The organism is Gemmobacter nanjingensis (assembly GCF_014652195.1).
Taxonomy (GTDB): domain Bacteria; phylum Pseudomonadota; class Alphaproteobacteria; order Rhodobacterales; family Rhodobacteraceae; genus Gemmobacter; species Gemmobacter caeni.
Genome location: NZ_BMYI01000008.1, coordinates 1 through 55,963 on the forward strand (window position 1 = coordinate 1; position 55,963 = coordinate 55,963).

Below are 55,963 nucleotides of genomic sequence, written 5' to 3' on the forward strand. Positions count from 1 at the left end.
CCATATCTGGCCAGCAGCATCGGATCGGCGGCGGTCTGGCTGCCGTCGTAATATCGGATCCAGGCATGGCCCTCGTAATCGCCGAGGATCGGCAGGCCGTAATCTTCATGCGCCCCGGTGCCGATCTCGACGTAGTCATCGTTCAGGATCAGCCGTTCCAGCTTTGCACCGGGGGCCGAGCAGATCTCGATCACATGGGTCAGATAGCGGTTCGATTTGCCATGGCTGTAGGGCGGGCAGATCGCCTGACCGCCGGTCGCGGTGCGGCCGAGGAGGATGGTCTCGGGGTTCTGCTCGCCGCGCAGCGTGGTCGAGATCGTCAGCCCGCCGCCCTGCGGCGGCTTCGGCCCGAGCGCCTGCTGCGGCGCCGACAGCGCCACCGAGGTCAGGAGTTTGCTGACAAGGCCGCCGACGACCGTGCTGCCGATATCCGCACCAAACGGCTGAAGGAACGCCCGGACGTAATCCTCGTCCGACAGGCCCGCTTCCGGCAGTGGCCGGGCAGAGAACGGCTTGGCCGCGTCGAGAAGATCCTGCAACGGCGCCGGGGGATCGATCTGGACCGCATGCCGCCCCACATGGATCAGACCGCCGCCTTCGTCGATCAGAGCGGACGGCACCAGACCACGCTCCCAGAGGTTACCGGGTTGATAGTCCCAGCCATAGCCGATCCCCTCGGGCAGCATGACGGTCAGATCGCCATAAAGCCGGTGCCAGCCAAGCGACCAGCTTTCCTCACCCGCACCCCAGCCCACCAGCTCGACGGCAAGCCATTCGTCCTGGGTGTCGATCCCGGCCGTGATGACGGCCACGCCGGGCGGCAGGCCCTCGCCCCAATGCTCAACGCGACGGGAAAGTGCGCCGGAATCGACCGTCTGGGCGGCTTCCTCCTCACAAGTCTCGCCCAGCTTGGTGTTGACCCAAGATTTCAGGCGGGCAGGATCGGCGGCCACGCGGCCATGCTCGGCAGCAATCTCGGCCCATGTCTCGAAAGGCGACAGCAGCGCTGGCAGATGATAGCCACGGGTGCGGCCGTCACCGGGCGCGGTGGCCTGCCAATTTCCGCCGCGCAACAGGGTGGGCTTCTCCCGCTCTTCGTGTACCCCACCGCATTCCGGGCAAACACATGCGGCATCCTCGGGTTTGCCCTTCGGCCAGCGAATATCCTTCCAAGCGACGGTAAAAGCATGGGCGCAGTGCAGGCAGGAGACGAAAAACCGCCGCTGATCCGATTCCAGATAGGCGGCCTCGATCCGGCTGAAGCCTTTGATCGTCGGGGTGCTGATCATCAGGATTTGGCGGCGGCCGCGATAAGTGACGGTGCGCTGGACCGCCAGTGCGATTGGGTCGCCTTCGCCCTCCACGTCCAGCGGGAAGGCGTCGATTTCGTCCATGACAAGGAACCGCGCCGGGGTCGAGCGGAGCGAGGATGCGGCATTGGCCCCGGTCATCACCAGCTCACCCCCAGTGAACCGCTTGTGGGTGGCGGTGTTCCCGGCCTCACGGCTCTTGGCGGGCACCACGCGGGCGGCGATCTCGGGCACGATCTCGAAGAACGGATCAATCCGGGTGCCTGACGTTGAAGAAGCTGCGCAGGTGCTTGTTCATTTCGGCCTCGCCTGACACCAGTTCCTGACGCAATCCAAAGCGCCGCCCTGTGTCATACACGGCGGCGCTTTTTACGTTCGAGCGAAAAATTTTCCTGCCAAAGCCTTTACGCCGTTCTGCCAAAGCTGGTACGCCGCTACACATATTGGCCGGATCGGCTTGCCAAGATGCGCGACACCAGCCAAATGCTGCCGTTCATCAGTTTTGTCGCCGATGATGGATGCTGCAATGGAGCATCCGCCATGCGTGGTCGGTGGGTATCGCATGACGAACTGAAACCTTTACCCCTTGACGGCTGCAGCAGCGATCATTGCGGCTGCGACTATCGATGCATGTCTCGAAGGATGGCGATAAGCAGGCATCCAGACTGGACAATTTCCTCATGATTTGGCTGGTGGTAGAAGAAAGAGGCGGAATGCGTCAGGATTGTCACGATGAGCGCCGATCCTGACGTTTAGCTCGGTCAGACCTTGCTGCGGTGGCGGAGGCCTGTCACGCAACCAAAGAATCCAGCATTTATTGGCTTTTTTTCAGGTCTGACCACAGGAGCTAAGGTTTGGCGTTTCGGTCAGACCTTGATCCTCTGTTTTGGACCTCTCACTAGACCTGACGTTCAAGTTTGACACAGCGGCCTCGGCGTGGATCTGCAATTTTTTTGTGTGTTATCTGCCTGTTGCTCAATGTTGGCCGGATGATCGGTGGATGTTATCCATGTGATGGCTCGATGTTATGCAAAACGGTCAAATTTCGCGGTCTCTATCAGGTCACTGCCAAAGCACTTTTCGGCACAATAGGAAGTTTCTTCTGTGGTTTCATGCCCTTAGAGGAGATGCACCCCAACACCCTTCACTGACAAAGGTAAGACACCCCTACAGGCGCAACGTCAATTTCTGGATGGAAATTTTCCGCAGCGCCATTTCCCGTCCGTGCCAGATGGAAATGAGTTGGTCAGCCTTAACAACCGGACAACGTAGCTTCGCATCTGCCAGGCGTGGCCGGAACGCAGGACGCGGGGCGAACCCGCGCCAACCATGAAGTGGTCATCCGCAAAGCAAAAAGGGCGGCTTTCGCAGGCCGCCCTTTCCCAACTCGGCGCCGCGCTTACTGGCCCAGCGTGCCAGCCTGATGTTCGGCGGCGGCTTCGGCGGCTTCGCGGGCGATCTGTTCCTCCAGCTTCTTCTCGTTGATCGCGCGTTTGGCGGCGATTTCCTCAAGACGGCTGGCGTCATAGGGGATCAGAAGGCCCCATTCATCTTCCATGAACTTGCCTTCCAGCCGCTCCGATTCCTCGCGCGAGCGCGACTTGACGGTGGTCCCCAGCGGGATGCGGTCATAGAGGTCGATGATGTCCTGATTGAACAGCCGGATGCAGCCCGCCGAAGTGGCCCGCCCGATGGAGCGGTTGTCGATGGTGCCGTGGATACGGAAATAGGTGTCCCGGCCGCCGCGATAGAGATAGAGAGCGCGCGAACCCAGCGGATTTTCCAGGCCGCCCGGCAAACCGCCCGCATATTCGGCATAGAATTCCGGCATCGTGCGGATCATGTTCGCAGTCGGCGTCCAGGACGGCCATTTCTGCTTGCGGTTCACCGTCGCATTGCCCCGGAACCCCAGACCGGCGCGGCCAACGGCGATGGAATAGCGCCGCGCCATCCCACCCTGCTCGACCAGATACAGCTTCCGGGCAAAAGCATCGACCACGATGGTGCCCGGCGCCTCGGGGCCGTTATAGGCCACATCCTCGCGCGGGGGAGAGCCGATGAACTGGTTCGGCTTCACCGCCGGAATGGTGATCCCCTCGTCCACCATGGCGCCGTAGCCGGGCGGGGCTTCCTGCGGCGCGGGCTGCTGGGCGGCGGGGGCGGCACAAGCCGCCAGAAGCGGCAGCACGATCAGGGCAAGAAAGCGGGAGCGCAAGCTGGAAACCATTCGCATGTTATCTTTCGGCAGAGATTCTTATTTGGGTGCGACCCTCTGGATCAGCACCGAGCACGCGGCTCAGGTCAAGCCCTCAAAACGGTTCGGCTTCAAAAGAATACCCCCGGCCAAAGGACCGGGGGCATATTACGCAACAGTCAGGCGATCAGCGCAGCGCGCCGACGGACCACAGGAAGGTTTCGCCCGAGCTGTCGTCCACACCGTCATTGTCGGTCACCAGCCAGCCGGTGCCGGTAGCGTCGATGGCAAAGCCCTCGACCTTTTCGGCGGTATAGCCATTCCACTGCGCCAGATCGGGTTTGAGATCCCGCACCAGCTCTTTCGTCACCACCGGCAGGTCACTCCCCAGCGGGGCGGGTTGCAGTTGCGCCAGCGGCACGCGAGTCAGGTGTTTCACCTGTGCGGCGTCACCCGTGCCGTTGTCACGCTCGATGAAATAGGCCCAGTCACCGTCGATCTGGATTTCCGAAAGACCCATCCAGCGGCCCTCGGCCGGAGCTTCCAGCGGATAGTGCACGGCCCCCCAGGTCTTTTCCTTCAGATCATAGGCCAGCAGCTTGACCATGCCTTTTGGATCGTCCCCCCACTCGCGCTGCATGGCCAGCCACAGCCGGTCGCCCTGCACGGCAATGCCTTCGGCGCCGAAACGGGTCTGATGCGCCAGCAACTCGTCCGGCAGCGCGATTTCCTTGTCGATCGCGCCTTCGGCATCGACGTGGTAGATCGCATGCGGCACCAGTTTGTCGGCACGGCCTTCCGAGGCCAGCCAGAAGCCGCCCTCGCCATCCGTGGCAATGCCTTCCAGATCCAGCTTCTGCGCCGGATCGCCGTCACGCGTCACCACCACGGCGCCGGTGATGCGGGCCGGGGTTTGTGTCGCGTCGATGGTGTAGATGGTGGGGGCGGCGCGATAGACGCTGTCCGACACCGCATAAAGCTTGCCGGGGGTCGCCGGATCGGCGGCCAGCGCCGACAACGCACCCCAGCCGATGCCGGTGCCTTCGGCGGTCAGTGTCGGATAGGCGGGGGTACCCTCCGCGCGTTCATAGATCATGACATGGGCGCGCACGCCGCCATCCTCGACCAGATCGACTTCATTCGCGGTAACGAACAGATTGCGTGAGGGGATTGCAACAGCGCCTTCCGGGCTGATGCCCGAGGGGAGAAGCTGCTTCAGCACCGGAGCGGCCGGATCAGTCAGATCATAGACCCCAACGATGGACGCACGCTCCGACACGACGAAAGCCATGGTCGTGCCGTCAAAGCTCGCGATCTCGATGGATTCGGTTTCGACGCCCTTCTTGTTGCGGTGCTCGGGGTAATGGCCGATGGCAGCAATCGCCTGTTCGAACCGCGCACCGTCCTCGTAAACGACCGAGCCATCGCGGTTCCAGATCGTCCAGCCACGCGAACCGCCCTTCCAGTCGCCTTCATTGGCAGTGATCAGGTGGTCATTGTCCAGCCATTTCACCCCGTCGGGTTCGCGCAGAACACCATCTTTCTTGCCCGAGAAATCCAGCTTGCCGTCTTTCTTGGTGTCGATACCCGCCAGATCGACCGCACCGGCGCTGAAATGGCTGGCCACCTTGCCATCGGCACCAATGATCACGATGTGGTTGTTCTCTTGCAGCGTCACCACGATGTCACCGGCGGCATTCACGTCGATGAATTCAGGTTCCGGGTCTTCCGGAGCGATCCCGGCAAGGCCCGTAACGTCGATCTTCTGCGCATTGGCACAGTCCACCGCGCCATCCTTCAGCGGCAGCTTCACCACATAGCCCGCAGGCATCTGCGGCAGGTCACCGTCATTCAGATCCTCGTCGCGCTCGTTCTCGATTGCCACGGCGACAAAGCTGCCATCCTTGGCGCGCGCCACCGAATCCGGCTGGCCGCCCAGATCGCATTCGGCCACGACCGCTTTCGACGCCAGATCGACCGAGACCAGCTTGCCCGACGGCGCGGTATAGCTTTCCGAGGTATTCACGCCGACGAAGGCCATGCCGCCGATCACCTGTGCCGTGGTCGGCTCGCCCCCCATGTCGATATTGCCCATGGGCTTCGGCGCTTTCGGGTCCGCGATGTCAACCAGACCGATCACGCCCAGCGGGCTGTCGGAATAGATCAGGGTCATCCCGTCCTCGGTCGCAGTGATGATTTCCGCGCTGGTCGGACGCGCGTGATCCTCGCCTTCCGCCATATTCTGCGGCGTGGCGAAGCTGGCGATGCGGTTGAACACGGGTTCGGACAGGGCCGGGGTCGCGGCCACCAGCGCAAGGGCCGAGGTGAAGGTCAGAAAACGCATGGGCAATCCTCGATGAGTGATGGCCGACCCATGCGGGCGCCGCGTAACGTGCCCATGACGGCGATATGACGCTTTCACGAAATCCCTGCGCCTGCTCGCGCCGATGTGTTCGGAAGCGGTGTCGACAGGCCCGCGCGGCGTTGCTACCTGTCAGCCATGTCCGCGTTGCGCCCCCTGTTCCTGACGCTGATGGTCCTCATGGTCTTGCCTTGGGGGGCCTATGCTGGTGTGGGCGGGTCCTGGGCGCATCTGCACGGCCATGGCACGGCGGTGACCACCGCGCCCGTGACGCCTGTGATCGAGCGCGCGCGCCACAACTGCCGCACCGCCACTCTGCCCGGTGCCCCCTGCGGCACCGATCTGGCGCCGCCTCCGGCCGAGACCGGGCTGGTGGCGCCCGACTGGCGCGGGGCCGTCGCCGCCAGAAGTGCCGCTTGGCACAACAGCCATCCATCACGCCCGCCGGTCCGCCCACCCAGGCTCCTGCTGAAACACCTGCCCCGCGCCTGAGGCGCTTTCGTTTCAGCCTGCATAGGCCCGTTCCAGCCTGCCAAGGATCATTTCGTCATGCTTACCCGTCGTCTGTTCGCCGCCGCCGGTGCTGCGGCCACCCTTTCCGCCTGTGTCAAACCCGCCGTCGCGCCGCCACCGCCCGAGCCGGAGAAACCGGACTGGCCACCGCTGCCCGCCTTTTACGGCGCCATTACGGACGAGCCCTTCCCGGTGCCCGCCGTGCCGGAGGGGGTCGTCCCGCCCGAACTCTGGCGTCAGACCGTCGCCAATCCCTTCCCCGGCGACAAGCCCGGCACCATCGTCATCAACCCCTCCGCAGGATTGCTTTATCTGGTCGAATCGTCGGAAAGCGCTCTGCGCTATGGCGCGGGCACCGGCGCCGCCGCTTTCGCCTGGTCGGGCAATGCCCGCTTGCAGTTCGGTCGCAAATGGCCGGTCTGGAAGCCGCCCGCCGCGATGATCGCCCGCAGGCCGGAGCTGGAGCCCTATTCGGTGGCCAATGGCGGCATGCAGCCGGGACCGGACAATCCGCTGGGCGCACGCGCGCTGTATCTGTTCCAGAATGGAGTTGACACGCTTTACCGCATCCATGGCGCCTGCGAACCGAAATACCTTGGCAAGGCCGTATCCTCAGGCTGCATCCGGCTACTGGATCAGGATGTGATCGATCTTTACGAGCGCGCGCCCCATGGCGCGACGGTCCGTGTTCTGCATGCCGAAATGCCTGCCGAGCTGCTGGGCGTGTACTGACGCCCTGCCCGGCTACAGAAAAAGGGCAGCGCCAAAGCGCTGCCCCTGCCCTTCGGTGCGGACGGGTGTTTTACCCCACGACGTTGAAGGCCGGCCCGAACGGGTATTTGGTGATATCCTCGTTGCCATCTTCGGTGATGAAAAGGATGTCATGTTCGCGGTAGCCCCCGGCGCCGGGCTGGCCTTCGGGAATGGTCAGCATCGGCTCCATGCTGATGACCATGCCCGGTTCCAGCACGGTGTCGATATCCTCGCGCAGTTCCAGCCCCGCCTCGCGGCCATAGTAATGCGACAGCACGCCGAAACTGTGACCATAGCCGAAGGTCCGGTATTGCAGCAGCTGGCGTTCCTCGAAGAAGGCGTTGATCTTCGCCGTCACCTCTGAGCAGGAGGCACCAGGTTTCAGCAGGCTCATGCCATATTCATGGGCGGCCACATTCGCCTCCCAGATCTTCAGGCTGGCGGCATCCACTTCGCCCATGAACATCGTCCGTTCCAGCGCGGTGTAATAGCCCGAGATCATCGGGAAGGTGTTGAGGCTCAGAATATCGCCCCGCCGCAACTGCCTTGCCGTCACCGGGTTATGCGCCCCGTCGGTATTGATGCCCGACTGGAACCAGACCCAGGTGTCACGGTATTCGGCATCGGGAAAGCGGCGCGCGATTTCCAGCTCCATCGCGTCGCGGCCCGCCATGGCCACGTCGATCTCGCGCGCGCCTTCCTTCACTGCCTCGCGGATGGCAAAGCCACCCACATCTGCCACCGCCGCGCCATTGCGGATGATCTCCAGCTCTGCCGCCGATTTCATCAGGCGCTGGCGCATGGTGGCAGGGGCGATGTCGACCAGCTTCGACGGCGACAGGAAGGACCGGAGCTTTTCGGATTGCACCAGCGTCAGGTGATCGCCCTCATAGCCGATTACACGGCCCGGCCCGGAAACCGACAGGATCGCGCGCCAGTAATTGTCCCGCTGCCAGTCGGTATAGGTGATGTTGTCGCCATGGCTTCGCCGCCAGGGCTGGCTCGCGTCGATGCCCGCGCTGATCGTCACGCTTTCGCTGGCGGTGACAACCAGACCGTAGGGCCGCCCGAACGAACAATACAGGAAACCCGAGTAATAGGCGATATTGTGCATCGAGGTGAAGACGCAGGCGTCCACCCCCTCGGCTTGCATGATCCGGCGCAGCCCCGCCAGCCGCGCGTCATATTCCGACGCGGCGAAGGGAAGCACGCGGTCCCCTTGGTGGAAGCGATACATTTGCGGACGTTCCGTCATGTCAGACCTCGTTCATGGGGTCCGGCATATGTGCGGCGAGACCCCGAAAGGTCCCGGCGTACAGGACTGAGGCAGGTTGCCCTGCAAGCGACGGGGCTAGTGGCCCCTGTGGCGACGCCATCGCCACGGCTCGGATCGAACCTTGCCCCAAACCGGATCATCCCGCAAGCCCCGGCTTTCGGCTTGCCCACCGCGACAAAGCGGGCAAGTCTGCGCTGACAGGCAGGGAGAAGGCGATGCGACAGGGGCCACGCAATGCGATCACCGATGTGGCAGGGCTGCACGTCGGCCACGCACAGGATGCACGCCTGCGCTCAGGGGTCACCGTACTGCTGGGCACTGCGCCCTTCACAGCCGCCGTCAGCGTGATGGGCGGCGCGCCCGGCACGCGCGAGACCGACCTTCTCGCCCCCGACCGGCTGGTGCAGCAGGTGGATGCGATCACGCTTTCGGGCGGTTCGGCCTTCGGTCTGGATGCGGCCTCGGGCGTGGCCGAGGGCCTGCGCGCGATGGGCCGCGGCTTTGCCGTCGGCGATCAGCGGGTGCCCATCGTGCCCGGCGCTATCCTGTTCGACCTGCTGAACGGTGGCGACAAGACCTGGGTCCGGAACCCCTATGGCGCGCTTGGCCAAGCGGCTCTGGCCTCAGCGGGGCCGGAGGTGGCACTTGGCACCGTCGGGGCGGGTTATGGCGCGGCGACCGGCAGACTGAAAGGCGGGCTTGGCACCGCCAGCGCTGTGCTGGACAGCGGCATCACCGTCGGCGCGCTGGTCGCGGTCAATGCGCTGGGGTCGGCCACCATCGGCGACGGCCCGCAGTTCTGGGCCTCCCCGTGGGAAATAGACGCCGAATTCGGCGGCCTTGGCCTGCCCTCCAGCTTTCCGCCTCCAGACGATCCGCTGCCGATGAAACGGCAGGGCGAGGCCACGACAATCGCCATCGTCGCCACCGACGCGCGGCTGACCCAGGCCGAAGCACAGCGCATGGCCGTCGCCGCCCATGACGGTATGGCCCGCGCGCTGGTGCCCTCGCATACGCTTCTGGACGGCGATCTGGTCTTTGCCGCTGCCACCGGCACGCGCGATATGGCGGCCCCCCTGCGTGACCTCTATCAGATCGGCCACGCCGCCGCCTGCTGCCTCGCCCGTGCCATCGCGCGCGGCATCCACAGCGCCCGCCCCGAACCCGGTGATCTGCAACCCTGCTGGCAAACGCTTTACGGCTGAGCCTTCCGCGGCAGCCGCCTCCAAGGGGGTTCGATGCCCCCGAGGAGGCGCCCTCAATTGTCGAAGACCTACCAGCGCCGCAGCGCCGCCTCATCCTCGTCCTTCGCCGCGACCCACGCCGCGCCGTCAGCGCCAATTTCCTTCTTCCAGAACGGCGCGCGGGATTTCAGATAGTCCATCAGGAACTCCGCTGCCGCGAAAGCATCCGCCCGATGGGCAGAGGCGGTCGCTACCATCATGATCGGCGCATTGGCCTCCAGCCGCCCATGGCGATGAATCACCAGCGCATCGGCCAAGGCCCAGCGACGCGACGCCTCCTCGACCATGGCGGCGATGGCGCGCTCGGTCATGCCAGGATAGTACTCGATCTCCATGGCCGCCAGTCTGCCGCGATTGTCACGCACAATGCCGGTGAAGGTGACCACCGCCCCCGCCCCCGTCAGGCCAGCGGTAAAGGCGTTGGCTTCAGCTCCGGCATCGAATGCGGTCTCCTGCACAGAAACCCGCATCTCAGCCCCCCGTCATCGGCGGGAAAAAGGCAACCTCGCGCACCCCTTCCAGCGAGGCACCGAAATCGGCAAGCTCCTGATCCAGCGCCACCCGCAGGCTCGTCAGATCGGCGAAGGCCAGCGCGTAACGCTCTTCCCGCTCCGCAAGCTCGGCCACCAGCCCCGCCACCGTTGCCGCATCGGTCTCAACCCGCTCGCGCGGCAGGCCGATCCGTTCACGCACCCAGGCGAAATACAGCACGTCGATCCGTTGCATCACTTGTCCCGCAGATAGGGCAGGGATTTGCGGAAGTAATCCCAGCCGGTCACAAGGGTCAGCATCGCCGCCACCCAGATCAGCACCAGCCCCACATTGGTGGCATAGGCCGCGCAATCGCGCCCGCCGCAGGTGCGGATCGCGTCAGCCGTGCCCGCCTCGACCGCCAGCGCATATTGCTCGGGTGTCATGCCGCGCAGCGCGATCCCCTCAAGATACTCCAGCCCGGTGCCAAGGAACAGCACCGCAATCGCCACCATCTGCGCCGTGGTCTTCCACTTCGCCAGCTTCGTCACCCGCAGCAACCCGGCCTTGTGCCCCAGATATTCCCGCAGGCCAGAGACAAAGACCTCGCGGAACAGGATCGCCGTCGCGGGCAGGATCAGCCAGGGGTTCATGCCGGAATAGCCGGTGATCACCATGATCGCGATGACCACCATCGCCTTGTCGGCGATCGGGTCCAGCATGGCACCGAATTTCGATTCCTGTTTCCACAGCCGCGCCAGATAACCATCGAACCAGTCGGTGATGGCCGCGCCGATGAACAGGGTGAGCGCGAACCAGTCGGCCCATGGCCGCTGGAAATACAGGAACATCACCGCAACACCGGGTGCGGCCAGCAGGCGCAGAAGCGTGAGGACATTCGGGATGTTCCAGGTCATGGCGCAAGTCGTAGCCGAAGCCCCGCGCGCATGGAAGGGGGTGCGGCCTTTACAGCCCGCCGCGCGACGTATAGGCAAACCGCTTTCCGAAAGAACAGGAGGCGCGGATGCGGCATTGCGGGATCGACTTCGGCACTTCGAACTCCACCCTCGGCCTCGCCGACGGGTCCGGCGCAAGGCTCCTGCCGCTGGAGGGGGCCAGCCCCACCCTTCCCTCTGCCGTCTTCTGGGCCGAAGACGGCCCGCCGCAATTCGGCCAGGCCGCCATCGCCGCCTATCTGGAGCATGAGGAAGGCCGCCTGATGCGGGCGCTGAAATCCACGCTCGGTTCCGGGCTGATCCACGAACGCACCCGCGTCGGCAACCGCACCGTCGCCTTCCGCGAGGTGCTGGGCCGCTTCCTCGCCCATCTGGCCTCCCGCCTGCCCGACGGGCCCGAGGCCGTGGTCATGGGCCGCCCCGTGCATTTCGTCGACGACGATCCGACGCTGGACGCCCAGGCTGAGGCCACATTGGGCGAGATCGCCCGCGATCTGGGCTTCCGCGAGGTCTCGTTCCAGTTCGAACCCATCGCCGCCGCCCGCGACCACGAAAGCCGCTGCACGACCGAGGAACTGGTGCTGATCTTCGACATCGGCGGCGGCACCTCTGACGTCTCGCTGGTCCGCGTCGGCCCGGACCGCGCCCGCCGCGCCGACCGCGCGGATGACATTCTTGGCAATGACGGTATCCGCCTCGGCGGCACTGATTTTGACCGCATGCTGAGCCTCGCCGAGGCCCTGCCCCATCTGGGCTTCGGGGCCGCGACCAAGGGCGGCGCCGGCACCATGCCCCGGCATTATTTCCTCGACCTCGCCACCTGGCACCGGATCAACCAGCTTTATTCCCGCAGCACCATGACCGACCTCAAGGCCCTGCGGCACGAGATCGACAACCCCGAGCTTATCGACCGGCTGATCCGCCTGATCGAGGGCCGTCAGGGCCACGCGCTTGCGATGGAAGTCGAGCGGGTCAAAATCGCACTCAGCGACACCGAGGCGGAGCGCCTGCTGCTCCGCCCGCTGTGCGGTGCGCCCAATCCGGTGGTGCGGCGCGAGGCTTTCGAACAGACGCTCGCCCCTGCTCTCACCCGTTTGCGTGACCTGATCACCCGCGTACTGGCGCAAGGCGGCGTCACCCCGGCAGAGGTCGGCACGGTCTTCGTGACCGGCGGCTCCAGCCGCCTGCCGCTCCTGCGTCGCCTCGTGCAGGATATGCTGCCGCAAGCGCAACTCCACAGCGGTGACGACTTCGGCGCCGTCGGGCTTGGCCTCGCGCTGGAAGCGCGGCACCGCTACACCTGATCCGCATTTACCCTGGCAAGAATATCCCCGCCGGAGGCAGGCCGTCCGCGCATCGCGCGGACGGGACAAGAAGGCTTGCGCCACAGGCGCTCCGCCTGAAAGGCTCAGGCGGCGGCGGGGCGCCGGATCTGCGTGGCGGCTTCCAGCACCAAAGGGCGGAAACCGTCACCACCGTTGTCCAGCAGTTCGAACAGCTGCCGCCGCATCCGGGGTTCCCAGAAATCGTTGATGTGATTGGCAAGGCCCGTCACCCCCTCGGCATGGGGCTTGCTTTCCATGAAGCGGGCGATCTGGTTGGCCATGGTGATCAGTTTGTCATGCGACATGGGCGGCCTCTTGCAGCGTGATGCGTTGCGGGTGGGTGAAACATTCAAAACCGTCGGGCCGGGCCAGCGCGACGAGGGTCAGGCCCGCTGCCTCGGCCATGGCCACGGCAGCAGCAGTCGGAGCCGAAACGGCGATCAGCAGTGGAAAGCCTGCGGCACAGGCTTTCTGCACCATATCGACCGAGGTGCGGCAGGTCAGGATCAGGGCACCCTGCCCCGCCGGCCGCCGGCCGGCCAGCGCGCCGATCAGCTTGTCCAGCGCATTGTGCCGTCCGACATCCTCGCGCGCGAGGACGATGCCGCCTTCCGCCCAGAAGGCCGCGCCATGGGCGGCGCGGGTGATGTCATGCAGCGGCTGATGCGCCTCGAGCGCGGCAATCGCTTCCATCACCTGTTCCGGCGTCATGGCGAAATCGTTGGCAGGCACCGGGCGAGGCACGCGAACCGCCTCTTCAAGGCTGTCGATGCCGCACAACCCGCAGCCCACCGGCCCGGCCATGGTCCGGCGCCGCTTTGCCTGCCGGTCCGCTGCCGCCTGCGTCAGCCAGATCTGCAAATTAATCCCGCGCGGGGTTTCCACCGGCTCGATGCTTTCGATCTCGTCGAGGCTGGCGATCCCTTCGGTCAGGGTGAAGCCACGGGCGAAATCTTCCAGATCGGCGGGCGTCGCCATCATGACGGCATGGGTCGATCCGTTATAGCTCAGCGCAACCGCCACCTCCGACGGCAGCTCACGGCTGCCGTCGCGCACCGCGCCCGCCCGGAAGGCAAGGCGCGGAAGGGGGCGGTGGCTGTGCATCACTCGGCCGCCGCGATCCGGCGGGCGAGCGTGGCCTGCGCCTGATACTCCTCCTGCCACTCGGACGGGCCGTTGGAGGGCATGATCTGCACCGCCGTCACCTTGTATTCCGGGCAGTTGGTCGCCCAGTCCGAGAAATCGGTGGTAACGACGTTCGCCTGCGTTTCCGGGTGGTGGAAGGTGGTATAGACCACGCCGGGCGACACGCGATCAGTGATCTCGGCCTTCAGCGTCGTCTCGCCCGAGCGGCTGGCCAGCCGCACCCAGTCACCGTCGCGGATGCCACGGGTCTCGGCGTCATGCGGGTGGATCTCCAGAATATCCTGATCGTGCCAGACGGTATTATGCGTGCGCCGGGTCTGGGCGCCCACGTTGTACTGGCTGAGGATACGGCCGGTGGTCAGCAGCAGCGGGAAGCGCGGGCCGGTCTTTTCATCCGTCGCCACATATTCGGTGCGGATGAACTTACCCTTGCCGCGCACGAAGCCGTCGATATGCATCAGCGGCGTACCTTCCGGCGCCTTCTCGTTGCACGGCCACTGAACCGAGCCCATCTCCTCCAGCTTGTCATAGGTCACACCCGCGAAGCTGGGCGTGGTCATGGCGATTTCTTCCATGATCTGCGACGGATGGGTGTAGGTCCAGCCAGCCCCCATGGCATTGGCGAACATCTGGGTCACTTCCCAGTCGGCATAGCCCTGTTTCGGCGCCATCACCTTGCGCACCATGTTGATGCGACGTTCGGCATTGGTGAAGGTGCCGTCTTTTTCGAGGAAGGACGAACCGGGGAAGAACACATGGGCGTAGTTCGCGGTTTCGTTCAGGAACAGGTCGTGGACGATCACGCATTCCATCGCCGCAAGACCCGCCGCCACATGCTTGGTGTCGGGGTCGGATTGCAGGATATCCTCGCCCTGGCAGTAGAGGCCCTTGAAGCTGCCATCCACCGCCGCATCCAGCATGTTCGGGATGCGCAGACCCGGCTCCGGGTCGATTTCCACGCCCCAGGCCTTTTCGAAGATCGCGCGCACTTCGGGCAGCTTCACATGGCGGTAGCCCGGCAGTTCATGCGGGAACGACCCCATGTCGCAGGAGCCCTGCACGTTGTTCTGGCCGCGCAGCGGGTTCACGCCCACACCGCGCCGACCGATATTGCCGGTCAGCATGGCGAGGTTGGCGATGCCGATGACGGTGGTCGAACCCTGGCTGTGTTCGGTCACGCCGAGGCCATAGTAGATCGCCGCATTGCCGCCGGTGGCATACAGCCGCGCGGCACCGCGCACTTCGGCCGCCGGAACCCCGGTCAGCAGTTCCACCGCCTCGGGCGAATGTTTCGGATCCGCGACGAACTCCATGTAATCCTGGAACTCATCCCAGTCGCAGCGGGTGCGGATGAACTCTTCATTGTAAAGCTTCTCGGTCACGATCACATGCGCCAGAGCGGTGACGATGGCGACGTTGGTGCCAGGCTTCAGCGCAAGGTGATGCGCCGCGCGGTAATGTGCGCCTTCCGCCATCTCGGTGCGGCGCGGATCGACGAGGATCAGCTTCGCCCCCTGCCGCAGCCGCTTTTTCAGGCGGCTGGCAAAGACCGGGTGGGCCGAGGCCGGGTTGGCGCCGATGACCAGCGCCACATCGCATTCCTCGACCGAGTCGAAGTCCTGCGTGCCAGCCGAGGTGCCATAGGTCTGGCCAAGGCCATAGCCGGTGGGCGAATGGCAGACGCGGGCGCAGGTGTCGGTGTTGTTGTTGCGGAACACCGCGCGGGTCAGTTTCTGCACGAGGAAGGTTTCCTCGTTGGTGCAGCGGCTGGAGGTGATCACGCCGACCGACTGGCGGCCGTATTTTTCCTGAATGGCCTTCATCCGGGTGGCGGCGAATTCCATCGCCTCCGCCCAGGACACTTCACGCCACGGATCGTTGATCGTGTCGCGGATCATCGGGTTCAGGATGCGGTCCTGGTGGGTGGCATAGCCATAGGCGAAGCGGCCCTTGACGCAGCTATGGCCGCGATTGGCCTTGCCGTGCTTGTAAGGCACCATGCGCACCAGCTCGTCGCCGCGCATTTCCGCCTTGAAGGAACAGCCGACACCGCAATAGGCGCAGGTCGTGATGATGCTGCGATCCGGGGTGCCGATGTCGATGACCGATTTCTCGGTCAGCGTCGCGGTCGGGCAGGCCTGCACGCAGGCGCCACAGCTCACGCAATCCGAGGACAGGAAGGTATCGTCCTTCAGACCGGCATGCACGCGGCTGTCCCAGCCCCGGCCCGAGATCGTCAGCGCGAAAGTGCCCTGCACTTCCTCACAGGCGCGGACACAGCGGTTGCAGACGATGCATTTGCTGGGGTCGTAGCTGAAATAGGGGTTGCTGTCGTCCTTCGGCAGCCATTGCGGATTGGCCTCGCCGCTGGTGTTCTTGGTGCGGAAATGGGTGTCCACCGCATCATAGCGCACATCGCGCAGGCCGACGGCGCCCGCCATGTCCTGCAATTCGCAATCGCCATTGGCGGCGCAGGTCAGGCAGTCCAGCGGGTGATCCGAGATGTAAAGCTCCATCACGCCACGGCGAAGCTGTTTCAGCTTGCCGGTCTGGGTATGGACCTTAATGCCCGCCGCCACCGGCGTGGTGCAGGACGCCGGGGTGCCGTTGCGGCCCTCGATCTCCACCAGACACAGGCGGCACGACCCGAAAGCGTCGATGCTGTCGGTCGCGCAGAGCTTGGGCACCGAAATGCCGATCTCGGCTGCGGCGCGCATGATCGACGTGCCTTCCGGCACCGTCACCTCAAACCCGTCGATCGACAGGGTCACCATGGTTTTCGATTTCGAGGCAGGCGTGCCGAAATCGCGGTCATCGGGGATGATGAAGTCTTTCATTCGGCGGCCTCCTTGTGGGTCGCGGTGAAATCATCGGGGAAATGGGTGAGAGCGGACATGACCGGATAGGGCGTGAAGCCGCCCAACGCGCACAGCGAGCCGGATTTCATCGTCTCGCACAGGTCGGTCAGCAACGGGATGCCCGAGGCATCGCCCCGGCCGATCCGGTCCAGCGTTTCCACGCCACGCACGGCGCCGATACGGCAGGGAGTGCATTTGCCGCAGCTTTCGATGGCGCAGAACTCCATCGCGAAACGCGCCATTTTCAGCATGTCCACCGTATCGTCGGCGATGGTCAGACCGGCATGGCCGATCAGGCCGCCCTTCGCCGCGAAATCCTCGTAGGTGAAGGGGGTGTCGAACAGTTCACGCGGGAACCATGCGCCCAGTGGGCCGCCGACCTGCACCGCCTTGACCGGGCGACCGCTGGCGGTGCCGCCACCGATGTCATCGACGATCTCGCCCAGCGACAGGCCGAAGGCAGTTTCGAACAGACCGCCGAACCTGACGTTCCCGGCGATTTGCAGCGCCATGGTGCCATGCGAACGGCCCATGCCGAAATTCTTGTAAAAGGCCGCGCCGCGATCCATGATCACCGGCACCGAGGCCAGCGAGATCACGTTGTTCACCACCGTCGGACGGGCCATGAAGCCCTCCAGCGCCGGCAGCGGCGGCTTGGCCCGCACCACGCCGCGCTTGCCTTCAAGGCTGTTCAGCAGGCTGGTTTCCTCGCCACAGACATAAGCACCCGCGCCGACACGCACTTCCATGTCAAAAGCCCGGCCGGAGCCAAGGACCGAGGTGCCCAGCACACCCCCCGCCCGCGCGACCTCAATCGCCTTCTGCATCTGTGATACGGCATCGGGATATTCGGACCGGGTGTAGACATACCCTTTGGTCGCGCCGACCGCGAGACCGGCAATCGCCATGCCCTCGATCAGGGTGAAGGGGTCGCCTTCCATCAGCATGCGGTCGGCAAACGTGGCGCTGTCACCCTCGTCGGCATTGCAGACGATGTATTTCTGCGGCGCTTGCGCGTCATGCACCGTCTTCCACTTGATGCCGGTCGGGAAACCGGCGCCGCCCCGGCCGCGCAGGCCCGAGTCGGTCACTTCCTGCACGATGGCCGCAGGCTCCATCGTGATGGCACGCCGCAGGCCCTTCAGGCCGTGGTGCAGTTCATAATCCTTCAGACTCAGCGGATCGACGACGCCAACGCGGGCAAAGGTCAGCCGGGTCTGCCGCTTCATCCACGGCAGTTCCTCGGTCAGGCCCAGCGCCTTGGGATGCGCCTCGATGTCACCGAACAGTGCAGCCACATCCGCCACCGACATCGGGCCAAACCCCATGCGGCCATATTCGGTGACCACCTCGACCAGCGGCTCCAGCCAGATCATGCCGCGCGAGCCGTTGCGGACAACCGTCACCTCGACACCGCGCGCGGCGGCCTCGGTCACGACGGCGCGCGCCACATCATCGGCGCCCAGCGCCTTGGCGGCTGCATCTCCGGGAACGTAAATCTTCATCAGCGCAGCTCCTCAGCCAGGGCATCGAGGCGCGCCTCGTCCAGACGACCCACCAGACGGCCATCGACCATCGCCGCCGGGGCGCAGGCACAGAGACCCAGACAGAATACAGGTTCCAGCGTCACGGCGCCATCTTTTGTGGTCTCATGCCATTCGATCCCGAAACGGCGCTGCGCATGTTCGGCCATCCGGTCGGCGCCCATCGACTGACATGCCTCGGCACGGCAGAGCTTCAACACGTGGCGCCCGGCCGGCTGTTCGCGGAAATCGTGATAGAAGCTCATGACGCCATGCACCTCGGCACGGCTGAGCGTCAGGTGCTGCGCAATCACCGGCAGCGCGGCCTGCGGCACATGGCCGAAACTTTCCTGAATGGCATGAAGGATCGGCAGCAGCGGCCCTTCCATTCCGTTATGTTCTGCGAGGATCTCGTTGACCCGCGACAGGACGGCGGATTCGTCAAGGGGCATAGCTGACCTCCGGTTGGCTTGACGCCAAAATCCGGCAAAACGATAGACGGATCAATCGTGAAATACCGTTGTTCGATAGATATTATCTATCAATCCTGCCGGTACCCATCCGCCGCGCACTGTCGATCAGCGCGGCGATCAGGGGCGTGGGCGGATCACGATGCGCCGCGATGAGGCCCACCAGATGCTCAGCCTCCGGCGCGACGATGGGAATGGCCTGCAACTGCCCCGACCGCGCAAACAGATCGGCCAGCTTCTTGGGCAGGACCGAGGCCCAGTTGCCGCTCATCACATGGGTCAGCAGCGTGATGGTCGAGTTCGATTCGATGGTCGGCGCCGCCGTCACCCCGGCCTCGGCCAGATGCAGGTTGACGATGCGCCGGTTCTGCATGTCCGAGGTCAGCAGGCACAGCGGCAGACCGGCAAGCTCGGCCCAGGTCACGCGGTCGCGGCCCGCCAGTTCGGTGCCGGGCGCGCAGAGCAGACGGTAGAACTCGGAATACAGCGGCACCTGGGTCACACGGCCCAGCGGCTCATTATCCAGATAGGTGATACCCGCATCCAGATCGAGCCGCTCGATCCCGGTCAGGATCTCAACACTGGTGCGGGAAAGGATGGTAACGCGCACATTCGGATGCCGTTTGGTGAAAGGCGTCGTCAGATCAGCGACCATCGACAGCGCGGTCGGAATGACCCCGATGCGCAGATTGCCCGCCAGACCGGACCGGACCGACCGCATCTCCTCGCGCAGCGCCCGTGCGTCACCCACGATCCGCCGCGCGCGGTCCAGCACCCGCTGGCCCTCGGGCGTCAACCCCTGAAAGCGCGAGCCGCGATAGACAAGCTGCACCCCCAGATGATCCTCAAGCTGCTTGATGGCCGAGGAAAGCGTCGGCTGCGTCACACCGCAGACCTCGGCCGCGCGACCAAAATGGCCCTCGTTGGCCAGAGCGATGAACATTTCCAGCTTGTCGATCATGCCGACTTGTTGCCGAACCGACGGGCCGGGCGCAAATCTTTTCCAAAAGATTTGCAAATTTCTTGCAGAAGAAATTTGCCCGCGCGCGGAAGCCTTGCCGCATCGGACCGGGCCGCCTACATGCGGGACATGATGTTGCGCTTGCCCTTCACCCAGAAACCGCCGGTCGTTCCGGTAATCCGCCTGCAAGGCGCCATTGGCGCGGGCAGCCGGTTCTCGCCCGGCCTCTCCGATGCCACGCTGGCGCCGCTGATCGAGCGCGCCTTTCGCCTGAAGCCCGCTGCCGTGGCGCTGGCCATCAATTCGCCCGGCGGATCGGCGGTACAATCGAGCCTGATCGCCGCCCGCATCCGGCGGCTGGCTGCCGAAAAGGGTGTGCATGTCCACGCCTTCGTCGAGGATGTGGCGGCTTCGGGCGGCTACTGGCTGGCCTGCGCGGCGGATGAGATCTGGGTGGATGACAGCTCCATCCTCGGTTCCATCGGCGTGATCTTCGCGGGTTTCGGCTTTCCCGACTTCCTGTCCCGCCACGGGATCGAGCGGCGCGTTGTCACCGCCGGCACTTCGAAATCGCTGGCCGATCCGTTCCAGCCCTCGAAGCCCGAGGATGTGGCGCGGCTCCGCGCCCTGCAAGAGCCGATCCATCAGGCTTTCATCACCCATGTGAAGGCGCGGCGCGGTCCCCGGCTCGCCGGGGGCGCCGATCTGTTCAACGCCGATGTCTGGGTCGGGCAGCAGGCGGTCGATCTGGGGCTGGCCGATGGCGTGGCGCATCTGGTGCCGAAGATGAAGGCGCTTTACGGCGACAAGGTGCGGCTTGTGCCGCTGGGCCAGAAACGCGGGTTGATTTCGCGGCTGACCGGCCGCGCCGCCGCCGCCGCGCTGGCCGAGGTGGAGGACCGTGCCGCTTTCGCCCGGTTCGGGCTCTGACATGCTGGTAAAGGTCGTCACCCTCTTCCTGCTCGGCATGGCCGCCATGGCCATGGTGTTCAAGCATCTCAACAGCCGCAAACGACAGACAAAAACCGGAACCTGCCCGCGCTGCGGCAGGCACAGGATTGGCAATGGCCCCTGCCCCTGCGGCGCGGCGCAGAAAAAGGTGTAAACTTTGGGAATGGATCTGCTTTATGTGGCCGGCGGGCTGGTGCTTCTGGTGCTGGGCGGCGACGGGCTGGTGAAAGGCGCGGTGGCGCTGGCCTTGCGGCTGGGGATTCCGGCGCTGATCGTCGGCCTGACCGTGGTCGCCTTCGGCACCTCCGCCCCCGAACTGCTGGTGTCCGTTCAGGCGGCCCTGAAAGGCCAGGCGGGGATCGCGCTTGGCAATGTGGTCGGGTCGAACATCGCCAATATCCTGCTGATCCTCGGCCTTCCCGCCCTGATCGCCACCATCCACACCAGCAAGATCGACACGCGGCGCGGCTATCTGGTGATGCTCGGCACGGCGGTGCTGTTCGTCATCCTCAGCCAGTTCGGCCCGATCACCTGGTGGCACGGGCTGATCCTGCTGACCGCTCTGGCCCTGTCGATCTGGGATAACATCCGTCAGGCCCGCGCACATCGCGATGCTCAGCCCGATGACCTGCCGGCCGGGGATCACATGCCGGTCTGGAAAATCGCCGCCTTCATCCTTGGCGGGCTGATCGGGCTGGGCTTCGGCGCTTCCTTCCTTGTGGAGGGCGCCACCAATATCGCCCGCGCACTGGGAGTTTCCGAAACCGTCATCGGGCTGACCCTTGTCGCCATCGGCACGTCACTGCCCGAGCTGGTGACAAGTGTGATGGCCGCGTTCCGGGGGCAGGCAGATGTGGCCATCGGCAATGTGATCGGGTCCAACACTTTCAACATTCTGGCCATTCTGGGCATCACCGCCGTGATCGCACCGATGGAGGTGCCCGCCCAGCTTCTGAGCTTCGACAACTGGGTGATGCTGGGCGTTTCGCTGCTGCTGGTGCCTTTCGTATTCTTCAGGCTGGATATCGGTAAGCTGGCCGGGGTCGGGCTGGCGGGCGGCTATATCGCCTACACCCTTGCGCTGGTGTCCTGATGCGGGCGCTGGTCACGGGGGCAGGCAAGCGGCTGGGTCAGGCCATGGCGCTGTATCTGGCCGGGCGCGGCTATGATGTTGCGGTGCATTACGCGGGCAGCGCCGATGGCGCGGCCGAGACGGTGCAGCGGATCGAGGCCATGGGCCGCCGCGCCATGGCCCTGCAAGCCGATCTGCTGGATGAAGCCCAGACCGAAACTGTGGTCGGCCGCGCGGTGAAGGGCCTGGGCGGGCCTTTGACCATATTGGTCAACAATGCCTCGATCTTCGAATATGACACGTTGGCCAGCGCCAGCCGCATAAGCTGGGACCGGCATCTGGAAAGCAACCTGCGCGCGCCGTTCGTTCTGACGCAGCAGTTTGCCGCGCAGGCGCCCGACGCCGCGCTGGACCCCGCCGGGGAGCCGCTGGCCACCGGCCTCATCGTCAACATGATCGACCAGCGCGTCCGCAAGCTGACCCCGGAGTTCATGAGCTATACGCTGGCGAAATCCGCGCTCTGGACGCTGACCCAGACTGCCGCACAGGCGCTTGCCCCACGCATCCGGGTCAATGCCATCGGCCCCGGCCCGACCATGCAGGGCGCGCGGCAGAGCCTTGACCACTTCACCCGGCAACGGGCCAACACGGTGCTAGGGCGCGGCTCCAACCCCGCTGACATCACCGCAGCGCTGGGTTTTCTGCTGGATGCGCCTGCGGTCACGGGGCAGTTGATCTGCGTCGACGGGGGTCAGCATCTGGGCTGGAAAACCCCCGATATTCTGGGGGTTGAGTGACCTAACGGCAGGTCGCTGCGGCGACTTGTCCACTTTTCACAATCCGTTTACACGCGCGTCAAGAAAACCCTGATTTATCAGTTATTTGCCAAGCGTTTAATTTTAAATCCAGCAATATCAAATGGTTAAAATATCGCCTATTTTTTAAGCAACTCAAGGAACCCGCCTGAATACAAGGGAAAATCGCGGGTCGGGGGATTTTCTCCGCAAAGTTATCCACAGAAACTGGGGACAGCTTTCCCCTTGCCCTCAGGTCGCTATCATTGCAGCGAGGGACCGGGAATCGGCATATCCGAAAGATGGGGTTTTCCGTGCATGACGACAGGCAAACCGCGCCGGTGAAAACCGGGCATGAGGTCATTCAGGACCAACTGAAAACGCTCGACGGCTCGCCCGGCGTCTACCGGATGCTGAACGCCCAGAACGAGGTTCTGTATGTCGGCAAGGCCCGCAACCTGCGGGCGCGGGTGTCGAACTATGCGCGGCCCTCCGGGCATTCGGGACGGATCGCGCGGATGATTTCGGAAACCGCCTCGATGATGTTCCTGACCACGCGGACCGAGGTCGAGGCGCTGCTGCTGGAACAGAACCTCATCAAGCAGCTGAAGCCGCGCTACAATGTGCTGATGCGGGATGACAAGTCATTTCCGAACATTCTGATCCCGACCGACCACCCGTTCCCGATGATCCGCAAGCATCGCGGCAAACGCAGTGACAAGGGCCGCTATTTCGGCCCGTTCGCCAGCGCGGGCGCGGTGAACCGCACGCTGAACCAGTTGCAGCGCGTATTCCTGCTGCGCACCTGCTCGGATGTAATGTTCTCGGGCCGGACCCGACCCTGCCTGCTTTACCAGATCAAACGCTGTGCAGGCCCCTGTGTGGGGCGGATCAGCGAGGCGGATTATGCCGCGCTGATCGACGATGCGACGCGGTTTCTGGATGGCAAATCCACCACGGTTCAGGCCGATCTGGCCAAGGCCATGGCCGAAGCATCGGAAGCGATGGAATTCGAGCGCGCCGCGGCGCTGCGCGACCGCATCAAGGCACTGACCGCCGTGCAGTCGACACAAGGCATCAACCCGCGCGGCGTGGCCGAGGCGGATGTGGTCGCCCTGCACCTTGAGGGCGGGCAAGCCTGCGTTCAGGTGTTCTTCATCCGGGGGAACCAAAGCTGGGGCAACAAGGATTTCTACCCGAAAACCGGCGCGGGCGCCGAAGAGCCGGAAATTCTGGAGGCCTTCCTCAGCCAGTTCTACGACGACAAGGAGCCGCCGCGGCTGATCCTGCTCAGCCATGCGGTCGAAAACCCCGATCTGGTGACGCAACTTCTGTCAGATCGTGCGGGCCGCAAGGTGGAACTCGCAGTGCCGCTGCGGGGGGAAAAGGCAGAACTGGTGGAAAACGCCCATCGCAACGCCCGCGAAAGTCTGGCCCGGCGCATGGCGGAAAGCACGACGCAGAACCGGCTCTTGCAAGGGTTGGCCGAGGCGTTTGACCTTGAGGCCCCGCCGAAGCGGATCGAGGTCTACGACAACTCGCATATCCAGGGCGCCCATGCGGTCGGCGGCATGATCGTGGCCGGGCCCGAGGGTTTCCTGAAAAGCCAGTATCGCAAGTTCAACATCAAGGGCGAAGCAGGCGCGCAGGGCGACGATTTCGGCATGATGAAAGAGGTGCTGACCCGCCGCTTCGAACGCCTTCTGAAGGAAGACCCCGAGCGCAAGACCGACGCCTGGCCCGACCTTCTGCTGATCGACGGCGGCGCGGGGCAGGTTTCGGCGGTGGCCGAGATCATGGCCGAACTGGGCATCGACGACCTGCCCTTCATCGGCGTCGCCAAGGGCATCGACCGTGACCACGGCAAGGAGGAGTTCCACCGCCCCGGCGAGCAACCCTTTGCCCTGCGAATGAATGACCCGGTGCTGTATTTCATCCAGCGCCTGCGCGACGAGGCGCACCGCTGGGCCATCGGTGCCCACCGGGCCAAACGCGCCAAGGCCACCACCTCGACCCCGCTGGACGAGGTGCCGGGCGTCGGCGCCACCCGCAAACGCGCGCTTCTGGCGCATTTTGGCAGCGCCAAAGCCGTGACCCGCGCGGCGGTAGAGGATCTGACCGCCGTGCCCGGCATTTCGGAGGCCCTCGCACAGCAGATCCACGACTTCTTTCACGAAAAGGGCTGAGCGGCGTGCTCAGCCCGCCTGTTTTGACACCGCCCGCGCCCGCAACAGGGTGAACAGCGCCGCCGCGATCACCAGCGCCGCACCGACCACCACATTACGCCGCAACTCCTCGTCAAACACGGTCAGGCCCAGAATCGCGATGAACACCAGTTGCAGCAGGGCAAAGGGCTGGATATCGCTGGCCTCGGCCACCTCATAGGCCTTGATCATCATGAAATGCGCCCCTGCCCCGGTCAGGCAGAGAAGGCCCATCCATCCCCAGTCCGCCGGAGCCATCGGCTGCCAGAACCAGAGGCCCAGCGGCGTGATCAGCACGGCCGCCACGATGCCTGTCCACAGGAAGCTGGTGCCCGCGCTGTCGCCCCGCGCCACATAGCGTGTCAGGAGCCCGTAAAGCGCGAACATGAAGGCAGAGAGCAGCGGCACCAGCGCCCAGGGGCTGAACACCGCCACGCCGGGCTCCAGAATGATCAGCACGCCGATGAACCCCACCCCGATCGCCGTCCAGCGGCGCCAGCCGACGCTTTCACCCAGAATCGGACCTGACAATGCTGCCACCAGCAGTGGATAGCAGACAAAAACCGCATGGGTGGCGATCAGCCCCAGCTTGATGAAGGCGACGACCATGATGCAGACCTCGGCCACCAGCAGCGTGCCCCGCAGCGCCTGAAGCCACGGGTGGCGCGACCGCAACTGCCCGCCGATACCGCCGGGCCACCGCGAGGACAGCGCCAGCGCGAAGGCCGCGAAGAACCAGAAGCGGATCATCACCACCATCCAGACGTTGTATTGCCCGGCCAGATGGGTGGAAATCCCGTCCTGAAGCGCAAAGACGAACGAGGTGGCCGACATCAGCAGGATGCCAAGCCGGGTATTTTGATGCGCGCGATAGGCGGCGGCCATCGGATGATCCTTTTCCCAGGGGAAGGTGACGTGGCCTCAGACCCGCCAGCCTGCGGTCATATGCCGCTTACGGCCATGCCCCGGCCGCCGCTCTACCTGAAACCCCGCCGCCTGCAAGGCCCTGCGGACATGTCCCGCGGCCGTATAGGTCGCAAAGCTGCCATGCGGTTTTGTATGGTCCGCTACTGCCTGCATCAGATCGTCAGACCACAGCTCAGGATTCTTCGCAGGGGAGAAGCCGTCAAGAAACCACGCATCCGCCGCGCCGGTCCATGCGGGCAGGGTCTGCCGCGCATCGCCGGTCACGATCTCGGCCCGGAGCCCCGGCAGGTCCAGCACCCTTTGGCCCGCAGCCCATTGATCCAGAAACGGCCCCGCCACCGCCCGCGCCTCGGGGAAATGCGCCAGCGCGCGGGCGATGTCGGCGGCCTCCATCGGAAAGGCCTCGAAACTGGTGAAGTGCAGGACGCCAGGCCTGCCCATCGCGGCCCAGAGGATCTGCACCGCCAGCAGGTTCAGCCCGGTGCCGAAGCCCAGTTCCGCAATGTGGAACCCGTCACACAACCGCGCTTCCAGCCGGTTGCCGTGCAGGAACACATGCCGCGTCTCGGCCAGCCCGTCGTTCAGGCTGAAATACGGGTCATCGAACTGGGTCGAAACGGGGATCACCCCGTCGCGCCAGTCAAGGGTCGGGGCCTCGGGGCTCTGGTCCGGCATGGCGGTTTGTCCTATGGCAGATCGGCGCGACACTGCGGAAAGGAGCGGCGAATGACAAGCTGCGATGTTACAGTGCGGGGCGGCGGCATATTCGGCCTCGCCTGTGCCTGGGAAATGGCCCGGCGCGGCGCGAAGGTCCGGCTTATCGAGGGGACGCGCATCGGCGCGGGCGCTTCAGGCGGGCTGGTCGGCGCGCTCAGCCCGCATATGCCCGACCAGTGGAACGCCAAGAAACAGTTCCAACTGGAAAGCCTGCTGATGGCGGAAAGCTTCTGGTCCGGGGTTGCGGAAGCCTCCGGCCTGCCGACCGGCTATGGCCGTGCCGGGCGGCTGCAAGCCCTGCCCGATGCCCGCGCGGTCGAGATGGCGCGGGCGCGCGAAGCAACCGCGGCAGACCTCTGGCAAGGCCGCGCCACATGGCAGGTGATCCGCGCCACCGGCGCGGCCTGGGAACCCGCCAGCCCCACGGGCCTTCTGATCCACGACACACTCTCGGCCCGCCTGCACCCGCGTATGGCCGCCGCCGCACTCGCCGCCGCCGTCACAGCAAAAGGCGGCGAGATCCACATCGGCGAAGCCCCGGAACAGGGCATCGTCCTGCACGCGACCGGGGTGGCAGGCCTGACAGAGCTCGGCGCGGCCCTTGGCAAGCCCGTCGGCGGCGCAGTGAAGGGGCAGGCGCTGAGCCTCCGCTACCCCGCCCCCGATGCGCCACAGATCTATGCCAGCGGTCTGCATATCATCCCGCATGCGGACGGCACGGTTGCCATCGGCTCCACTTCGGAAAACAGCTTCGGCGATCCTGCAACCACCGACACGCAGCTTGACGCGCTCCATGCCCGCGCCCTCGCCGCCCTGCCCTGCCTCACGGAGGCCCCGGTGCTGGAACGCTGGGCTGGTCTGCGCCCCCGCGCCCGCTCCCGCGCACCCATGCTTGGCCGCTGGCCCGGCCGCCCCGGCCATTTCATCGCCAATGGCGGCTTCAAGATCGGTTTCGGCATGGCCCCAAAGGTCGCCACCACCATGGCCGACCTGCTGCTCGACAGCCGCGACCACATCCCCGAGGGCTTCCGCGTCGAAGACAGCCTCTGACATACGAAAAGAGGAGCCACCGGCCCCCCTTTGCTTCTTGCAAAAATACTCAACTTCCGGGGCCATCCACCCCGCGCAGGCGTCAGGCCGCTTGCAGATCGCCGATCAGCCCGTCGATATCGCCCTTGCGCTTTTTCAGCATGGCGCCGATTTCCTCACGCTCGGAGGCAAGCATGTTCACACCCTCGATGATGATGTTGAAGAACAGATCCTTGCCGGATTTGTTCGACACATGCCAGCGCAGGTCAAACGGCGCCTCACCGCGCAGACGCGCAACCGAAATGACCTCGAAATAGCTTTTCAGCGGTTTCGCATCGACCACTTCAATGGTGCCCCCGATGAACTCGCGGAAGCGGCGGCCATATTTGCGGCCGATATAGCCCTGATAGGCGCGGGTGAAGGCCTTCATCTGGGCCGGGCTGGCCGACCGCGCGGCCGGGCCAAGTGCCGAACGGGCAATGGCATTCACATCGGCGTAACGGGCGAAGATCGCCTCGAAATCCTTGAACATCGCGGCTTCGGGCTTGCCCGAGTTGATCACCTTGTTCACATCGGCAATCGCCCGGTCGATCAGCGCCCGCGCCGAGTTGAGATCCAGCGCCAGCGCGGCTCCGGGCACGGTGACCAGTGCGGCACCTGCCAGTGCAGTGGCGGCAAAGGCGCGGCGGTTCAGAACGGGATGAGCCATGTCACTCCTCGTAAGGGTCGATGAAACTGTCACCACCATCTTCGGCCTTCTGACCAAGCTCGAACCGGCGGTTCTGAAGATAGAGCAGCCGTGCCTGCGCATAGCTGTCGGCGCTATCATATAGGACCGAGTCGATGGTTTCGGAATAGCGGTCCCGATCACCAAGTTTTGAACCGACCTTGGCCGCCGTGGCGTAATAGCTTTCGGGCGTCGGCAGGACCAGACGCACCGGATTGGCCACCACATCGACCGCCGTTCCGACGGTATCGCGCACCGTGCTCGGCCCAATGCCCGGCAGTTCGACATAGGCGCCTTCGCCCACGCCCCAGACATGCAGGGTTTCACCGAAATCGGTCTTGCTCTGATGCACCCCCATCGCGCCCGCCGGATCGAACAGCCCGCCGATCCCGATGGTGGAGTTGACCGCGAAGCGCAACACATTGGTGACAAAGCGTTCCGGGTTGCCCTGAAGCGCGCCGTTCACCGCATCCCCGGGCAGATCGAGGTTAGAGGCGAAGTTCGACACCCCTGTCTTGACCGGCGCCGGAATGATCGCGCCATAGGCTTTGGACGATGGCCGGACCAGCGCCTTGTCGAGCCCGAGATTGACCGAATGAAAGGCCCGGTTGGTCTTTTCATAGGGGTCGTAGGGTTCGGCAGGCGGCGGCGGCGCGGCGCAGGCAGACAGAATCGCTGCCGTGAGTCCGGTCAGGCCAAGGCGGATCGCCGAATTGCGCCGGATACGAGAATTCAATGGAAAAACCATCACCATAAGCCTAGTGTCGCGTCCATTCAGCGCCCCGAAGGACAGTCTTCCGGGCCAGAAGGCAAGGGATAAGCCGCACGCCATGCATTGACAACCGCAAAGCGTGGCGCACAGGTGACGCAAAATGATTTGGCAGCGGCTCCGACGGCCGATGCGAAAGGAGTAGGCAATAATGAGCCGACCAGAGCTTTCGGTGAATGTCGCACCGGGTCTAGCCGAACTCAGGGCCGCAAGACGCGAATCCTACGGCGTCATCCTCGCGGTGTTCCTGTTCAGCGTCGTGGTCAACCTGCTGATGCTGACCGGACCGCTTTACATGCTTCAGGTCTATGACCGTGTGCTGGGCAGCCGGTCCGAGCCGACGCTGGTCGCGCTTTCGGCGCTGGTTATCTTTCTTTTCATCATGATGGGTGTGCTGGATCACGCGCGCGGCCGCATCATGGCACGGGTCGGCGCGGCCTTTCAGGCCCGGCTGGACCGCCGTGTGTTCGAAGCTGCGCTGCGCCGCTCGCAGGTGGCGCCGAACGACCCCGCCGCCACTGCCGCCCAGCGTGATCTGGAGGCGGTGCAGCGGCTCTGGACCTCGCCGGTCCTGCTCGCGGTGTTCGACATTCCGTGGACGCCCCTGTTCATCGCCGCGATCTTCGTCTTCCATTCCTACATGGGCTGGCTGGCCATCATCGGCGGTATCCTGCTGATCTTCGTGACCATCCTGAACCAGCGGATGACCAAGACGCCGCTGAACCGCGCCAACAGCGCCACCATCGTGGCCGAACGCATGGCCGACAACCTCAAGGCCGAGGCCGAGGTGGTGCAGGCGCTGGGGATGCAGAGGGCGGGCTTTGACCGCTGGCAGAAGGCGCGCGCCACCGCTCTGGCGCAAACCATATCCGCCGCCGATCTGGGCGGCACCTTCTCGGTCCTGACCAAGACATTCCGCCTGTTCCTTCAATCGGCCATGCTCGGCCTCGGTGCCTGGCTGGTGCTGAAGGGCGAATTGTCCGCCGGCGCAATGATTGCCGGATCCATCCTGATGGGCCGTGCGCTGTCGCCCATCGAGGTGGCCATTGGTCAATGGGCCGTCGTCCAGCGGGCGCAGGAGGGCTGGAACCGCCTGGCCGAACTGTTCACCCGCGTGCCTGTCGAGCCGCCGCGCACCCAGCTTCCGCGGCCCAGGGCCAATCTGGAGGCGCAGAACCTGACCGTCGTGCCGCCGGGCGAAAGCTTCGCCACGCTGCGCATGGTGAATTTCCAGCTTCAGCCCGGCCAGGCGCTGGGGGTGATCGGGCCGTCGGGCTCGGGCAAATCCACGCTGGCCCGCGCACTGATCGGCGCGTGGAAACCGGCGGGCGGGAAGGTACGGCTGGATGGCGCAGCGCTGGATCAATACGATCCCGACACGCTGGGCAGCTACATCGGCTATCTGCCGCAGCGCGTAACCCTGTTCGACGGCACGATTGCGGAAAACATCGCCCGCCTTCAGGGTAACCCCGACGGGCTGAAGGTGGTCGAAGCGGCGCGCAAGGCCGCCGCCCATGACATGATCGTCAAGCTGCCCGAAGGCTATGACACCCGGGTGTCGGCCCTTGGCGGGCGGTTGTCGGGCGGTCAGATCCAGCGGATCGGTCTGGCCCGCGCCATGTATGGCGACCCGGTCATCGTGGTGCTGGACGAGCCGAATTCCAACCTCGACAACGAGGGGTCCGTGGCGCTCAATGCCGCGATCCGCTCGATGAAGGATGCCGGTTGCGCCATTCTCATCATGGCCCACCGCCCCGCCGCCATTCAGGAATGCGAACTCCTGCTGGTGATGGAGGATGGCACCCGCCGCGCCTTCGGGCCGCGCGATCAGGTGCTGCGCGACATGGTCAAGAACCACACTGAAATCGTCAAGAATGCCGGCCCCGGAGGCGTGACATGAGCGAACCCAAAACCCCCGCCGGTAACGAGGGCAAGCCGGAGAACCCGCTTCCCGCCGCGCCGCGCGCCACGGCGGTGGCAGAGCCACGCCCGGCCCGGCCCCCTGCCCTGCCGAAAGACGCGGCAAATGCCTGGTCGCCGCGCCGCTATGTCGTGCTGGGCCTCGCGGCCTTTGCCGTCCTGTTCGGCGGCTTCGGCGTCTGGAGCGTGACGACCAACATCGCCGGTGCCGTGGTGGCGCATGGCCAGATCGAGGTCGAGAACCATCGCCAGGTGGTGCAGCACCCGGATGGCGGGGTGGTTGAAACCATCGCCGTCACTGATGGCGACAGCGTGCAGGCGGGCGACCTGCTGCTGAAGCTTGATGGCACGGTGCTGCGTTCGGAACTGACCATCGTCGAGAACCAGCTTTACGAAATCATGGCCCGCCGCGCCCGGCTGACCGCCGAACGCGACGACCAGACCACCATCACCTTCGCGCCCGAACTGATCGCGGCAGCCGAGACCAAGGACGAGGTGAAAGAGCAGATGGACGGTCAGGTCCACCTGTTCGACGCCCGCGCCGATACGCTGTCCAAGCAGATCGGCCAGCTGGCCGAACGCCGCGCGCAGGTGCAAAGCCAGATCACCGGCATCGCTGCACAATCCGATGCGCTGGGAACCCAGCTGGAACTGATCCAGAAGGAACTGGCCGACCAGCAGTCGCTGCTGGAAAAGGGACTGGCGCAATCCAGCCGCGTGCTGGCGCTGCAACGCGAGGAGGCACGTCTGCGCGGACAGGTGGGAGAGCTTGAGGCCTCGAAGGCGCAGGCGGGCGAAAGCGTGTCTGAGATCGAGCTGGAGATGCTGCGTCTCAGCGCCTCACGGCGGGAAGAGGCGAACAGCCAGCTGCGCGACATCGGCTATCAGGAACTGGAACTGGCCGAACGCCGCCGCGCCCTGACTGAACGCATTGCCCGGCTGGAGATTCGCGCGCCGGTGTCGGGGGTCGTGCTGGGTCTTCAGGTCACCACGCCGCGCTCGGTCATCCGTCCGGCCGATCCCGTGCTTTACCTGATCCCGCAGGACCGCCCGCTGGTCATCGCCGCACAGGTTTCCCCCATCCACATCGACCAGGTCTATGCCGGGCAGGAAGCCCGGCTGCATTTCTCGGCCTTCAACTCACGCACCACGCCGGAACTGACGGGCCGCATCGCGCTGGTTTCGGCAGATGCCCTGACCGACCAGCGCAGTCAGGCCAGCTATTACCGGGCCGAAATCGTGCTGGAACCGGGCGAGATTGAAAAACTGAAGGGACTGACGCTGCTGCCCGGCATGCCGGTCGAGGCGTTCATCCGCACCCATGACCAGACGCCGCTGGCCTATCTGCTGAAACCCTTTACCGACTACTTCAACCGCGCCTTCCGCGAGACCTGAGGTCGCGGAAACACCGGAACAGGACGGGGGCGGCACTTGCCGCCCCTTTCGCTTGGCGCTAGCCTCCGCCGCGACAGAACAGGAGGTTCCCATGACCATCGAAGCCCGTCTTGCCGAACTCGGCGTCACCCTGCCCGACGCGCCCGCGCCGGTTGCCAATTACGTCGGCTTCGTGCTGACGGGGAACCTGCTGCATGTCTCAGGTCAGGTCAGCGCCGATGCCAATGGCCCGATCAGGGGCAAGCTGGGTGCCGATTTCACCGTGGAACAGGGCGCCGCCGCCGCGCGCGCCTGTGCCATCTCGCTGCTCGCCCAGGCCAGGAAAGCCTGTGACGGTGATCTGTCGCGCATCAAGCGGCTGGTGAAACTGGGTGGATTTGTCAACTCCACCCCTGACTTCACCGACCAGCCCAAGGTCATCAACGGCGCTTCCGACTTCATGGTTGCGGTGCTGGGGGATGCCGGGCGTCACGCCCGCGCTGCCGTTTCGGCCCCGGCGCTGCCGCTGGGTGTCGCCGTCGAGATCGACGCGATCTTCGAACTGAAATGACCCGCATTCCGCTGCCCACCGCCTTTTTGCTCCAGCCCGTCGCGCATCGCGCCCTGCACGACCGTGCGGCTGGCAGGCCGGAAAACAGCCTTGCAGCCATTCGGGCCGCGATGGATGCGGGCTATGCCATCGAGATCGACCTGCAACTGTCGTCCGATGGTGTGGCCTTGGTATTTCATGACGAGGATCTGCCGCGCCTGACCGGGCGGTCGGGCTGGGCGGCGGATCATACGGCGGCGGAACTGGGTGCGATGACCCTGCTCGGCACCGATGAAACGGTGCCGACACTGGCCGGGGTTCTGGCTCTGGTTGACGGCAAGGTGCCGCTGCTGATCGAGATCAAGGACCAGATGCTGTCCCCCATAGGCCGCATCGGACCGCTGGAAAAGGCGACGGCTGCGGCACTGGCGGGCTATGACGGGCCGGTGGCGCTGATGTCTTTCAACCCTGACAGCGTGGCCGAAATGGCCCGGCTCTGCCCCGATCTGCCGCGCGGTTTGACGACAGGCAGCTATGACCCGGTGTCCTATGCCCCCCTGTCCCCCGTACTGTGCGACCGGCTGCGCGAGATCCCCGATTATGATCGCACCGGCGCCAGTTTCATCAGCCACGAGGCCGCTGATCTGCCCCGCCCGCGCGTCGCAGAGCTGAAGGCACAGGGCGCCGCGATCCTGTGCTGGACCATCCGGTCGCCCGAGGCCGAGGCGACAGCCCGCAAAATCGCCGACAACATCACCTTCGAGGGATATCTGGCCGCGAAGGCTTGACCGGCGCGCGCCGCGCCGCATCTGCTGTGCGTAACCATGATCGAGGGGCCGCGTGTCCGACCTGACCGTCACTCTGGCCGAAAGCATCGCCGCCGTCCCGGCTGCTGACTGGGACGCGCTGGCCGCGCCCGGCACGGGGCGCCCGGACGATCCGTTCACCACACATCGCTTCCTGCTGGCGCTGGAGGCATCGGGGTCCACCGGCCCCGGCACCGGCTGGCTGGCCCGGCCGCTGCTGGTGCATCGTGGAGCGCAGATGATCGCCGCCGCCCCGCTATACGTCAAATCCCACAGCCAGGGCGAATATATCTTCGATCATGGCTGGGCCGAGGCATACGAACGCGCGGGCGGGCGGTATTACCCCAAGCTCCAGATCGCGGTGCCCTTCACCCCTGCCACGGGGCGGCGCTTTCTGACCCTGCCGGGTGAGGAGGTCGCAGGCATGGCGGCGCTGATCGAGGGCGCGACCCGGGTGGCGCAACAGAACGGGCTCTCCTCGCTGCACGCCACTTTTTGCACCGAAGCCGAGGCGGAAACCGGCGCCGCCATGGGGCTGATGCCGCGCCTGACCCAGCAATTCCACTGGCAGAATGACGGTTATTCCAGCTACGAGGATTTTCTGGCCACCCTGGCCTCGCGCAAGCGCAAGGCGCTGCGCAAGGAACGCGCCATGGCCAATTCCCACGGGTTGCGCATTGAAAACCTGACCGGCGATGCGCTGCGCGCCGAACACTGGGACGCTTTCTGGGCCTTCTATCAGGACACCGGCAGCCGCAAATGGGGCCGCCCTTACCTGACCCGCAATTTCTTTGATCGCATCCAGCAGACCATGCGTGATGATGTACTGCTGGTGCTGGCTTTCGACGGCAGCCGCCCGGTGGCCGGGGCGCTGAACTTCATTGGACGCAGCGCGCTTTATGGCCGTTACTGGGGCTGCGTGGAGGATTACCCCTGTCTGCATTTCGAACTGTGCTACCATCGGGCGATCGACTGGGCGATTGCACAGGGGCTGGACCGGGTGGAGGCCGGGGCACAGGGCGAACACAAGCTGGCGCGCGGATATCTGCCGGCAGAGACGCATTCGCTGCACTGGATCGCCGATCCCGCTTTCGCCCGCGCTGTGGCGGACTACCTTGATCGGGAACGCGCCGCCGTGGATGAAGAGATCGAGGTGCTGACCGCCTATGGCCCCTTCCGCCGCGGACCCGCGCAGGATGACTGACCGAAGGACACCGCCATGACCGCTCTGACGCTTTACACCAATCCGATGTCGCGTGGCAGAATTGCCCGCTGGATGCTGGAAGAGACCGGCCAGCCCTATACGGTCACGGTGCTGGATTATGGCACCACGATGAAGGCACGCGACTATCTGGCAATCAACCCGATGGGCAAGGTGCCGACCGTGGTCCATGACGGCCGGGTGATTACCGAATGCGCGGCGATCTGCACCTATCTGGCCGATGCCTTCCCCGAAGCCGGGCTGATGCCCGCAGACCGTGCCGCCTTCTACCGCTGGATGTTCTTCGGCGCGGGTCCGGTGGAACAGGCCGTCACCAATACGGCGCTTGGCTTCGTCGTGCCGCCCGAACGCCAGCGCACCGCCGGATATGGCTCGCTGGAGGATGTGGTCACCGCGCTGGAACACCGGCTGGCCGAGGCGCCCTATTTCGCGGGCGACAGCTTTTCGGCGGTGGATGTCTATCTGGGGTCGCAGATCGGCTGGGGCCTGCGCTTTGGCACCCTGCCAGACCGCCCGGCGTTCCGCGCCTATTGGGATCGTATCGCGGACCGCCCTGCCGCGAAACGCGCACAGGCCGCAGATGATGCGTTGATGGAGCAAAAAGCATGAGCACGCCACCGCTGTCCGAAGACGCCCGCGCTACCGCACTGCCGCCACTGATGGAAACCGGCTGGCAGCCGGTGCCGGGGCGCGATGCGATCCGCAAGATCTGGCGGTTCAAGGGGTTTTCCGAAGCCTGGGGCTTCATGTCCCGCGCGGCACTGGCGGCGGAACGTCTGAACCACCATCCTGAATGGCTGAACGCCTTCAACATCGTGGATGTGACGCTGACCACACATGATTGCGGTGGCCTGTCCGATCTGGATGTGAAGCTTGCCAGCCGGATGGACAAGCTGGCCGGTGCGGCGGCAGTGGAACATGGCCACACCAGCCGCACCGCCTGCCTGTGCGAAACCCGGCCCGGACAGGGCTGACCCCGTCCGAACCGAAAGGGCCGGACCGAGAGGCTCAGATCGCCGCCAGCAGCGACTCGCCGCCCGAGGCTTCGCAGATGCCGGGGCTTTCTTCCAGATGCAGCACCTTGACCACGCCATCCTCGGCGTAAAGCGCATAGCGCTTGGAACGGTCGATCAGACCTGCAGGCGGCGCAGTGAAGTTCAGACCGATGGCCTTGGTGAAGCTGGAATCCGCATCGCCCAGAAAGGTCAGCCCGGCTTCGGCCGCGCCGGTCGCATCGGCCCAGGCCTTCATCACGAAGGGATCATTGACCGAAACACAGATGATCTCGTCCACGCCCTTGGCGGCGAACTTGTCCTTGGTGCGGATGAAGCTCGGCACATGCGCCGTGGTGCAGACGCCGGTATAGGCCCCCGGCAGGCCGAAAATCACGACCTTGCGGCCCTTGAGCTTCGGCCCAAGCTCTACCTGCTCGGGCCCATTGGCACCCATGGCCAGCAAAGTGGCATCCGGCAGGCGGCTTCCTTCAGAAATCGTCATTTCACGTCCCTCGCGCGTTGCGTTACCGATAGCGCCAGATATAGGGTCCGCCGTAAGACAGGGCCAGAGGCGGCAGTGGAGGAAGACGGGATGGCGCATTTCGTGGTGGTGGGGGCCGGTCAGGCCGGGGCCGCTCTGGTGGCAAAGCTGCGTGCGCTGGGGTTTCAGGGCGACATCACGCTGATCGGCGAGGAAACCGCCCCGCCCTACCAGCGCCCGCCACTGTCCAAGGCCTATCTGCTGGGCGAGATGGAGGAGGAACGGCTCTGGCTGCGCAGCGCCGATTTCTATGCCGACAACCGCATCACCCTGCGGCTGGGCGAAGCTGTAACCGCCATCGACGCAAGCGCCCGCACCCTGACCGTCGGCGGTGAAACCCTCACCTATGATGAACTCGCGCTGACGACCGGATCGGTGCCGCGTCGCCTGCCCGCCGCGATCGGCGGTGATCTGGCGGGGGTCTATACCGTGCGCACGCTCGCCGACGTCGATGCGATGCGGGCCGAGTTTCAGCCCGGCCGCCGGGTCGTCATCGTCGGTGGGGGCTATATCGGGCTGGAGGCCGCGGCGGTGGCCGCGAAGCTGGGCCTGAATGTCACGGTGATCGAGGCCGCGCCGCGCATCCTGCAACGCGTCGCCGCGCCCGAAACCGCAGATTATTTCCGCGCCCTGCACGGCACGCATGGCGTCACGATCCGCGAGGGCGTGGGTCTTGCGCGGCTGGCAGGCGAAACCCGCGTGACCGCCGCACATCTGGCCGATGGCAGCGAACTGCCCTGTGATTTCGTCATCGCCGGCGTCGGCATCCTGCCGGTCACTACGCTGGCCGAGGCGGCAGGCTGCGCCATCGAAAATGGCATCCGCACCGATGCGCTGGGTCTGACAAGCCAACCGCACATCTGGTCGGCGGGCGATTGCGCCTCTTTCCCGCATGGGACGGGGCGGCTGCGTCTGGAATCGGTGGGCAATGCCATTGATCAGGCAGAGGCCGTGGCCGCCAACATGCTGGGTGCAGGGCAGCCCTATGTGGCGAAGCCCTGGTTCTGGTCGGATCAATATGACTGCAAATTGCAGATTGCCGGGCTCAATACCGGCTATGACCACATCGTCACCCGCAAGGGCGAAGGTGCTGCGGTCAGCTTCTGGTATTATGCGGGCGACACGCTGCTGGCGGTGGATGCGATGAACGACGCGCGGGCCTATATGGTCGGCAAGCGGCTGATCGAGATGGGCCGCAGCCCCGCGCCAGAGGCTGTGGTGGATACGCCCGACCTGAAGGTGCTTCTGAAGGCATGAGGATCATCGGCGGCACGTTCCGGGGGCTGAAGCTGGCCGAGGTAGGCGCAGGCGATGCGGCGGCGCATCTGCGTCCCACCACCGACCGCGTGCGGGAATCCATCTTCAACCTGCTGGTCAACGGCCGCATCGCACAAACGGGCGATCCTGTGACAGGCGCACGGGTGCTGGACCTGTTCGCGGGAACCGGCGCTCTGGGGCTTGAGGCGCTCAGCCGTGGGGCGGCCCGCGTTGCCTTCGTCGATGACGGCACCGCCGCGCGCGCGTTGCTGCGTCGGAATATCGAGCTGATGCGCGCCATGGGCCAGACCGATGTCTGGCGCCGCGATGCAACGCGCATGGGGCCGAACCGGGGCGCAGGCTATACTCTGGTCTTTCTTGACCCGCCCTATGGCAAGGGTCTGGGCGAACAGGCGCTGGCTTCCTGCGTGGCGGGTGGCTGGCTGGCCCCCGGCGCTGTTGTCCTCTGGGAAGAAAGCGCCGCACCGCTTGCCCCCGCCGGATTCGAACAGATCGACCAGCGCGCCTATGGCGATACGGTCATCACGCTTCTGAGGGCGGCATGATCCCGGCGGCGGTTCTGTTCGATTGCGATGGCGTGGTGGTGGACAGCGAAGGCCCCACTTTCGACATGCTGGCCGAAGATCTGGCCGCGCGTGGCCTGCCGCTGACCCATGCCGAGATGGAGCGGCTGTTTCTGGGCGGCACCGTTGAAAAAGTGGGCCTGCGCGCCGCCGGGATGGGCGCCGATATCCCGCCGGGCTGGGCGGCAGATTTCTATGAACGGCTTTACGCCCGGCTGGCCGAAGGCACGCCGCTGATCCCCGGTATTCTGGACGTGCTGGACCGGCTGGATACGGCAGGGGTGCCCTATGCCATCGGCTCGAACGGAACCGGGCGCAAGATGGGCATTACCATCGGTCAGCATCCGGCGCTGGCCGCACGGCTGGAAGGGCGGATGTTTTCCGGCATCGACCTGAAGATGATCAAGCCCGCACCCGATCTTTACCTGCACGCCGCTCAGGCGGTTGGCGCTGATCCCGTCGCCTGCGTGGTGGTAGAGGACAGCCCGACCGGCGCGCGGGCGGCCCGCGCCGCCGGGATGCGCTGCATGGGATTTACCCCGCAGGGGGATGGTGCCGCGCTGGCAGCCGAAGGCGCGGTGATCTTCCGAGCCATGGTCGAACTGCCCGCATTGCTGGGGCTGGATTAAAGGTCGAACAGCCCGCCTTGCGCTGCCTGCTGCGGTTGCGGCGGGGCGAGACCGATGTGGCGCCATGCCTTTGCCGCCAGCATTCGCCCGCGTGGCGTGCGCTGGATCAGCCCCTGTTGCAGCAGGTAAGGCTCGATGACCTCCTCGATGGCATCACGGCTTTCCGACAGGGCGGCGGCAATAGTCTCCACTCCCACGGGGCCACCGCCGTAGTTCTCGGCCAAAAGCAGCATGTAACGGCGGTCTGCGCCGTCGAGGCCAAGGTTATCGACCCCCATCCGGGTCAGCGCCCGGTCGGCAATGGCGCGGGTCAGCCGCCCGTCGCCTTCGACCGTCACGAAATCCACCACCCGGCGCAACAGACGCCCGGCAATCCGGGGGGTGCCGCGCGCGCGGCGCGCAATCTCGCGCGTGCCCTCGGGCAGCGGTTCGACCCCCAGCAGGCGGGCGCCGCGGGTGACGATATGGTCAAGCTCATCCTCGGTGTAGAATTGCAGCCGGGTCGGGATACCGAAACGGTCGCGCAAAGGCGTGGTCAAAAGGCCCAGCCGCGTCGTTGCGCCCACCAGCGTGAAGGGTTGCAGGTCAATCCGCACCGTCCGCGCCGCCGGCCCCTCGCCGATCACCAGATCCAGCGCGAAATCCTCCATCGCCGGATACAGCACCTCCTCCACCACGGGGGAAAGGCGGTGAATCTCGTCGATGAACAGCACGTCGCGCGGTTCCAGATTGGTCAGGATCGCCGCCAGATCGCCGGGTTTCGCCAGCACGGGGCCAGAGGTCATGCGGAACCCCACCCCCAACTCGCGCGCCATGATCTGCGCCAGCGTGGTCTTGCCCAGACCGGGCGGGCCATGGAACAGCGTATGATCCATCGCCTCGCCCCGCATCCGCGCGCTTTCGATGAAGATGCGCAGGTTCGCCCGCGCCTCGGCTTGCCCCACGAAATCATCCAGCACCTGCGGGCGCAGGGCGCGGTCGGCGTCCTCGGGCAGGCGGTCGGGGCGAAGGGCGGGATCGGGCTGGGTCATGCCCGAAACAATCCCCGAACGGCGGTGATTTGGCAAGCGGATTGGCCGCGCCTCAGGCCCAGGGGCCGCGTCGCCCGCTGCGCGGGATCGACGAGGCGCGGGTCGCCTGCACCGGAGCCGCCGTCCCCCTCTGTCCTGCCAGTGCCATCAAGGCCGCCACCCGGTTTTCCGTGTTCGGGTGGGTGGAAAACAGCGCGTCGCGCGCATGGGCGTGCAGCGGGTTGATGATGAACATATGCGCCAGCGCCGGATTCGCCTCGGCCCGGGGATTGTCGATCCCCTTGGCGAAAGCCTCGATCTTGCGCAGGGCCGAGGCCAGCCACATCGGATGGCCACAGATTTCGGCACCGATCCGGTCGGCTTCGTATTCGCGCGAGCGTGAAATCGCCATCTGCACCAGACCGGCCATCAACGGCGCGAGGATCATCACCAGAATTCCGCCAATCAGCCCACCGCCGCCGCCCTCACGATCCCGACTGCCGCCAAAGAAGAAGGCGAAATTGGCCAGCATCGAAATCGCCCCGGCCATGGTGGCAGTCACGGTCATGATCAGCGTGTCACGGTTGCGGATGTGCGCAAGCTCATGCGCCATGACCGCCGCGATTTCCTGCCGGTCGAGCCGCCGCAACAGCCCCATGGTCGCGGCCACGGCGGCATTTTCCGGGTTGCGGCCGGTGGCGAAGGCATTGGGCTGGTCTGTGTCGATGATGAACACCCTGGGGCGCGGCATCCCCGCGCCATCGGCCAGATCATGCACCAGCGCCACGAAATCCGGCGCGCTCCGGGCATCGACTTCGCGTGCGCCTGTCATCGACAGTACCGCTTTGTCGCTGTTCCACCAGGTAAACAGGTTCATGCCACCGGCAAAGACCAACGCGATCAGCGCGCCTGACGATCCGCCGATGAGGCCGCCAAGACCCATGAACAGGGCGGTCATCGCCGCCATCAACAGGGCCGTCTTGAAATAACCGTTCATCGAACACCTCCGCGCCCAGCGATATGGGGCGAAGGAAAGGGGCGGACAAGGCCCGCCCCCTCAGGCGTCATTCCGCCTTCATCGCCTCGATCGAGATTTCCACGGTCACATCGTCCCCGACATAGGGCGCGAACATGCCGAGGTTAAAATCGGTGCGCTTCAGCGTAGTGGTGCCGGTGAAGCCCATCCACGGCTTCTTCGCCATGGGATGCTCGCCCGCCTGGGTCAGCGCCGCATCCAGAACCACCGATTTGGTCACGCCGTTCAGCGTCAGGTCGCCGGTGATCTTCGCGGTTTTCTCGCCCGTCACCTCGATGCCGGTGGATTTGAAGGTGACCAGCGCGCTGTCGTCAGCCGCGTTGAAGAAATCGGGCGACATGAAATGGTCAAAGCGTTCCTGCCAGCCGGTCAGCATGGTGCGGACGGGGAAGGACACTTCGACGCTGGAGGCTGCCGGATCTTCGGCATCAAAGCTGATATTCCCGTCGAAGCCCGAGAACATGCCCGTCGTGGTCGAGAAACCAAGGTGGTTGTAGCTGAACACGATCTGGCTGTGCGAGGGATCAAGCACATAGGCCTCGGGCGCAGCCATGGCGGGGGCAGCGGTCAGCGCGGCCAGAAGCGACAGGGTGGAAAGGCGGATCATCGGGAACTCCGTCTGTTTGCAAGGTCGGGCAGCACATGCTGCATGCGCAGAAACTGCCCGGCCCGCCTTCTGTGCACAATTCAGTGCCTGCGAACATGGTCTGTTCGCTGCCGAACATCAAAAGCAGGTCAGAGCCCTTGAATGGCTCAGTTTTTTGGCATGAGGAGCTTCAGCGCCCGGCGGATCAGCTCGGCAGTATCAGCCTCGGGCGCCTCTCCCGAGACCGTGGCCACGGCCTGCGCCGCATCGGCCTGGCCATAGCCGAGGTTCAGCAAGGCCGACAGGGCATCCGCACTATAGGCCGCGCGGGTGACGGCAGGCCGGACCGGGACACTGCGGGCGGGCTTCGCCTTGACAGCGGGCGCGGGTGCGGCCTCTTCTTCCGTCACGACGGCCTCTGCCATCAGGCTGCTGCCCTGGGCCATGATCGCCGGGGCCTTGGATTTCAGCTCCAGCACCACGCGCTGCGCGATTTTCGGGCCGATGCCGGGTGCCGCCTGAATGGCACGGGCATCACCCAAAGTGATCGCCCGCGCTGTCCCCTCGGCCCCCAGTGTGCCCAGAATCGCCATGGCCGCCTTGGCACCCACCCCCTGCACGGTGGTCAGCAGGCGATGCCATTCTTTTTCCAGCATGGTCGGAAAGCCGAAGAGTTGCAGCAGATCCTCGCGCACCAGAAGTTCGGTATAAAGGGCGCAGGCCTCCCCCACGCCGGGCAGCGCCGCCAGAGTACGGTCGCTGACATGGACGATATACCCCACGCCGCGCACGTCGATCAGCACATGATCGGCACCGCGCCACTCGATCCGGCCCGCAATCCTGCCGATCATCCCGCCGCCCTCCGCAATGCAGCCTCCAGCCGGCCGCTCGACTGACAGTGATGCGCATGGCAAATGGCAATCGCAAGTGCATCCGCCGCATCAGGACCGGCGATCTTCACCCCCGGCAGATGCAGCCGCACCATGTGATCCACCTGAACCTTCGCAGCATGCCCCACGCCCACCACGGTCTTCTTTACGGCATTGGGCGCATATTCCCCCACGGTCAGGCCGAATTGCGCCGGCACGAGCAGGGCAATCCCCCGTGCCTGCCCCAGCTTCAGCGTGGCCACCGCGTCCTTGTTGACGAAGGTATGTTCCACAGCCGCCGTATCAGGCGCATGCGTATGCAGCACCTCGGTCAACTGGGCATGCAGGCTGCAAAGCCGCTGTGCCAGATCCCCGTCACCCGTTCCAGGTGTGGAATGGCAAATCCCGTTGGCGATATGGGCGATTCGCGTGCCGGAAACCTCGATCACGCCCCATCCGAGGTTCCGCAACCCCGGATCAATGCCCAATACCCGCATGCCCGCGCCTTTTTGTTCTACATTTTCCCCAAACTAGCACGAAAGAAGAACATCCGCCAAGATCAATTCGGGCTTGCATCCCGCGCAGGCCGGGGTATGAATTTCGCATATTTGCGACTATCCGGCCGATGAAGGCGACGATCGCCTGCGGCCCTCGCAAAGCACTGCCAGAACCCTGTCCACCGCAGCGGCCGAGCCATGCGGTTTCTGCATGTGGGCCATGCCTTTGCTTCGCTTGCTTTGCACCTGCAGCAAGATTATTTGACGCCTCGAAGGCACGGATGCCTTCGATCTAGGCAGTTTTGAAACGAGGAACACCGCCATGGCCGCTTATGAGACGACCCGTACGGCGCCCTTTGGCGCCATCTCCACCTACCGCTTCGTGCAGTTCCTGAGCAACATTTTCGCCGCCGTCGCCGACTGGAACGACGCCCGCGTGACGCGCAATGAACTGGCCAAGCTGTCGGACCGCGAGCTTGACGATATCGGGCTGTGCCGCGGCGACATCTATCAGATCGGCTCCAAACTGGGCCACTGATATCCGTCGCCGGATCGGGCGCGACGCGCCCGCTGCTATGCCGAAGGCCGCTCCTTACGGACGCGGCCTTTTTGGTATTTGACCGCCGGAAACCGGGTGCCCCGGCCCCCGTCGCTTTCAAAGATATTTGTCGAGTTGGGCCGAGATCCACAGTGTCACGGGATCAGCCTGCATCAGGAAACCGCCCAGACGCTCAAACCCCTGCGAGGCCTGCATCGCCACAACCCGGTCCTGAAAGGAAGCGTCGCCGATCTGATGATGCATCGCACCCTTCAGGCCAAGGACGCAAAGCCCAACGATAAGCAGAGGGCCAAGCACACGCCGACGCCGTGATCTGGGACGCTGATAATGGGACCGGCCGAGCGTTCCATCCGCCTCAAAGCCATAACCTTTGGCGCGCGCTTTTTCGACACGCGCGACACGGGCATAAAAATCGCCCAAATCCTGTTCGGCCATACCACACATACTCCACGATACGGCCCCCACCGAGCGTCCTACTTAAGGCTGAAATGTGGCAATATTGCGGCAAAGGCCCGCGCCCCGCCCCGTTTCAGCCTTTTTTCAACACCAGAGTCGACCATTCCCCGATGTCCTCACGCTGCTCCAGGGTGAATCCGGCCGCCAGATAAGCCGCCGTCACCGCCTCCGCCTGTACCACCAGAAGACCAGACAGAATCGCGATTCCTCCCCTGGCCGCATGGGCCGCCATATCCGGCGCCAGTTCGATCAGCGGACCTTTAAGGATATTGGCAAAGATCAGATCGAAAGGCGCGGCCTCCGCGAGCCGCGGCTGGGCAAACCCTGCCGCTTCCAGACATTCTACCCGGCCCTCCAGCCCGTTGATCGCCACGTTCGCCTCAGCCACATCCACCGCCACCCGGTCGATGTCGGAGGCCAGAATCAGAGCCTCGGGCAAAACAGACGCCGCGGCCAGCGCCAGGACAGCCGTGCCGCAGCCGATGTCGGCAACCTTTGCAGGCCGGAACCCGGCGTCGAACAACCGGTCGAAAGCCCGCAGACAACCAAGCGTTGTGCCGTGATGGCCGGTGCCGAAAGCTACTGTCGCCTCGATCTGCAGCGCGATCCGATCCGCAGGCACCTTGTCGGCATCATGGCTGCCATAAACAAAGAAGCGCCCCGCCTCAACCGGCGCCAGCTCGCGCCGCACATGAGCGACCCAGTCGATTTCCGGCAACTCCGACAGCGCAAAGGGCCGTGCCTCGAAAGCCAGCGCCAGAACTTCCAGCATCACCTCGTTGGGCTTCTCGGTGAAATAGGCCCCGACTTCCCAAAGCCCCGAGTCATCCTCGATCTCAAAGACACCGATGCCGACCGGCGCCGGGTCAAGCTTCTCGACCGCCTCGGCCAGGGCCTCGGCAGCATCTTCTCCCATCAACGTCGTGAGGGCGGAATAGGTCGGCATCGCGCGGCTCCTCTCAAGGCAGGCTCGCGCCGCGATAGACCCCGGCGGCTCAAGGGTCAAGCGGCGCTGGCACCTGGCCCGACCTGCCGGGGGCCAGCCCCCGGACCCCCGGAGTATTTCAGGCAAGAAGCAGGACCATATTGCTCTTTGTCCAAATACTCATTGCCGCTTTCCGGCCTGAACCCCGATCCGGCAGGGGCGCGGCTGCCACAGGCGGCAGGCCGGGCGGCGGCGCGGGCGCGGTCTCGACACAAGCAAACCCTCGGGGCACCGCCAAACTGCGGTCAGGCCCGGATGCCAAGGCCAATGGGGCAACTCACGCCCGTGCCGCCGAGTCCGCAATAGCCATCCGGGTTCTTCGCCAGATATTGCTGGTGGTAATCCTCGGCGAAGTAGAAGGTTGGCGCGGGCAGGATTTCGGTGGTGATCCGGCCGCGGCCGGCCGCGGTCAGCGCCTGTTGATAGGCTGCCATCGACGCCCGTGCTGCCTCGGCCTGCGCTTCGGTATAAGGATAGATCCCCGAGCGGTAGGTGGACCCGATGTCATTGCCCTGCCGCATCCCCTGCGTCGGGTCGTGGTTTTCCCAGAAAACCTTCAGCAGATCATCGTACGACACCTTGGCCGGATCGAAGATCACCCGCACCACCTCGTTATGGCCGGTCAGCTGGGTGCAGGTTTCCTTGTAGGTCGGATTTGGTGTGTAGCCGCCCGCATAGCCCACCATGGTCAGCCAGACGCCCGGCACCTGCCAGAACTTGCGCTCCACGCCCCAGAAGCACCCCATGCCGAACATCGCTTCGGCAAAGCCTTCGGGCACATCGGCATTCAGCGGCAGACCGCTGAGGAAATGCGTCTCAGCAGTCGGGATCGGCTCTGCCCGGCCCGGCAGGGCATCGGCAGGGCTTACCATCTTCATCTTGTCGGCCTTGAACATGTTCAGCATCGGCGCCTCCTGTCTGAAGGTCAGAATATAGGTAAGCAAAGGCCTGACGCCAGCACCGTCGCGCGAGAGTGATGGCTCAGGCCGCCGCCTGCGCCCAGTCCGCGCCGCCCCCAAGCCGCGTTTCATTCCCCGGCGAGGGATGGCGCGGCACCAGCAGCGAGAGGATGAACGAGGTCGCGGCCATGCCAGCGGCCAGACCGAACACCGCGCCCGGCGAGGTCACCCACAGATAGCCCAGAAGCGCCGGCAGGAAGACCGCCGCGATGTGGTTGATGGTAAAGGCCACAGCCGCCGTCGGCGCCATATCCGCCGGATCGCCGATCTTCTGGAAATAGGTCTTCTGCGCGAAGGACATGGCGAAGAACAGGTGATCCACGACGTAAAGCACAGCGGCCAGCCAAAGCCCCCAGTCGAACCAGTAGAGCCCGCCGTACAGGATGAACACGCAGAACAGGCCTGCATATTCCACCAGCATGGATTTCTGTTCGCCGAAGCGGGCGATGAAGCGCCCGATCAGTGGCGCCAGCGCCATATTGGCGATGAAGTTGATCAGCATGAGCGCGGTGATTTTCTCGACCCCGAAGCCGAATTTCTCGACCATCATGAAGGCCGCGAACACCACGAAAATCTGCCGCCGCGCGCCCGCCATGAATTGCAGCGCGTAATAAAGCCAGTAGCGGCGGCGCAGCACGATTGATTTGCGCTGCGGATGCGGCGCCTCAAAACGCGGATAGGCGATCAGGCAGAACACTGCAATCAGCGCGCACAGCCCGCCCGAGGCGAGGTAGACGCTGTTATAGGACAGGCCCAAGGCTTTCCACGTCAGCATGATGGCCGCATAGGCGACCAGCGAGGCGGCAGAGCCGGTCGCCACGATCCAGCCCAGCACCTTGGGTGCGCGGGCCTTGTCGATCCATTGCAGTTGCAGCGACTGGTTGACCGTCTCGAAATAGTGGAAGCCCACCGACGACAGGAAGGTGATCATCATGATACCACCGAGGGTGGGGAACCATGCAGTGACGGCGGTCGATACGCCGAGCAGCATCAGCATCCAGCCCGCGACCGACTGTTCCCGGAACAGCAGCAGAATGGCCAGCACGGCCACGGCCAGCAGGCCGGGGATTTCGCGCACCGTATGCAGCCAGCCGATCTCGACGCCGGTAAAGCCTGCGCGTTCGATGACAAAGTTGTTCAGCAACGCCGACCATGTGGAAAAGGCCAGCGGCATGGCGACGGCCATCAGGAACAGCAGAGAAACAGGTTGCCGCCACAGCGGCAGGTGGCCGGCTTCGGCGAGGGGCAGGATGCGCATTTTCATGGCATCCTTTCTACGCCTGTGCCGGGCACCGCGCGAGTGCGGAATTGTGGCCCGCACAATTCTGCGCCGCAGCCCGGAAAGCCTGCGGATCAGTAAAAGCTTTGCGGGTCTATATCGACCGCGATGCGTAGGTTGTTCGGCGGCTTAAGCTGCGCCAGCCATTCCGCAACGGCAGCCTGAATCGGCGCATGTTTGTCGGCCTTGATCAGCAGCCGCACCCGGTGGCGGCCGCGCACTCTGGCGATGGGCGCGGGTGCCGGGCCGAACAGCTGCGCCCCGATCCGGCGCAGCGGGCCGTCACGGCGGGCAAGTTCCGCCCCGAAATCAAAGACCTGCGCCACTTCCGGCCCTGAAAGGATGATCCCGGCCATCCGTCCCCAGGGCGGAACACCCGAGGCGCGGCGCTCGGCGCTTTCTGCCCGCCAGAACGCCTCTTCATCGCCGCCCAGGATTGACCGGATCACCGGATGTTCAGGCTGATGGGTCTGAAGGAGCGCCAGCCCCTGCCGGTCGCCTGACCGCCCTGCCCGCCCGGCGACCTGCCGCATCAGCTGGAACGTCCGCTCCGCCGCGCGCAGGTCCGATCCCTGCAAGCCCAGATCCGCGTCAATGACCCCGACCAGCGTCAGCAGCGGGAAGTTGTGGCCCTTGGCCACGATCTGCGTGCCGATGACGATTTCGGCCTCGCCCCGTGCGATTTCCTCGATCCGCTGTTTCAGCGCGCGCGCCGAACCGAACAGGTCTGACGACAGGATCGCAAGCTTCGCCTCGGGGAAGCGTTCGGCGACCTCCTCGGCCAGCCGTTCCACCCCCGGCCCCACCGGCACCATCCGACCCTCTACCCCGCAGGAGGGGCAGGCTTCGGGCACAGGCTTGGTCGCGCCGCATTGATGGCAGACAAGCCGTTTGAGGAAGCGATGCTCCACCATCCGCGCGTCGCAATGATCGCAACCCACCTGATGCCCGCAGGCGCGGCAGATGGTAACCGGCGCATAGCCACGCCGGTTGAGGAACAGAAGCGACTGCTCCCCCGCCGCGCGCCGCGCCTCCACCGCCCGCGCCAGCGGGTCGGAAATCCAGCGGTTCGAGGCCAGCCGCTCGCCCCGCATGTCGATCGCCCGCATCTCGGGCAGTTCGGCCGTGCCGTATCGCGCGCCAAGATCAAGCCGCGTATACTTGCCCTGTTCGGCATTCACCCAGCTTTCAAGGCTGGGCGTGGCCGAGGCCAGAACCACCTGCGCCCCGCAGATCGAGGCCCGCAGCACCGCCATGTCGCGCGCATTGTAAAGCACGCCATCCTCTTGCTTATACGAGGTGTCGTGCTCCTCATCGACCACGATCAGACCAAGCTGCTGGAACGGCAGGAACAGGGCGGAACGTGCGCCGACCACCATCTGCGCCCGACCTTCGGATACCATCTTCCACACCCGGCGGCGTTCGGTCTGGGTCACGCCGGAGTGCCATTCGGCGGGTCGCGCGCCAAACCGCGCCTCGACCCGCGTCAGAAATTCCGCCGTCAGCGCGATTTCCGGCAGAAGAACCAGCGCCTGCCGCCCCTGCCGCAGACATTCGGCCACAGCCTCAAGATAGACCTCGGTCTTGCCCGATCCGGTGACGCCCTTCAGCAGCGTCGTGCCATAGCCGCCCTGCGCCAGCGCCGCGACCAGCGCATCGGCGGCGGCGACCTGATCCCCTTGAAGCGTCACACCATCGGCGGGGTTCAGGTCGGGAAAGGGCAGATCGCGCGGCGCCTCGTCCTCGGACACCGCACCCGCCTTCACCAGCCCCTTGACGACCGACGAGGAACAGGCCGCTGCCTCGCACAATTCGCCCAGAGTCACCGACGCGCCGCCGAAATCGCGCAAGGCCTCGATCACCCGCAGCCGCGCGTCGGTCAGCTTGTTGGGCGCGGGGCCGGACAGACGATAGACCCGGCGCAGGCCCGGCGGCTCGCCCAGCCCCGGTGCGCGGGTGGCAAGGCGCAGCATCGCAGGCAACGGGGTCAGCGTGTAATCGGCGGCACGGCTCAGGAAGTTGCGCAGCTCCGCCCGCATCGGCCGCGCATCCAGCACGCGGGAAACGGCGCGCAGCTTCGCCGCGTCGAAATCGCCGGTCCCCGGTCCCCAGACCACACCCAGCATCCGGCGCGGGCCCAGCGGCACCTCGACGAAATCGCCGGTGCCACAGCCGCCTTCGGGGGCGCGATAGTCCAGAACGCCGGTCAGGGCCCGGCCCAAAGGCTCGGTCAGCGCCACGCCGACCCGTTCCCCTGCCGCAAAGACCCGATCCACCTGTCGCCTCTCTTTCCCCGTCCGTCCCTTTGGGCTAATACGGCGGCGAGAGCGCCCGCAACCCCGAGAGGACATCCCGGATGAAATTCTTCGTAGATTCCGCCGACGTGGCCGCCATTGCCGAGCTGAACGACCTTGGCATGGTCGATGGCGTGACCACCAACCCCTCGATCATCCTGAAGTCCGGCCGCGACATCATGGAAGTGACGAAGGAAATCTGCTCCATCGTTTCCGGCCCGGTTTCGGCCGAAGTCGTGTCGCTGACCGCTGACGAGATGATCGCCGAAGGCCGCAAGCTGGCCGAGATCGCGCCCAATATCACCGTCAAGGTGCCGCTGACCTGGGACGGGCTGAAAGCCTGCAAGGTGCTGTCGGGCGAAGGCAAGATGGTGAACGTGACCCTGTGTTTCAGCGTCAATCAGGCGCTGATCGCCGCCAAGGCGGGTGCCACCTTCATCAGTCCCTTCATCGGCCGCCTAGACGATATCAACCTCGACGGGCTGGAGCTGATTTCGGACATCCGTGACGTCTACGACAATTACGGGTTCGAGACCCAGATCCTCGCCGCCTCGATCCGCACCGCCAATCATGTCGCACAATGCGCTCTGATCGGCGCCGATGTGATGACCGCGCCGCCCGCGGTCATCAAGGGGCTGGCCAGCCATGTGCTGACCGACAAGGGGCTGGACCAGTTCGTGAAAGACTGGGCCAAGACCGGACAGAAGATCCTCTGATCCGCACCGTCTGAGCCGAAAAGGATGCCGCCGTCCCGGCCCGGACGGCGGCATCTTTGTTTCCCGGCTTTCCCTTTCGCCACATTTTCGCGCGACAAGGCCCCCGCGCATTTGCTAAAGTCGCGCAAAACCAACAAACGGGCAGTTAAAGCATGATCGAGCCGGACCTCCGCGACCGGATTCTGGAAAAGCCGGAAGTCATTCTGGAAGACCGCGATCTGATGCGCGCCCTGATCGCGGCGACGGATCGGGCGATGGGGTCGAATGTGGTCGATCTGCGTGGCATCGCCATGGAACGGCTGGAAAACCGGCTGGAGCGGCTGGAAGATACCCACCGCACCGTTATCGCCGCCGCCTATGAAAACCTTGCCGGCACCAATCAGGTGCATCGCGCCATCCTGCAAATGCTCGACCCGCTGTCTTTCGAGGATTTCCTCAAAAGCCTCGCGGGTGAGGTGGCGCAGACCCTTCGCGTCGACTGTATCCGCCTCGTGCTGGAATCGGTGCAGGAGGCCGACGATCCGGCTCTGCGCCGTCTGGGCGACGTGCTGTTCGTGGCTGAACCCGGCTTCGTGGCGGAATATGTCTCGGGTGGTCGCAATGTCAGCCTGCGCCCGGTGACCCTGCGCCAGACCATTCCCAGTTCCAACATGATCTATGGCGAAACCGCGGGCTGGATCCGGTCCGAAGCGCTGATGAAGCTCGACTTCGGCAAGGGGCGCCTGCCCGGCCTTCTGGTCATGGGCTGCGAAGACCCGCACCATTTCAAACCCACCCACGGCACTGACCTGCTGGCCTTCTTCGCCGGGGTGTTCGAGCGGACGATGCGCCGCTGGCTGTCGTGACGACACTGGCCATCTCTCCGGCCGCACGCGCGGCGCTGGAGGACTGGCTGACCCATCTGCGCGCGCTGGACGGGCGGGCAGACAAGACCGTGACGGCCTATGCGGCGGATGTGCGCGGCTGGTTGTCCTTTCTGGCCCATCATCGCGGCGGAACCGAAGGGCTGACGGCGCTGGTCACGGTGCCGGTGGGTGATCTGCGCGCCTGGATGGCGCATGAACGCGGGCGCGGGGTTTCGGCCCGGTCACTGGCGCGCAGCCTGTCAGCCGTGAAAGGATTCACCGCCTGGCTGGCCGACCGGCAGGGCGCGGATGCGACCGCCATCCTGCAAGCCCGCGCGCCGCGTTTCCAGAAGAAGCTTCCCCGCCCGCTGTCGGTCGACGGCGCCGCCGAGGTGCTGTACAGCGTGGGCGACGACGCACGCGAGCCCTGGGTTGCCGCACGCGATACGGCGGTGGTGACGCTGCTTTACGGCTGCGGCCTGCGGATTTCCGAGGCGCTGGGGCTGACAGGCGCCGACCATCCGCTGCCCGAGGTGCTGCGCATCACTGGTAAGGGCAACAAGCAGCGGCTGGTGCCGGTGCTGCCTGCTGCGCGCGCGGCCGTGGCGCGCTATGCGGACCTTTGCCCCTACGACCTGACCGCAGATCAGCCGCTGTTTCGCGGCACGCGCGGCGGCGCACTGAACCCGCGCCTGATTGCGGCGGCGATGGAACGCACGCGCAACCGCCTCGGCCTGCCCGCCAGCGCCACACCGCATGCGTTGCGTCACAGCTTTGCCACGCATCTGCTCGCCTCGGGCGGCGATCTGCGGGCTATTCAGGAATTGCTGGGCCATGCTTCGCTGTCCACGACACAGGCCTATACCGGCGTCGATGCCGCGCGGCTGATGGAGGTTTACGCAACCGCCCATCCCCATGCGCGCCGGGCCCGAAGCTGATCTAGTCGTTGATATCGCGGGTCCAGCGCTTCACCTCGCCGCGTTGCTGCGGGAAGACCTTACGCAGCACGGCCCAGGCCACCACTGAAACCAGCGCGAAAACTGCGATCTGGGCGGGCAGCCCCAGCGCCAGAAGCCCGGTCCAGAGGCCGAGGCCGACCGCCAGCGCGCCCAAAGCAAAGCCAAGGAACACATAGCCCGGCGCCAGCACCTCGACGATGCCCAGAACGAAGCCCCCGGCGACCCAGACCCACCAGGCCATGATCAGCCCCGCCCTTTCAGCATCTGGAACGCATTGCCGAACGCCTCCAGCGCCTGCGCGGGCAGCAGGATCGTCTGCTTGCCGCCGCCCTTGGCGACATCCGACAGCGCCTCAACCTGTTTCAGCGCCACCTGGTATTGCGCCGCCTCCAGCCCGTTTTCCCGGATCGCCTGCGCGATGACCCCTGTCGAATAAGCCTCGGCATCGGCGAGGATGCGGCGGGCCTTGGCCTGCTGCTCCGCTGCATAAAGCTCCGCCTCGGCGTTCAGCTCCACCGCGCGCTTCTTGCCCTCCGCCTCGGTCACCTGCGCGCGGCGGGCACGTTCGGCGTTGAGCTGCTGAAGCATGGCGGCGCGGGTCGCCTCGTCCAGATTAACGTCAAGGATTTCGGCGCGCGTCACCTCGATCCCCCAGTCATCCACCATCACCGCCACCTGCTCGCGCACCTTGGTGATAAGGTCGGCCCGGTTCGACTGCACCTGATCCAGTTCCAGCTTGCCGATTTCCGACCGCACGATCCCGGCGACCGTGGTGGCAATGGCGCCATCCACATCACGGATACGGTAGACGGTCTTTTCCGGCTCGGTGATGCGATAGAACACGCTGGTTTCCACCTTCACCAGCACGTTGTCAGCGGTGATCGCGTCCTGGCTCGCATTCGGCAACTGCCGTTCAAGGATCGAAACCTTGTGCGCGATGCTGTCAAGGAAAGGCACGACAAAGTTCAGCCCCGGCCCCAGCACTGCGCGCAACCTGCCAAAGCGCTCGACCACATGCTTCTGGCTTTGCGGCACGATCCGCACGCCAAGGAAGATGCAGAGGATGACAAAGGAGGCAAGCGCAAGGAAGATGGCGTTGCCGCCGATGAGGGTTTCGAAATCCATGACAGGTAACTCCGGTATTCAATCCCCGCCAAGATGGACTTCACAAACCGCCTGATCAATAGGCAAGTGATTCCGTCGCACAGGCCGGCAATAGCCGGACAGATCGGCGGCATTTGACAAAGACCCGATGAATTGTTCGGTCACTTGCCATTCGGGCGCAAAAATTTCCCGGCAGCATTCCTTTCGCGCCCGCAGAACGCCAGAAAATCCCATGGCAAAAAGGTATCATTTGTTCATGGCTTTCAACCAGCGGAGCGGCCCATGAAAATCGTCATCCTCGGCGCAGGTGTCATCGGTGTGACCTCGGCCTGGTATCTGAGCCGTCAGGGCCATCAGGTGACGGTGATCGATCGTCAGGCCGCCCCCGCGCTGGAAACCTCTTTCGCCAATGCGGGCGAGGTCAGCCCCGGCTATTCCGCCCCCTGGGCCGCGCCGGGTATCCCGCTGAAGGCGATGAAATGGATGTTCCAGAAGCATGCGCCGCTGGTCATCCAGCCGCGCCCCGATTTCGCCAAGCTGAGCTGGATGGCGAAAATGCTGATGAACTGCACCGCCGACGCCTATCATGTGAACAAGTCGCGCATGGTGCGGCTGGCGGAATATTCGCGCGATTGTCTGGGTGAGCTGCGCGCCGAAACCGGCATCAGCTATGATGAACGCACGCAGGGCACGCTGCAGCTGTTCCGCACGCAGAAGCAGGTGGAAGGCGCCGCGAAAGACATTGAGGTTCTGCGTGACGATGGCGTCGCCTTCGAGGTACTGGACCGTGCGGGCTGCGTCGCGGCCGAGCCGGGCCTGGCCGCCAGCGCTGACAAGATCGCGGGCGGGCTGCGCTTGCCAGGCGATGAAACCGGCGATTGCTTCAAGTTCACCAACCGTCTGGCCGATATGGCTGCGGCGGCAGGCGTCGAATTCCGCTGGGGCGTCTCGATCCGGCGCATCCATACCGAAATGGGCCGTGTGGCTTTCGTGGAGACCTCGGAAGGCCGGGTGCACGCCGATGCCTTCGTGCTGGCCATGGGGTCTTATTCGCCCATGCTGGCCGCACCGCTGGGCATTGCGCTGCCGGTCTATCCGCTGAAGGGCTATTCGATCACCGTGCCGGTGGTGGATGAAAGCCGCGCGCCGGTTTCGACCGTGATGGATGAAACCTACAAGATCGCCATCACCCGGCTGGGCGACCGCATCCGCGTCGGCGGCATGGCCGAAATCGCAGGCTTCGACCTGAGCCTGAACCCCAAACGGCAAGCCACGCTGACCCATTCGGTCGAAGACCTGTTCGGTGGCGCGGGCGACCAGTCGCAGGCCCAGTTCTGGACCGGCCTGCGCCCGATGACGCCGGATGGCACGCCGATCGTCGGTCGCTCGCCGATCTCGAACCTTTTCCTCAACACCGGCCACGGCACGCTGGGCTGGACGATGTCCTGCGGCTCGGGCCAACTGCTGGCCGACATCATCTCGGGCCGCGCGCCGGAGATTGAACACACCGATCTGGGCTATGCCCGGTATGAGCGCAAGCGCAGCGCGCGCCCGGCGTTCCGCCCGGTTCCCGCGTGACGCAAAAGTTTTCCTGAAAACTTTTGCAAATTCCCTGAACAGAGAATTTGCCCCCACTGTCAGCCTCGCGCGGGTATGGTAAAAGGTGCCATGCCCGCGCTTTGCCGTTCCTGCCTGACCGCCTTCGATACCGGCAGCCGCTGCCCGGCCTGTCGCAGTCCGCGCGTGCTGTCGCACCCCGAGCTCTGGGATCTTTCCATTGCCCACATGGATTGCGATGCCTTCTATGCCTCTGTCGAAAAGCGCGACAATCCTGATCTGGCCGACAAGCCTGTCATCGTGGGCGGCGGCACGCGGGGCGTCGTTTCCACCTGCTGCTATATCGCGCGGATTTCGGGCGTGCGTTCGGCCATGCCGATGTTTCAGGCGCTGAAGCTCTGTCCTTCTGCCGTCGTCATCAAGCCGCGCATGCAGGTCTATGCCGAAGTGTCGCGCAAGATCCGCGCCATGATGGAGGATCTGACCCCGGCCATCGAACCCCTGAGCCTGGACGAAGCGTTCCTCGATCTCACCGGCACCGCGCGTCTGCATGGCGCGCCTCCAGCGGTGATGCTGGCCCGCCTTGTGCGGCGGATGGAGACGGAACTGGGCATCTCCGGCTCCGTCGGCCTGTCGCACAACAAGTTTCTGGCCAAGATCGCCTCTGACCTCGACAAGCCGCGCGGATTTTCGGTGATCGGCCGGGCCGAGACCGAAGCCTTTCTGACCCCGAAACCTGTCCGCATCATCTGGGGCGTCGGCACCGCCACACAGACCGCGCTGGAGACGGCGGGCATCCGAACCATCGCCGACCTGCTGCGCTGGGATCAGGCAGATCTGGTCGCGCGCTTTGGCCATATGGGCGGGCGGCTCTGGCATCTGGCGCGCGGGCAGGACAGCCGCCGCGTCAGCCGGGATGAAAAGCTCAAGACCATCTCGAAAGAGACCACCTTCAATGAGGATACCGCCGATGCCGATCTGCTGGACGGGCATCTGTGGCGGCTGGCGGTGCAGGTGGCCGACCGGGCCAAGGCGAAGGGGTTGGCGGGCCGGACCGTGACGCTGAAGCTGAAACGTGCGGATTTCGTGCAGGTCAGCCGCCGCCACGCCCTGCCCGCGCCGACCCAGATGGCTGACCGCATCTACCGCGAGGCACGGGCGTTGTTCGATCAGGTGCCGAAGGGGGCCGCCTACCGGCTGATCGGCTGCGGCATCGCCGATCTGGTGCCGGGGCTGGAGGCAGACACCACTGCCGATCTCTTGGACCCGCAGGCCGCCACCCGCGCGAAGGCAGAGGCCGCAACCGATCAAATCCGCGCCCGCTTCGGCCGCGACGCGATTATCAAGGGCCGTGCCCTGCGCTAGGCATCAGGGGAAAGCGATCAGGGGCAGGGTTCCTTCCAGCCGTCGATGATGGCCACCGCCTCTTCCGCCGTATCGACATAACGGAACAGGTCCAGATCCTGGGGGCTGATGGTCCCTGCCTCGGCCAGTGCCTGCCAGTTGATGATCTTCTCCCAGAACTCGCGCCCGAACAGCAGGAAGGGCACGGGCTTCATCCGCCGTGTCTGGATCAGGGTCAGGCTTTCGAACATCTCATCCAGAGTCCCAAAGCCGCCGGGGAAGATGCAGATAGCCTTGGCCCGCATCAGGAAGTGCATCTTGCGGATGGCGAAGTAGTGGAAGTTGAATGACAGGTCGGGCGTCACATAGGCATTGGGTGCCTGTTCATGCGGCAGCACGATGTTCAGGCCGATGGACTGACCGCCCGCATCATCGGCGCCACGGTTGCCTGCCTCCATCACCCCCGGCCCGCCGCCGG

At 65.0% G+C, this 55,963-nt stretch carries 57 protein-coding genes (1 of these 57 cut by a window edge); 26 read left to right on the forward strand and 31 right to left on the reverse strand.

From position 1 onward, the window contains the following. From IE126_RS13490 to IE126_RS13500, 3 genes are all read right to left on the reverse strand, one after another. A partial coding sequence (locus tag IE126_RS13490) for a terminase gpA endonuclease subunit (RefSeq protein WP_229825509.1) occupies positions 1-1,544 on the reverse strand: 1,544 nt, incomplete at its 3' end. 1,165 nt (positions 1,545-2,709) lie between these two features. Then, positions 2,710-3,543, reverse strand: a complete 834-nt coding sequence (locus IE126_RS13495; protein ID WP_407646033.1) for a L,D-transpeptidase — start codon at positions 3,541-3,543, stop codon at positions 2,710-2,712. Between the two features lie 148 nt (positions 3,544-3,691). After that, positions 3,692-5,848, reverse strand: coding sequence for an esterase-like activity of phytase family protein (locus IE126_RS13500; RefSeq protein WP_189381327.1), 2,157 nt, complete (start codon positions 5,846-5,848; stop codon positions 3,692-3,694). 156 nt (positions 5,849-6,004) lie between these two features. On the opposite strand from IE126_RS13500, the gene IE126_RS13505 reads away from it, so the two are divergent. After that, positions 6,005-6,358 (forward strand): hypothetical protein, encoded by a 354-nt coding sequence (locus IE126_RS13505; RefSeq protein WP_054303837.1) that lies wholly within the window; start codon positions 6,005-6,007, stop codon positions 6,356-6,358. Positions 6,359-6,415: 57 nt separating this feature from the next. Then, positions 6,416-7,111, forward strand: coding sequence for a L,D-transpeptidase (locus tag IE126_RS13510; RefSeq protein WP_189381328.1), 696 nt, complete (start codon positions 6,416-6,418; stop codon positions 7,109-7,111). Positions 7,112-7,181: 70 nt separating this feature from the next. Here the strand turns inward: IE126_RS13510 and IE126_RS13515 are convergent, their stop codons facing one another. Beyond that, positions 7,182-8,387, reverse strand: a complete 1,206-nt coding sequence (locus tag IE126_RS13515) for an aminopeptidase P family protein (protein WP_054303839.1) — start codon at positions 8,385-8,387, stop codon at positions 7,182-7,184. 236 nt (positions 8,388-8,623) lie between these two features. Here IE126_RS13515 and IE126_RS13520 point away from each other — a divergent pair, with 236 nt between their 5' ends. After that, positions 8,624-9,613, forward strand: coding sequence for a P1 family peptidase (locus IE126_RS13520; RefSeq protein WP_189381329.1), 990 nt, complete (start codon positions 8,624-8,626; stop codon positions 9,611-9,613). 68 nt (positions 9,614-9,681) lie between these two features. On the opposite strand, the gene IE126_RS13525 is transcribed toward IE126_RS13520, so the two are convergent. From IE126_RS13525 to pgsA, 3 genes are read right to left on the reverse strand one after another with little or no spacing between them, the layout of a single operon-like run. Beyond that, positions 9,682-10,122, reverse strand: a complete 441-nt coding sequence (locus IE126_RS13525; RefSeq protein ID WP_189381330.1) for a molybdenum cofactor biosynthesis protein MoaE — start codon at positions 10,120-10,122, stop codon at positions 9,682-9,684. A 1-nt stretch (position 10,123) separates the two neighbouring features. After that, entirely contained in the window at positions 10,124-10,369 is a 246-nt protein-coding gene (moaD, locus tag IE126_RS13530) for a molybdopterin converting factor subunit 1 (protein ID WP_189381418.1), read from the reverse strand. An 8-nt stretch (positions 10,370-10,377) separates the two neighbouring features. Then, on the reverse strand, positions 10,378-11,040 hold the full coding sequence (pgsA, locus tag IE126_RS13535; protein ID WP_054303842.1) for a CDP-diacylglycerol--glycerol-3-phosphate 3-phosphatidyltransferase: 663 nt from the start codon (positions 11,038-11,040) through the stop codon (positions 10,378-10,380). Between the two features lie 107 nt (positions 11,041-11,147). Between pgsA and IE126_RS13540 the strand changes: the two genes are divergently transcribed. After that, positions 11,148-12,383, forward strand: coding sequence for an Hsp70 family protein (locus tag IE126_RS13540; RefSeq protein ID WP_189381331.1), 1,236 nt, complete (start codon positions 11,148-11,150; stop codon positions 12,381-12,383). 104 nt (positions 12,384-12,487) lie between these two features. Here IE126_RS13540 and IE126_RS13545 read toward each other — a convergent pair whose 3' ends face one another. The 6 genes from IE126_RS13545 to IE126_RS13570 all read right to left on the reverse strand — a co-directional run bounded on the left by IE126_RS13545 (position 12,488) and on the right by IE126_RS13570 (position 19,362). Continuing rightward, complete coding sequence (locus IE126_RS13545; RefSeq protein WP_054303844.1) at positions 12,488-12,709, reverse strand: formate dehydrogenase subunit delta; 222 nt, start codon at positions 12,707-12,709, stop codon at positions 12,488-12,490. Next, positions 12,699-13,511 carry a formate dehydrogenase accessory sulfurtransferase FdhD gene (fdhD, locus tag IE126_RS13550; RefSeq protein ID WP_407646034.1) on the reverse strand — a complete coding sequence of 271 codons (813 nt, stop codon included), beginning with the start codon at positions 13,509-13,511 and terminating at the stop codon, positions 12,699-12,701. Before fdhD ends, IE126_RS13545 begins: the two co-directional genes overlap by 11 nt. After that, the gene (gene fdhF / locus IE126_RS13555) at positions 13,508-16,387 is read right to left on the reverse strand and encodes a formate dehydrogenase subunit alpha (protein WP_054303846.1); all 2,880 of its coding nucleotides are present in this window, start codon (positions 16,385-16,387) and stop codon (positions 13,508-13,510) included. The genes fdhD and fdhF overlap by 4 nt, the downstream gene beginning before the upstream one ends. Beyond that, on the reverse strand, positions 16,384-17,913 hold the full coding sequence (locus IE126_RS13560) for a formate dehydrogenase beta subunit (RefSeq protein WP_189381333.1): 1,530 nt from the start codon (positions 17,911-17,913) through the stop codon (positions 16,384-16,386). Before IE126_RS13560 ends, fdhF begins: the two co-directional genes overlap by 4 nt. Further along, a complete protein-coding gene (locus IE126_RS13565; RefSeq protein WP_119134778.1) occupies positions 17,913-18,383 on the reverse strand; it encodes a formate dehydrogenase subunit gamma in 471 nt (156 codons plus the stop codon). The genes IE126_RS13560 and IE126_RS13565 overlap by 1 nt, the downstream gene beginning before the upstream one ends. Positions 18,384-18,465: 82 nt before the next feature. Further along, positions 18,466-19,362, reverse strand: coding sequence for a LysR family transcriptional regulator (locus IE126_RS13570; protein ID WP_054303849.1), 897 nt, complete (start codon positions 19,360-19,362; stop codon positions 18,466-18,468). A gap of 129 nt (positions 19,363-19,491) precedes the next feature. Between IE126_RS13570 and IE126_RS13575 the strand changes: the two genes are divergently transcribed. From IE126_RS13575 to uvrC, 5 genes are all read left to right on the forward strand, one after another. Further along, complete coding sequence (locus IE126_RS13575; protein ID WP_054303942.1) at positions 19,492-20,292, forward strand: S49 family peptidase; 801 nt, start codon at positions 19,492-19,494, stop codon at positions 20,290-20,292. After that, complete coding sequence (locus IE126_RS13580) at positions 20,264-20,467, forward strand: hypothetical protein (protein WP_189381429.1); 204 nt, start codon at positions 20,264-20,266, stop codon at positions 20,465-20,467. The genes IE126_RS13575 and IE126_RS13580 overlap by 29 nt, the downstream gene beginning before the upstream one ends. Before the next feature lie 9 nt (positions 20,468-20,476). Further along, positions 20,477-21,406 carry a calcium/sodium antiporter gene (locus tag IE126_RS13585; protein WP_054303850.1) on the forward strand — a complete coding sequence of 310 codons (930 nt, stop codon included), beginning with the start codon at positions 20,477-20,479 and terminating at the stop codon, positions 21,404-21,406. Further along, on the forward strand, positions 21,406-22,182 hold the full coding sequence (locus IE126_RS13590; RefSeq protein ID WP_189381334.1) for an SDR family oxidoreductase: 777 nt from the start codon (positions 21,406-21,408) through the stop codon (positions 22,180-22,182). Before IE126_RS13585 ends, IE126_RS13590 begins: the two co-directional genes overlap by 1 nt. Before the next feature lie 311 nt (positions 22,183-22,493). Next, positions 22,494-24,365 carry an excinuclease ABC subunit UvrC gene (gene uvrC, locus IE126_RS13595; RefSeq protein ID WP_268245815.1) on the forward strand — a complete coding sequence of 624 codons (1,872 nt, stop codon included), beginning with the start codon at positions 22,494-22,496 and terminating at the stop codon, positions 24,363-24,365. 9 nt (positions 24,366-24,374) lie between these two features. Here uvrC and IE126_RS13600 read toward each other — a convergent pair whose 3' ends face one another. Continuing rightward, positions 24,375-25,268: a DMT family transporter gene (locus IE126_RS13600; RefSeq protein ID WP_054303853.1), complete on the reverse strand. Its 894-nt coding sequence runs from the start codon at positions 25,266-25,268 to the stop codon at positions 24,375-24,377. Positions 25,269-25,304: 36 nt separating this feature from the next. Then, on the reverse strand, positions 25,305-25,985 hold the full coding sequence (gene mnmD / locus IE126_RS13605; RefSeq protein WP_189381336.1) for a tRNA (5-methylaminomethyl-2-thiouridine)(34)-methyltransferase MnmD: 681 nt from the start codon (positions 25,983-25,985) through the stop codon (positions 25,305-25,307). Between the two features lie 51 nt (positions 25,986-26,036). On the opposite strand from mnmD, the gene IE126_RS13610 reads away from it, so the two are divergent. After that, positions 26,037-27,077 (forward strand): NAD(P)/FAD-dependent oxidoreductase, encoded by a 1,041-nt coding sequence (locus IE126_RS13610; RefSeq protein WP_189381337.1) that lies wholly within the window; start codon positions 26,037-26,039, stop codon positions 27,075-27,077. A gap of 82 nt (positions 27,078-27,159) precedes the next feature. On the opposite strand, the gene IE126_RS13615 is transcribed toward IE126_RS13610, so the two are convergent. Then, positions 27,160-27,765 (reverse strand): MlaC/ttg2D family ABC transporter substrate-binding protein, encoded by a 606-nt coding sequence (locus tag IE126_RS13615; RefSeq protein ID WP_189381338.1) that lies wholly within the window; start codon positions 27,763-27,765, stop codon positions 27,160-27,162. 1 nt (position 27,766) lies between these two features. Beyond that, entirely contained in the window at positions 27,767-28,531 is a 765-nt protein-coding gene (locus tag IE126_RS13620; protein ID WP_108130502.1) for an MlaA family lipoprotein, read from the reverse strand. A gap of 172 nt (positions 28,532-28,703) precedes the next feature. Here IE126_RS13620 and IE126_RS13625 point away from each other — a divergent pair, with 172 nt between their 5' ends. The 7 genes from IE126_RS13625 to IE126_RS13655 all read left to right on the forward strand — a co-directional run bounded on the left by IE126_RS13625 (position 28,704) and on the right by IE126_RS13655 (position 35,398). After that, positions 28,704-30,452, forward strand: a complete 1,749-nt coding sequence (locus tag IE126_RS13625) for a type I secretion system permease/ATPase (RefSeq protein ID WP_108130468.1) — start codon at positions 28,704-28,706, stop codon at positions 30,450-30,452. Then, positions 30,449-31,867, forward strand: a complete 1,419-nt coding sequence (locus IE126_RS13630) for an HlyD family type I secretion periplasmic adaptor subunit (protein WP_082401066.1) — start codon at positions 30,449-30,451, stop codon at positions 31,865-31,867. The genes IE126_RS13625 and IE126_RS13630 overlap by 4 nt, the downstream gene beginning before the upstream one ends. A gap of 91 nt (positions 31,868-31,958) precedes the next feature. Then, positions 31,959-32,417: a RidA family protein gene (locus tag IE126_RS13635; RefSeq protein ID WP_054303858.1), complete on the forward strand. Its 459-nt coding sequence runs from the start codon at positions 31,959-31,961 to the stop codon at positions 32,415-32,417. Next, the gene (locus IE126_RS13640) at positions 32,414-33,184 is read left to right on the forward strand and encodes a glycerophosphodiester phosphodiesterase family protein (protein ID WP_189381339.1); all 771 of its coding nucleotides are present in this window, start codon (positions 32,414-32,416) and stop codon (positions 33,182-33,184) included. The genes IE126_RS13635 and IE126_RS13640 overlap by 4 nt, the downstream gene beginning before the upstream one ends. A 52-nt stretch (positions 33,185-33,236) precedes the next feature. Continuing rightward, the gene (locus IE126_RS13645; protein WP_054303860.1) at positions 33,237-34,406 is read left to right on the forward strand and encodes a GNAT family N-acetyltransferase; all 1,170 of its coding nucleotides are present in this window, start codon (positions 33,237-33,239) and stop codon (positions 34,404-34,406) included. A gap of 15 nt (positions 34,407-34,421) precedes the next feature. Further along, on the forward strand, positions 34,422-35,033 hold the full coding sequence (locus IE126_RS13650) for a glutathione S-transferase family protein (protein WP_189381340.1): 612 nt from the start codon (positions 34,422-34,424) through the stop codon (positions 35,031-35,033). Beyond that, positions 35,030-35,398 carry a 4a-hydroxytetrahydrobiopterin dehydratase gene (locus IE126_RS13655; protein ID WP_189381341.1) on the forward strand — a complete coding sequence of 123 codons (369 nt, stop codon included), beginning with the start codon at positions 35,030-35,032 and terminating at the stop codon, positions 35,396-35,398. The genes IE126_RS13650 and IE126_RS13655 overlap by 4 nt, the downstream gene beginning before the upstream one ends. Before the next feature lie 34 nt (positions 35,399-35,432). On the opposite strand, the gene IE126_RS13660 is transcribed toward IE126_RS13655, so the two are convergent. Beyond that, positions 35,433-35,921 (reverse strand): peroxiredoxin, encoded by a 489-nt coding sequence (locus tag IE126_RS13660; protein ID WP_189381342.1) that lies wholly within the window; start codon positions 35,919-35,921, stop codon positions 35,433-35,435. 90 nt (positions 35,922-36,011) lie between these two features. On the opposite strand from IE126_RS13660, the gene IE126_RS13665 reads away from it, so the two are divergent. Genes IE126_RS13665 through IE126_RS13675 form a run of 3 tightly spaced genes read left to right on the forward strand, consistent with a single transcriptional unit; the run spans position 36,012 to position 38,430 of the window. After that, on the forward strand, positions 36,012-37,217 hold the full coding sequence (locus IE126_RS13665) for an NAD(P)/FAD-dependent oxidoreductase (protein WP_108130474.1): 1,206 nt from the start codon (positions 36,012-36,014) through the stop codon (positions 37,215-37,217). Beyond that, positions 37,214-37,783, forward strand: coding sequence for a 16S rRNA (guanine(966)-N(2))-methyltransferase RsmD (gene rsmD / locus IE126_RS13670; RefSeq protein ID WP_108130475.1), 570 nt, complete (start codon positions 37,214-37,216; stop codon positions 37,781-37,783). The genes IE126_RS13665 and rsmD overlap by 4 nt, the downstream gene beginning before the upstream one ends. Further along, complete coding sequence (locus tag IE126_RS13675) at positions 37,783-38,430, forward strand: HAD family hydrolase (RefSeq protein WP_108130503.1); 648 nt, start codon at positions 37,783-37,785, stop codon at positions 38,428-38,430. Before rsmD ends, IE126_RS13675 begins: the two co-directional genes overlap by 1 nt. Here IE126_RS13675 and ruvB read toward each other — a convergent pair. From ruvB to ruvC, 5 genes are all read right to left on the reverse strand, one after another. Then, positions 38,427-39,461, reverse strand: a complete 1,035-nt coding sequence (gene ruvB / locus IE126_RS13680) for a Holliday junction branch migration DNA helicase RuvB (protein ID WP_108130476.1) — start codon at positions 39,459-39,461, stop codon at positions 38,427-38,429. The two genes, IE126_RS13675 and ruvB, sit on opposite strands and share 4 nt — an antisense overlap. Positions 39,462-39,513: 52 nt before the next feature. Continuing rightward, positions 39,514-40,437: a zinc metalloprotease HtpX gene (gene htpX, locus IE126_RS13685; RefSeq protein WP_108130477.1), complete on the reverse strand. Its 924-nt coding sequence runs from the start codon at positions 40,435-40,437 to the stop codon at positions 39,514-39,516. 67 nt (positions 40,438-40,504) lie between these two features. Further along, on the reverse strand, positions 40,505-41,083 hold the full coding sequence (locus IE126_RS13690) for a YceI family protein (RefSeq protein ID WP_054303868.1): 579 nt from the start codon (positions 41,081-41,083) through the stop codon (positions 40,505-40,507). 146 nt (positions 41,084-41,229) lie between these two features. After that, complete coding sequence (gene ruvA, locus IE126_RS13695) at positions 41,230-41,913, reverse strand: Holliday junction branch migration protein RuvA (protein ID WP_108130478.1); 684 nt, start codon at positions 41,911-41,913, stop codon at positions 41,230-41,232. Then, the gene (ruvC, locus tag IE126_RS13700; protein ID WP_054303870.1) at positions 41,910-42,428 is read right to left on the reverse strand and encodes a crossover junction endodeoxyribonuclease RuvC; all 519 of its coding nucleotides are present in this window, start codon (positions 42,426-42,428) and stop codon (positions 41,910-41,912) included. Before ruvC ends, ruvA begins: the two co-directional genes overlap by 4 nt. A 322-nt stretch (positions 42,429-42,750) precedes the next feature. Here ruvC and IE126_RS13705 point away from each other — a divergent pair, with 322 nt between their 5' ends. Next, positions 42,751-42,966, forward strand: coding sequence for a DUF1127 domain-containing protein (locus IE126_RS13705; RefSeq protein ID WP_054303871.1), 216 nt, complete (start codon positions 42,751-42,753; stop codon positions 42,964-42,966). A 117-nt stretch (positions 42,967-43,083) separates the two neighbouring features. Here IE126_RS13705 and IE126_RS13710 read toward each other — a convergent pair whose 3' ends face one another. From IE126_RS13710 to IE126_RS13730, 5 genes are all read right to left on the reverse strand, one after another. Beyond that, positions 43,084-43,422 (reverse strand): hypothetical protein, encoded by a 339-nt coding sequence (locus IE126_RS13710; protein ID WP_054303872.1) that lies wholly within the window; start codon positions 43,420-43,422, stop codon positions 43,084-43,086. Positions 43,423-43,516: 94 nt separating this feature from the next. Next, positions 43,517-44,389 (reverse strand): 50S ribosomal protein L11 methyltransferase, encoded by an 873-nt coding sequence (locus IE126_RS13715; protein WP_108130479.1) that lies wholly within the window; start codon positions 44,387-44,389, stop codon positions 43,517-43,519. Positions 44,390-44,673: 284 nt separating this feature from the next. Continuing rightward, a complete protein-coding gene (gene msrA, locus IE126_RS13720) occupies positions 44,674-45,333 on the reverse strand; it encodes a peptide-methionine (S)-S-oxide reductase MsrA (protein ID WP_170120570.1) in 660 nt (219 codons plus the stop codon). Between the two features lie 76 nt (positions 45,334-45,409). Further along, positions 45,410-46,651 carry an MFS transporter gene (locus tag IE126_RS13725; protein ID WP_108130480.1) on the reverse strand — a complete coding sequence of 414 codons (1,242 nt, stop codon included), beginning with the start codon at positions 46,649-46,651 and terminating at the stop codon, positions 45,410-45,412. An 89-nt stretch (positions 46,652-46,740) separates the two neighbouring features. Beyond that, positions 46,741-48,942, reverse strand: a complete 2,202-nt coding sequence (locus tag IE126_RS13730; protein ID WP_229825511.1) for a primosomal protein N' — start codon at positions 48,940-48,942, stop codon at positions 46,741-46,743. An 80-nt stretch (positions 48,943-49,022) separates the two neighbouring features. Here IE126_RS13730 and fsa point away from each other — a divergent pair, with 80 nt between their 5' ends. From fsa to IE126_RS13745, 3 genes are all read left to right on the forward strand, one after another. After that, complete coding sequence (gene fsa, locus IE126_RS13735; RefSeq protein ID WP_054303875.1) at positions 49,023-49,676, forward strand: fructose-6-phosphate aldolase; 654 nt, start codon at positions 49,023-49,025, stop codon at positions 49,674-49,676. A 152-nt stretch (positions 49,677-49,828) separates the two neighbouring features. Beyond that, positions 49,829-50,521, forward strand: a complete 693-nt coding sequence (locus IE126_RS13740) for a DUF484 family protein (RefSeq protein WP_054303876.1) — start codon at positions 49,829-49,831, stop codon at positions 50,519-50,521. Then, positions 50,509-51,459: a tyrosine recombinase XerC gene (locus tag IE126_RS13745; RefSeq protein ID WP_407646038.1), complete on the forward strand. Its 951-nt coding sequence runs from the start codon at positions 50,509-50,511 to the stop codon at positions 51,457-51,459. Before IE126_RS13740 ends, IE126_RS13745 begins: the two co-directional genes overlap by 13 nt. A gap of 1 nt (position 51,460) precedes the next feature. On the opposite strand, the gene IE126_RS13750 is transcribed toward IE126_RS13745, so the two are convergent. Both IE126_RS13750 and IE126_RS13755 read right to left on the reverse strand, forming a co-directional pair. Next, positions 51,461-51,721, reverse strand: coding sequence for an NfeD family protein (locus IE126_RS13750; RefSeq protein WP_054303878.1), 261 nt, complete (start codon positions 51,719-51,721; stop codon positions 51,461-51,463). Between the two features lie 2 nt (positions 51,722-51,723). Then, positions 51,724-52,605 (reverse strand): SPFH domain-containing protein, encoded by an 882-nt coding sequence (locus tag IE126_RS13755; RefSeq protein ID WP_054303879.1) that lies wholly within the window; start codon positions 52,603-52,605, stop codon positions 51,724-51,726. 144 nt (positions 52,606-52,749) lie between these two features. Between IE126_RS13755 and IE126_RS13760 the strand changes: the two genes are divergently transcribed. Together IE126_RS13760 and IE126_RS13765 are read left to right on the forward strand one after the other, a co-directional pair. Further along, complete coding sequence (locus IE126_RS13760) at positions 52,750-54,162, forward strand: D-amino acid dehydrogenase (RefSeq protein WP_407646035.1); 1,413 nt, start codon at positions 52,750-52,752, stop codon at positions 54,160-54,162. 90 nt (positions 54,163-54,252) lie between these two features. Continuing rightward, positions 54,253-55,506 carry a DNA polymerase IV gene (locus tag IE126_RS13765; protein ID WP_054303881.1) on the forward strand — a complete coding sequence of 418 codons (1,254 nt, stop codon included), beginning with the start codon at positions 54,253-54,255 and terminating at the stop codon, positions 55,504-55,506. Positions 55,507-55,523: 17 nt separating this feature from the next. Here IE126_RS13765 and IE126_RS13770 read toward each other — a convergent pair whose 3' ends face one another. Continuing rightward, positions 55,524-55,963 carry the 3' portion of an LOG family protein gene (locus tag IE126_RS13770; RefSeq protein WP_189381346.1) on the reverse strand. 385 nt of this gene lie beyond the right edge of the window, so only the last 440 of its 825 coding nucleotides appear in the window; the start codon falls outside the window, past its right edge; its stop codon occupies positions 55,524-55,526.

Bases quoted from the DNA above. Each gene is read 5' to 3' on its own strand.
- fsa (WP_054303875.1), top strand. From the start codon at position 49,023: ATGAAATTCTTCGTAGATTCCGCCGACGTGGCCGCCATTGCCGAGCTG.
- ruvB (WP_108130476.1), bottom strand. From the start codon at position 39,461: ATGACCCAGCCCGATCCCGCCCTTCGCCCCGACCGCCTGCCCGAGGAC.
- IE126_RS13525 (WP_189381330.1), bottom strand. From the start codon at position 10,122: ATGCGGGTTTCTGTGCAGGAGACCGCATTCGATGCCGGAGCTGAAGCC.
- ruvC (WP_054303870.1), bottom strand. From the start codon at position 42,428: ATGCGGGTATTGGGCATTGATCCGGGGTTGCGGAACCTCGGATGGGGC.
- IE126_RS13635 (WP_054303858.1), top strand. From the start codon at position 31,959: ATGACCATCGAAGCCCGTCTTGCCGAACTCGGCGTCACCCTGCCCGAC.
- ruvA (WP_108130478.1), bottom strand. From the start codon at position 41,913: ATGATCGGCAGGATTGCGGGCCGGATCGAGTGGCGCGGTGCCGATCAT.
- IE126_RS13600 (WP_054303853.1), bottom strand. From the start codon at position 25,268: ATGGCCGCCGCCTATCGCGCGCATCAAAATACCCGGCTTGGCATCCTG.
- IE126_RS13540 (WP_189381331.1), top strand. From the start codon at position 11,148: ATGCGGCATTGCGGGATCGACTTCGGCACTTCGAACTCCACCCTCGGC.
- IE126_RS13560 (WP_189381333.1), bottom strand. From the start codon at position 17,913: ATGAAGATTTACGTTCCCGGAGATGCAGCCGCCAAGGCGCTGGGCGCC.
- fdhF (WP_054303846.1), bottom strand. From the start codon at position 16,387: ATGAAAGACTTCATCATCCCCGATGACCGCGATTTCGGCACGCCTGCC.
- IE126_RS13585 (WP_054303850.1), top strand. From the start codon at position 20,477: ATGGATCTGCTTTATGTGGCCGGCGGGCTGGTGCTTCTGGTGCTGGGC.
- IE126_RS13660 (WP_189381342.1), bottom strand. From the start codon at position 35,921: ATGACGATTTCTGAAGGAAGCCGCCTGCCGGATGCCACTTTGCTGGCC.
- IE126_RS13520 (WP_189381329.1), top strand. From the start codon at position 8,624: ATGCGACAGGGGCCACGCAATGCGATCACCGATGTGGCAGGGCTGCAC.
- IE126_RS13655 (WP_189381341.1), top strand. From the start codon at position 35,030: ATGAGCACGCCACCGCTGTCCGAAGACGCCCGCGCTACCGCACTGCCG.
- IE126_RS13690 (WP_054303868.1), bottom strand. From the start codon at position 41,083: ATGATCCGCCTTTCCACCCTGTCGCTTCTGGCCGCGCTGACCGCTGCC.
- rsmD (WP_108130475.1), top strand. From the start codon at position 37,214: ATGAGGATCATCGGCGGCACGTTCCGGGGGCTGAAGCTGGCCGAGGTA.
- IE126_RS13750 (WP_054303878.1), bottom strand. From the start codon at position 51,721: ATGGCCTGGTGGGTCTGGGTCGCCGGGGGCTTCGTTCTGGGCATCGTC.
- IE126_RS13725 (WP_108130480.1), bottom strand. From the start codon at position 46,651: ATGAAAATGCGCATCCTGCCCCTCGCCGAAGCCGGCCACCTGCCGCTG.
- IE126_RS13755 (WP_054303879.1), bottom strand. From the start codon at position 52,605: ATGGATTTCGAAACCCTCATCGGCGGCAACGCCATCTTCCTTGCGCTT.
- IE126_RS13630 (WP_082401066.1), top strand. From the start codon at position 30,449: ATGAGCGAACCCAAAACCCCCGCCGGTAACGAGGGCAAGCCGGAGAAC.
- IE126_RS13625 (WP_108130468.1), top strand. From the start codon at position 28,704: ATGAGCCGACCAGAGCTTTCGGTGAATGTCGCACCGGGTCTAGCCGAA.
- IE126_RS13740 (WP_054303876.1), top strand. From the start codon at position 49,829: ATGATCGAGCCGGACCTCCGCGACCGGATTCTGGAAAAGCCGGAAGTC.
- IE126_RS13500 (WP_189381327.1), bottom strand. From the start codon at position 5,848: ATGCGTTTTCTGACCTTCACCTCGGCCCTTGCGCTGGTGGCCGCGACC.
- IE126_RS13710 (WP_054303872.1), bottom strand. From the start codon at position 43,422: ATGGCCGAACAGGATTTGGGCGATTTTTATGCCCGTGTCGCGCGTGTC.
- IE126_RS13515 (WP_054303839.1), bottom strand. From the start codon at position 8,387: ATGACGGAACGTCCGCAAATGTATCGCTTCCACCAAGGGGACCGCGTG.
- IE126_RS13650 (WP_189381340.1), top strand. From the start codon at position 34,422: ATGACCGCTCTGACGCTTTACACCAATCCGATGTCGCGTGGCAGAATT.
- IE126_RS13510 (WP_189381328.1), top strand. From the start codon at position 6,416: ATGCTTACCCGTCGTCTGTTCGCCGCCGCCGGTGCTGCGGCCACCCTT.
- IE126_RS13620 (WP_108130502.1), bottom strand. From the start codon at position 28,531: ATGGTTTTTCCATTGAATTCTCGTATCCGGCGCAATTCGGCGATCCGC.
- IE126_RS13765 (WP_054303881.1), top strand. From the start codon at position 54,253: ATGCCCGCGCTTTGCCGTTCCTGCCTGACCGCCTTCGATACCGGCAGC.
- IE126_RS13610 (WP_189381337.1), top strand. From the start codon at position 26,037: ATGACAAGCTGCGATGTTACAGTGCGGGGCGGCGGCATATTCGGCCTC.
- pgsA (WP_054303842.1), bottom strand. From the start codon at position 11,040: ATGACCTGGAACATCCCGAATGTCCTCACGCTTCTGCGCCTGCTGGCC.
- IE126_RS13565 (WP_119134778.1), bottom strand. From the start codon at position 18,383: ATGCCCCTTGACGAATCCGCCGTCCTGTCGCGGGTCAACGAGATCCTC.
- htpX (WP_108130477.1), bottom strand. From the start codon at position 40,437: ATGAACGGTTATTTCAAGACGGCCCTGTTGATGGCGGCGATGACCGCC.
- IE126_RS13590 (WP_189381334.1), top strand. From the start codon at position 21,406: ATGCGGGCGCTGGTCACGGGGGCAGGCAAGCGGCTGGGTCAGGCCATG.
- IE126_RS13570 (WP_054303849.1), bottom strand. From the start codon at position 19,362: ATGATCGACAAGCTGGAAATGTTCATCGCTCTGGCCAACGAGGGCCAT.
- IE126_RS13715 (WP_108130479.1), bottom strand. From the start codon at position 44,389: ATGCCGACCTATTCCGCCCTCACGACGTTGATGGGAGAAGATGCTGCC.
- IE126_RS13705 (WP_054303871.1), top strand. From the start codon at position 42,751: ATGGCCGCTTATGAGACGACCCGTACGGCGCCCTTTGGCGCCATCTCC.
- IE126_RS13505 (WP_054303837.1), top strand. From the start codon at position 6,005: ATGTCCGCGTTGCGCCCCCTGTTCCTGACGCTGATGGTCCTCATGGTC.
- IE126_RS13575 (WP_054303942.1), top strand. From the start codon at position 19,492: ATGATGTTGCGCTTGCCCTTCACCCAGAAACCGCCGGTCGTTCCGGTA.
- IE126_RS13640 (WP_189381339.1), top strand. From the start codon at position 32,414: ATGACCCGCATTCCGCTGCCCACCGCCTTTTTGCTCCAGCCCGTCGCG.
- IE126_RS13615 (WP_189381338.1), bottom strand. From the start codon at position 27,765: ATGGCTCATCCCGTTCTGAACCGCCGCGCCTTTGCCGCCACTGCACTG.
- mnmD (WP_189381336.1), bottom strand. From the start codon at position 25,985: ATGCCGGACCAGAGCCCCGAGGCCCCGACCCTTGACTGGCGCGACGGG.
- msrA (WP_170120570.1), bottom strand. From the start codon at position 45,333: ATGCTGAACATGTTCAAGGCCGACAAGATGAAGATGGTAAGCCCTGCC.
- IE126_RS13495 (WP_407646033.1), bottom strand. From the start codon at position 3,543: ATGCGAATGGTTTCCAGCTTGCGCTCCCGCTTTCTTGCCCTGATCGTG.
- IE126_RS13665 (WP_108130474.1), top strand. From the start codon at position 36,012: ATGGCGCATTTCGTGGTGGTGGGGGCCGGTCAGGCCGGGGCCGCTCTG.
- IE126_RS13545 (WP_054303844.1), bottom strand. From the start codon at position 12,709: ATGTCGCATGACAAACTGATCACCATGGCCAACCAGATCGCCCGCTTC.